Annotated in this window: 49 protein-coding genes, 2 tRNA genes, 1 other RNA gene and 1 pseudogene (2 of these 53 cut by a window edge); 22 read left to right on the top strand and 31 right to left on the bottom strand. The window is 42.3% G+C overall.

The genetic code is table 11. The annotated features are described in order from the left end of the window. The 6 genes from OCV82_RS03585 to OCV82_RS03560 all read left to right on the top strand — a co-directional run. A protein-coding gene (locus OCV82_RS03585) for a complex I subunit 4 family protein (RefSeq protein ID WP_154043160.1) crosses the window boundary here: on the top strand, positions 1–654 show its end. The gene continues 828 nt to the left of window position 1, outside the view; 654 of the gene's 1,482 nt are visible here — the last part of the coding sequence; its start codon lies beyond the left edge, outside the window; it ends in the stop codon at positions 652–654. Positions 655–781: 127 nt separating this feature from the next. Continuing rightward, positions 782–2,281 (top strand): NADH-quinone oxidoreductase subunit N, encoded by a 1,500-nt coding sequence (locus OCV82_RS03580; RefSeq protein WP_262542894.1) that lies wholly within the window; start codon positions 782–784, stop codon positions 2,279–2,281. Positions 2,282–2,363: 82 nt separating this feature from the next. Next, the gene (locus tag OCV82_RS03575; protein WP_154043159.1) at positions 2,364–2,606 is read left to right on the top strand and encodes a hypothetical protein; all 243 of its coding nucleotides are present in this window, start codon (positions 2,364–2,366) and stop codon (positions 2,604–2,606) included. Between the two features lie 298 nt (positions 2,607–2,904). Then, entirely contained in the window at positions 2,905–5,583 is a 2,679-nt protein-coding gene (locus tag OCV82_RS03570) for a TonB-dependent receptor (protein WP_154043158.1), read from the top strand. A 1,215-nt stretch (positions 5,584–6,798) separates the two neighbouring features. Further along, positions 6,799–8,022 carry a hypothetical protein gene (locus OCV82_RS03565; protein WP_262542955.1) on the top strand — a complete coding sequence of 408 codons (1,224 nt, stop codon included), beginning with the start codon at positions 6,799–6,801 and terminating at the stop codon, positions 8,020–8,022. A 177-nt stretch (positions 8,023–8,199) separates the two neighbouring features. Then, positions 8,200–9,171 carry a type I phosphomannose isomerase catalytic subunit gene (locus OCV82_RS03560; protein ID WP_154043156.1) on the top strand — a complete coding sequence of 324 codons (972 nt, stop codon included), beginning with the start codon at positions 8,200–8,202 and terminating at the stop codon, positions 9,169–9,171. 41 nt (positions 9,172–9,212) lie between these two features. On the opposite strand, the gene OCV82_RS03555 is transcribed toward OCV82_RS03560, so the two are convergent. Continuing rightward, a complete protein-coding gene (locus OCV82_RS03555; RefSeq protein WP_154043155.1) occupies positions 9,213–10,346 on the bottom strand; it encodes a lactonase family protein in 1,134 nt (377 codons plus the stop codon). Positions 10,347–10,458: 112 nt separating this feature from the next. Between OCV82_RS03555 and ssrA the strand changes: the two genes are divergently transcribed. Further along, positions 10,459–10,854: a transfer-messenger RNA gene (ssrA, locus tag OCV82_RS03550) on the top strand. A 269-nt stretch (positions 10,855–11,123) separates the two neighbouring features. On the opposite strand, the gene OCV82_RS03545 is transcribed toward ssrA, so the two are convergent. Both OCV82_RS03545 and OCV82_RS03540 read right to left on the bottom strand, forming a co-directional pair. Then, entirely contained in the window at positions 11,124–12,581 is a 1,458-nt protein-coding gene (locus OCV82_RS03545) for an aminoacyl-histidine dipeptidase (protein ID WP_154043154.1), read from the bottom strand. Positions 12,582–12,597: 16 nt separating this feature from the next. Further along, entirely contained in the window at positions 12,598–13,611 is a 1,014-nt protein-coding gene (locus OCV82_RS03540) for a lysylphosphatidylglycerol synthase transmembrane domain-containing protein (RefSeq protein ID WP_154043153.1), read from the bottom strand. A gap of 104 nt (positions 13,612–13,715) precedes the next feature. On the opposite strand from OCV82_RS03540, the gene rsmA reads away from it, so the two are divergent. The 3 genes from rsmA to OCV82_RS03525 all read left to right on the top strand — a co-directional run bounded on the left by rsmA (position 13,716) and on the right by OCV82_RS03525 (position 17,873). Next, positions 13,716–14,528 carry a 16S rRNA (adenine(1518)-N(6)/adenine(1519)-N(6))-dimethyltransferase RsmA gene (gene rsmA, locus OCV82_RS03535; RefSeq protein WP_154043152.1) on the top strand — a complete coding sequence of 271 codons (813 nt, stop codon included), beginning with the start codon at positions 13,716–13,718 and terminating at the stop codon, positions 14,526–14,528. Between the two features lie 37 nt (positions 14,529–14,565). Continuing rightward, complete coding sequence (gene mgtE / locus OCV82_RS03530; RefSeq protein ID WP_154043151.1) at positions 14,566–15,906, top strand: magnesium transporter; 1,341 nt, start codon at positions 14,566–14,568, stop codon at positions 15,904–15,906. 167 nt (positions 15,907–16,073) lie between these two features. Then, complete coding sequence (locus OCV82_RS03525) at positions 16,074–17,873, top strand: DUF349 domain-containing protein (RefSeq protein ID WP_154043150.1); 1,800 nt, start codon at positions 16,074–16,076, stop codon at positions 17,871–17,873. Positions 17,874–17,952: 79 nt separating this feature from the next. On the opposite strand, the gene OCV82_RS03520 is transcribed toward OCV82_RS03525, so the two are convergent. Together OCV82_RS03520 and OCV82_RS03515 are read right to left on the bottom strand one after the other, a co-directional pair. After that, positions 17,953–18,023 (bottom strand) — tRNA-Gln (locus OCV82_RS03520). A 30-nt stretch (positions 18,024–18,053) separates the two neighbouring features. Continuing rightward, a tRNA-Gln gene (locus tag OCV82_RS03515) sits at positions 18,054–18,124 on the bottom strand. Positions 18,125–18,387: 263 nt separating this feature from the next. Here OCV82_RS03515 and rsfS point away from each other — a divergent pair. The 5 genes from rsfS (at position 18,388) to OCV82_RS03490 (ending at position 23,214) form a co-directional block, all read left to right on the top strand. Continuing rightward, positions 18,388–18,747 carry a ribosome silencing factor gene (gene rsfS, locus OCV82_RS03510; protein ID WP_154043149.1) on the top strand — a complete coding sequence of 120 codons (360 nt, stop codon included), beginning with the start codon at positions 18,388–18,390 and terminating at the stop codon, positions 18,745–18,747. A 31-nt stretch (positions 18,748–18,778) separates the two neighbouring features. Then, entirely contained in the window at positions 18,779–20,779 is a 2,001-nt protein-coding gene (gene ftsH / locus OCV82_RS03505; RefSeq protein ID WP_449500943.1) for an ATP-dependent zinc metalloprotease FtsH, read from the top strand. Between the two features lie 61 nt (positions 20,780–20,840). Continuing rightward, complete coding sequence (locus OCV82_RS03500) at positions 20,841–21,680, top strand: phosphatidate cytidylyltransferase (RefSeq protein ID WP_154043147.1); 840 nt, start codon at positions 20,841–20,843, stop codon at positions 21,678–21,680. A gap of 82 nt (positions 21,681–21,762) precedes the next feature. Next, entirely contained in the window at positions 21,763–22,770 is a 1,008-nt protein-coding gene (locus OCV82_RS03495; RefSeq protein WP_154043146.1) for a M20 family metallopeptidase, read from the top strand. A gap of 18 nt (positions 22,771–22,788) precedes the next feature. Continuing rightward, positions 22,789–23,214: a SufE family protein gene (locus tag OCV82_RS03490; protein WP_154043145.1), complete on the top strand. Its 426-nt coding sequence runs from the start codon at positions 22,789–22,791 to the stop codon at positions 23,212–23,214. 82 nt (positions 23,215–23,296) lie between these two features. On the opposite strand, the gene uxaC is transcribed toward OCV82_RS03490, so the two are convergent. The 4 genes from uxaC to OCV82_RS03470 all read right to left on the bottom strand — a co-directional run bounded on the left by uxaC (position 23,297) and on the right by OCV82_RS03470 (position 28,414). After that, complete coding sequence (gene uxaC / locus OCV82_RS03485) at positions 23,297–24,703, bottom strand: glucuronate isomerase (RefSeq protein WP_154043144.1); 1,407 nt, start codon at positions 24,701–24,703, stop codon at positions 23,297–23,299. Positions 24,704–24,715: 12 nt separating this feature from the next. Next, on the bottom strand, positions 24,716–26,191 hold the full coding sequence (locus OCV82_RS03480; RefSeq protein ID WP_239469050.1) for an MFS transporter: 1,476 nt from the start codon (positions 26,189–26,191) through the stop codon (positions 24,716–24,718). 90 nt (positions 26,192–26,281) lie between these two features. Next, positions 26,282–27,466 carry a mannonate dehydratase gene (gene uxuA, locus OCV82_RS03475; protein ID WP_204390480.1) on the bottom strand — a complete coding sequence of 395 codons (1,185 nt, stop codon included), beginning with the start codon at positions 27,464–27,466 and terminating at the stop codon, positions 26,282–26,284. A gap of 132 nt (positions 27,467–27,598) precedes the next feature. After that, positions 27,599–28,414 carry an SDR family oxidoreductase gene (locus tag OCV82_RS03470; protein WP_154043143.1) on the bottom strand — a complete coding sequence of 272 codons (816 nt, stop codon included), beginning with the start codon at positions 28,412–28,414 and terminating at the stop codon, positions 27,599–27,601. 119 nt (positions 28,415–28,533) lie between these two features. Here OCV82_RS03470 and OCV82_RS03465 point away from each other — a divergent pair, with 119 nt between their 5' ends. Further along, entirely contained in the window at positions 28,534–29,403 is an 870-nt protein-coding gene (locus OCV82_RS03465; RefSeq protein WP_154043142.1) for an AraC family transcriptional regulator, read from the top strand. Positions 29,404–29,523: 120 nt separating this feature from the next. Here OCV82_RS03465 and OCV82_RS03460 read toward each other — a convergent pair whose 3' ends face one another. After that, positions 29,524–30,819 (bottom strand): UDP-N-acetylmuramoyl-tripeptide--D-alanyl-D-alanine ligase, encoded by a 1,296-nt coding sequence (locus tag OCV82_RS03460; RefSeq protein WP_154043141.1) that lies wholly within the window; start codon positions 30,817–30,819, stop codon positions 29,524–29,526. Positions 30,820–30,930: 111 nt separating this feature from the next. Between OCV82_RS03460 and folP the strand changes: the two genes are divergently transcribed. Together folP and cdaA are read left to right on the top strand one after the other, a co-directional pair. Next, entirely contained in the window at positions 30,931–31,782 is an 852-nt protein-coding gene (folP, locus tag OCV82_RS03455) for a dihydropteroate synthase (RefSeq protein ID WP_154043140.1), read from the top strand. 15 nt (positions 31,783–31,797) lie between these two features. Beyond that, entirely contained in the window at positions 31,798–32,583 is a 786-nt protein-coding gene (gene cdaA / locus OCV82_RS03450; protein WP_154043139.1) for a diadenylate cyclase CdaA, read from the top strand. Here the strand turns inward: cdaA and OCV82_RS03445 are convergent. From OCV82_RS03445 to OCV82_RS03430, 4 genes are read right to left on the bottom strand one after another with little or no spacing between them, the layout of a single operon-like run. Further along, complete coding sequence (locus tag OCV82_RS03445; RefSeq protein WP_154043138.1) at positions 32,570–33,586, bottom strand: GNAT family N-acetyltransferase; 1,017 nt, start codon at positions 33,584–33,586, stop codon at positions 32,570–32,572. The genes cdaA and OCV82_RS03445 overlap by 14 nt on opposite strands. Continuing rightward, on the bottom strand, positions 33,583–34,473 hold the full coding sequence (locus OCV82_RS03440) for a DUF2156 domain-containing protein (protein ID WP_154043137.1): 891 nt from the start codon (positions 34,471–34,473) through the stop codon (positions 33,583–33,585). Before OCV82_RS03440 ends, OCV82_RS03445 begins: the two co-directional genes overlap by 4 nt. A 10-nt stretch (positions 34,474–34,483) precedes the next feature. Continuing rightward, positions 34,484–35,179 (bottom strand): LrgB family protein, encoded by a 696-nt coding sequence (locus OCV82_RS03435; RefSeq protein WP_154043136.1) that lies wholly within the window; start codon positions 35,177–35,179, stop codon positions 34,484–34,486. Then, positions 35,160–35,510 carry a CidA/LrgA family protein gene (locus OCV82_RS03430; protein ID WP_154043135.1) on the bottom strand — a complete coding sequence of 117 codons (351 nt, stop codon included), beginning with the start codon at positions 35,508–35,510 and terminating at the stop codon, positions 35,160–35,162. The genes OCV82_RS03435 and OCV82_RS03430 overlap by 20 nt, the downstream gene beginning before the upstream one ends. Positions 35,511–35,755: 245 nt before the next feature. Between OCV82_RS03430 and pta the strand changes: the two genes are divergently transcribed. From pta to OCV82_RS03415, 3 genes are all read left to right on the top strand, one after another. Beyond that, entirely contained in the window at positions 35,756–36,769 is a 1,014-nt protein-coding gene (gene pta / locus OCV82_RS03425) for a phosphate acetyltransferase (RefSeq protein ID WP_154043134.1), read from the top strand. A gap of 85 nt (positions 36,770–36,854) precedes the next feature. Continuing rightward, positions 36,855–38,054, top strand: a complete 1,200-nt coding sequence (locus OCV82_RS03420) for an acetate kinase (RefSeq protein ID WP_154043133.1) — start codon at positions 36,855–36,857, stop codon at positions 38,052–38,054. A gap of 161 nt (positions 38,055–38,215) precedes the next feature. After that, a complete protein-coding gene (locus OCV82_RS03415; RefSeq protein WP_154043132.1) occupies positions 38,216–39,256 on the top strand; it encodes a sugar kinase in 1,041 nt (346 codons plus the stop codon). Positions 39,257–39,316: 60 nt separating this feature from the next. On the opposite strand, the gene upp is transcribed toward OCV82_RS03415, so the two are convergent. The 10 genes from upp to OCV82_RS03365 form a co-directional block, all read right to left on the bottom strand. Beyond that, positions 39,317–39,976, bottom strand: a complete 660-nt coding sequence (gene upp, locus OCV82_RS03410) for a uracil phosphoribosyltransferase (protein WP_154043131.1) — start codon at positions 39,974–39,976, stop codon at positions 39,317–39,319. 63 nt (positions 39,977–40,039) lie between these two features. Next, positions 40,040–40,804 (bottom strand): UDP-2,3-diacylglucosamine diphosphatase, encoded by a 765-nt coding sequence (locus tag OCV82_RS03405; RefSeq protein ID WP_154043353.1) that lies wholly within the window; start codon positions 40,802–40,804, stop codon positions 40,040–40,042. 36 nt (positions 40,805–40,840) lie between these two features. Beyond that, on the bottom strand, positions 40,841–41,161 hold the full coding sequence (locus tag OCV82_RS03400) for a metal-sulfur cluster assembly factor (protein ID WP_154043130.1): 321 nt from the start codon (positions 41,159–41,161) through the stop codon (positions 40,841–40,843). A 76-nt stretch (positions 41,162–41,237) separates the two neighbouring features. Continuing rightward, positions 41,238–41,927, bottom strand: coding sequence for a RadC family protein (gene radC, locus OCV82_RS03395; protein ID WP_154043129.1), 690 nt, complete (start codon positions 41,925–41,927; stop codon positions 41,238–41,240). Then, positions 41,924–42,994, bottom strand: a complete 1,071-nt coding sequence (locus OCV82_RS03390) for a glycosyltransferase (protein WP_154043128.1) — start codon at positions 42,992–42,994, stop codon at positions 41,924–41,926. Before OCV82_RS03390 ends, radC begins: the two co-directional genes overlap by 4 nt. Before the next feature lie 176 nt (positions 42,995–43,170). Then, positions 43,171–44,484 (bottom strand): ribosome biogenesis GTPase Der, encoded by a 1,314-nt coding sequence (gene der, locus OCV82_RS03385; protein ID WP_154043127.1) that lies wholly within the window; start codon positions 44,482–44,484, stop codon positions 43,171–43,173. Positions 44,485–44,518: 34 nt separating this feature from the next. Beyond that, positions 44,519–45,400, bottom strand: a complete 882-nt coding sequence (era, locus tag OCV82_RS03380; RefSeq protein WP_154043126.1) for a GTPase Era — start codon at positions 45,398–45,400, stop codon at positions 44,519–44,521. A gap of 84 nt (positions 45,401–45,484) precedes the next feature. Next, positions 45,485–46,486 carry a beta-ketoacyl-ACP synthase III gene (locus OCV82_RS03375; protein WP_154043125.1) on the bottom strand — a complete coding sequence of 334 codons (1,002 nt, stop codon included), beginning with the start codon at positions 46,484–46,486 and terminating at the stop codon, positions 45,485–45,487. 106 nt (positions 46,487–46,592) lie between these two features. Continuing rightward, positions 46,593–46,778, bottom strand: a complete 186-nt coding sequence (gene rpmF / locus OCV82_RS03370; RefSeq protein WP_007559879.1) for a 50S ribosomal protein L32 — start codon at positions 46,776–46,778, stop codon at positions 46,593–46,595. Between the two features lie 16 nt (positions 46,779–46,794). Next, a complete protein-coding gene (locus tag OCV82_RS03365; protein WP_235339009.1) occupies positions 46,795–47,316 on the bottom strand; it encodes a YceD family protein in 522 nt (173 codons plus the stop codon). 279 nt (positions 47,317–47,595) lie between these two features. Here OCV82_RS03365 and OCV82_RS03360 point away from each other — a divergent pair, with 279 nt between their 5' ends. Then, complete coding sequence (locus OCV82_RS03360) at positions 47,596–48,798, top strand: class I SAM-dependent methyltransferase (RefSeq protein ID WP_154043123.1); 1,203 nt, start codon at positions 47,596–47,598, stop codon at positions 48,796–48,798. Positions 48,799–48,934: 136 nt separating this feature from the next. On the opposite strand, the gene OCV82_RS03355 is transcribed toward OCV82_RS03360, so the two are convergent. The 7 genes and pseudogenes from OCV82_RS03355 to OCV82_RS03325 all read right to left on the bottom strand — a co-directional run. Further along, positions 48,935–50,293, bottom strand: coding sequence for a glycoside hydrolase family 43 protein (locus tag OCV82_RS03355; RefSeq protein ID WP_394802642.1), 1,359 nt, complete (start codon positions 50,291–50,293; stop codon positions 48,935–48,937). A 5-nt stretch (positions 50,294–50,298) separates the two neighbouring features. Further along, positions 50,299–51,087 carry an alpha/beta hydrolase gene (locus OCV82_RS03350; RefSeq protein ID WP_235339007.1) on the bottom strand — a complete coding sequence of 263 codons (789 nt, stop codon included), beginning with the start codon at positions 51,085–51,087 and terminating at the stop codon, positions 50,299–50,301. A 97-nt stretch (positions 51,088–51,184) separates the two neighbouring features. After that, positions 51,185–51,754 carry a DUF5110 domain-containing protein gene (locus OCV82_RS15185; protein ID WP_353880940.1) on the bottom strand — a complete coding sequence of 190 codons (570 nt, stop codon included), beginning with the start codon at positions 51,752–51,754 and terminating at the stop codon, positions 51,185–51,187. Between the two features lie 48 nt (positions 51,755–51,802). Beyond that, a pseudogene (locus OCV82_RS03340) lies at positions 51,803–53,572 on the bottom strand (glycoside hydrolase family 31 protein); the annotation flags it as partial. A 203-nt stretch (positions 53,573–53,775) separates the two neighbouring features. After that, the gene (locus tag OCV82_RS03335; protein ID WP_154043120.1) at positions 53,776–54,996 is read right to left on the bottom strand and encodes a glycosyl hydrolase family 8; all 1,221 of its coding nucleotides are present in this window, start codon (positions 54,994–54,996) and stop codon (positions 53,776–53,778) included. Positions 54,997–55,019: 23 nt separating this feature from the next. Further along, positions 55,020–56,396: a glycoside hydrolase family 43 protein gene (locus OCV82_RS03330; RefSeq protein ID WP_154043119.1), complete on the bottom strand. Its 1,377-nt coding sequence runs from the start codon at positions 56,394–56,396 to the stop codon at positions 55,020–55,022. A 5-nt stretch (positions 56,397–56,401) separates the two neighbouring features. Continuing rightward, a protein-coding gene (locus tag OCV82_RS03325; RefSeq protein ID WP_394802644.1) for a glycoside hydrolase family 97 protein crosses the window boundary here: on the bottom strand, positions 56,402–57,671 show its 3' portion. 650 nt of this gene lie beyond the right edge of the window; 1,270 of the gene's 1,920 nt are visible here — the last part of the coding sequence; its start codon lies beyond the right edge, outside the window; the stop codon is at positions 56,402–56,404.

Genomic DNA, 57,671 nt, shown 5'->3' with positions numbered 1-57,671 from the left:
TTCTTCCTCGTCCTGACAACAATCTCTGTAGTATATGGCGCATTCAGCGCAGTGGTACAGACCGACTTGAAATACATCAACGCATACTCTTCAGTGAGTCACTGCGGTCTGGTTCTTTTCGCCCTTCTGATGATGACTAAGGTCAGCGCAACAGGTGCCATCCTGCAGATGCTGAGCCACGGACTTATGACAGCATTGTTCTTCGCCCTGATAGGTATGATTTACGGAAGGACTCACACCCGCGACATCCGACAGCTCAGAGGTCTGATGAAGATTATGCCGTTCCTGGCTGTGGGATACGTCATTGCCGGTCTTGCTAACCTCGGTCTTCCGGGATTGAGCGGTTTCATTGCCGAAATGACTGTTTTTGTAGGTTCGTTCCAAAACCCTGACAACTTCCACCGCGTCTGCACAGTGATTGCCACAATGAGTATCGTGATAACCGCCGTATATATCCTCCGTGTGGTAGGAAAGATTCTTTACGGCACTTGCGAAAATCCCGAGCATCTGAAACTCACCGACGCTACTTGGGACGAAAGATTTACCGTAATCTGTCTTATCGCTGCCGTAGCCGGACTCGGACTTGCGCCGTTCTGGGTGAGCGATGTAATCAGCTACAGCGTAGAACCTATTATTTCGGCAATAGTGAGATAAATAATAATTAATAATGAATAATTAATAATTAAAAATGGGTGGATGCTATCACTTTTAATTATTAACTCTTAATTATTAATTGAGCGACGTTTTTAATTATTAATTTTTAATTCTTAACTAAAAAAACATGTTTCAATTTATACCAATGCAGGCAGAAATCAGTCTCGCGGCCATAATGGTGATAATCCTCCTGGCTGACCTGATTCTGAAAGAACCTCACCACAAGACTTTGCAGACTATGGCATGCACTCTGATGGTGATACAGATTGTCCTGAACATACAACCGGCAGCCGGAGAGTATTTCGGCGGGATGTACCACTGTAAACCGGTAGCATCTGTGGTGAAAACAATACTTACCGCAGGAACACTCCTCGTGTTTATGCAATCCGGCGAATGGATTTCGGCTCCTGACACACGCCATAAGGCAGGAGAGTTTTACGTAATAACCATAAGCACACTCCTGGGAATGTATTTCATGGTGAGCGCAGGCAGTTTCATACTGTTCTACGTAGGCCTTGAACTAGCCAGTATCCCGATGGCGTGTCTCATCGCATTCGACAAGTGGAAGCACCACAGCGCCGAGGCAGGGGCAAAGTTCATACTGAACTCTATGTTCTCATCCGGTCTGATGCTGTACGGCCTTTCTCTGATTTACGGTACATGCGGCACAACCTACTTTGCCGACATGACAGCAAGCATCACAGGCACACCTCTGCAGATACTTGCCATGGTGTTCTTCTTTGCCGGTCTGGGCTTCAAGCTGAGCCTTGTGCCGTTCCATAACTGGACTCCGGACACATACCAGGGCGCGCCTACAGCAGTGGCTGGCTATCTGTCAGTCATCTCGAAAGGTGCCGCAGCATTCACACTGATGAGCATCCTGACAAAAGTGTTCGCTCCTATGTCCGACCGCTGGGAACTGATGCTGAGCATCGTCATCGTACTGACCATCACACTGGCAAATATATTCGCTATACTGCAGGACAACATGAAAAGATTCATGGCATACAGTAGTATATCACAGGCAGGATATATCATGCTTGCAGTAATTGCAGGCAACACTCAGGGTACCGCATCACTGATATACTACGTGACAGTATATATCGTGGCGAACCTTGCAGTATTCGGTGTTATAGGGGCAATAGAAAGACATACCCTGGGCGAAACATATGCCAATGCAGACAAGGCTGAAGGTGAACTTCCGGAAAACGCCCTCTCACGTTCTGATGAGACAGTGAAATCAGAATATGCCGTAAGCCGCAGCGCATATGCCGGACTTTACCGTACCAATCCGCGCCTTACATTCGTTATGACACTCGCCATGTTCTCACTTGCCGGAATTCCTCCGTTCGCGGGATTCTTCAGCAAGTTCTTCGTGTTTGCTTCGGCTTTCAACGCAGGTCACTGGCTGGTAGTGTTCCTGGCACTTGTAAACACCGTAATCTCGCTTTACTACTATCTGCTTGTGGTAAAAGCCATGTATATCACTCCTAACGACAACCCGCTGCCACACTTCCGCAGTCCGTGGCTTACACGTGTCTCACTTGCGGTATGTCTGGCAGGAATAATCCTGCTTGGTATAATAAGCAGTGTATATGGAGGAATAGAGTCGGTAGTTGCTTTTTAGAATTCTATTTCTATTCTGATTAATTTCCATATTACAAGAATTTACATTAACTTTACGCAATGCTAAAATCGAGTAACGGATTATGGGAAATTTTGAAGAAACCAGAAAAGCAAAAGAAGAAGTAAGAAAGAAAAACGATGTCCGAAAGGAAAAGATTGCCGGATATTTCTTCGACTTGTCAAAATTATCTTTTGCCGGTATGGTAATAGGTGGCATAACTCCATTATTTACGAATACAGATAATGAAGTCAATTATTTTACATCACTTATAGGTCTTGCCTCTACTTATATTTTTGCTTTTACTGCAAATAGAATTTTAAAATGATATAGTTATGGATGCATTAGGATTTACTTTTTTAATTACTGCTATCATAGGTGGCGCTTTTTTGGCGTGGACTTATACAAAGAGCGGTAAAAAATGGATTGACAGTCTATAACCGATATCGGTTACATATATTAATAAAGGATATATCTCACAGAAAAAGATATATCCTTTTTTTATTTCTCCCACCATCAGCTGTAACCTATATGTAACCGATACGTAAACGTATTATAAACGGATGGAAACATCCAAGTAACACCACAGCCGTAATTTTGCCCCTGAAAACAAAAGGATAGAAAGAATGAACGACATTAAGAAACTGATGCTTGTATCTCCAATGCTGATGGCGGCGGTAAGCATGCAGGCTATTGACGTAAAAGGGGTGATAATTGACAAGGCTACCGGCGAACCGCTAATAGGCGCAACCGTACAGATAGAGGGAACAACAACCGGAGCCGTTACGGACATCGACGGGAGATTCGAACTTGGTAATGTCAAGGACAGGGACATACTGATAATCCAATACGTAGCCTACCAGTCACAACGTATTACAGTCGATAAGAATCTGAAAGGGGAAATAACAATAGCCATGAGCACTGACAACCAGCAGCTGGACGAGGTGACAGTGGTGGCAAAGAAAAACCTTGAGGGAGAACGCGCACTGATGATGGAGAGACAGAAATCGAGCGTGGCGATAGAGAACCTCGGTGCAAAGGAGATGAGCACAAAAGGTATTTCGAACGTGGCCGAAGGCGTGAAAAAGATATCAGGAATATCAATAGCGTCGGCAGGACAGATAATAGTGCGCGGTCTGGGCGACAGATACAGCACCACCACACTGAACGGACTTCCGATAGCATCGCCTAATCCGGACAACAAGCTTATCCAGCTCGACATATTCCCTACATCCACAGTGAAGAACATCACAGTGAGCAAGGTATATGAGGCAAACACTTTCGCCGACTATTCCGGAGCGCACATCGATATAGGCACGAAAGAACAGACAGGCGAAGATTTCTTCAACATTTCATTCAATACAGGCGGCAAATTCAATACTCTGGGCCAGGATATGTACCGCATGGATCACGAAGGAACTCTCTTCAGAACTCCAAAGCTGAACAGCACATATACAGAAATGGATCTGACAGATTTCGAAAACTATGCCCGCCACAACAAGCTTTTCAACACCACATTCGACGTATCGAAAAGAAAAGCCTTGCCTGAGTTCGGCGGAAACATAGGCTTCGGAAAGAACTTCGACCTGGCAGGAAACAACCTGAGCGTGCTGGCATCCATAGGCGTGAGCAACGGACAGCAGCTGATGAAGGACGCGTACGTACGCACTCTTGAAGCCACAGGAAACACACTGAACAACTTCTCGTACGACAGCTATACCAACGAACTGAAGCTGGCCTCACTTGCCAGCGTAGGCTACTCGTTCAGGAAGCAGGATCTGCTGAGCTATACTTTCTTCTACGCCCGCAACGCCTCGGACACATACATGCGCCGCGAGGGTGTGGACTACGAAGACCACAATCTGATAGGCAGCAACAGCGTGTCGCACATCTACAGCCTGCAGAACCACCAGCTCAGCGGCAAGCACTACATAAAGGACGCATGGAGCATCAACTGGAGCGGCTCGTACAGCAAGACATCGAGCGCCGAACCGGACAGACGCCAGGTGATGTTCGAAGTGCAGGACGACAACTCCCTGGAGCTTTTCAAGCTGAACCGCCAGGAGACGATGAGATACTTCGGATCGCTGGACGAAAACGAATGGGTGGCAAACCTCATGAGCGACTATAAATTCGGCGACAGCAACAAGATACAGGCCGGAGTGACCTACAAGGACAAACAGCGCGACTACAAGGCCACACGCTTCTACTACAACCTGAACAAGCTGAACCCGACAATCACAGACATTTACACCCCGAGCGAATATATCAATCAGGAGAACATCGAGAACGAACTGCTCACCATCAATCTGGTGAACCAGCCGAAAGACCAGTACCGTGCAGGCAACAGCATCATTGCCGGATATATCCTTGCCGACTACTACCCGATAGAGTCCCTCCTGCTGAACCTCGGAGTGAGATACGAATACTCACGCCAGTGGGTTGACTACCACACCGACGGCGGACGCCCCGAGAGAAGCGAGCTGAACACAGGCGACCTCTTCCCGGCAGCCAACTTCCGCTATCAGATGAACAGCGACAACAGCCTGCGCTTCTCATTCTCGCGCACAGTGACCCGCCCGTCGTTCATCGAGATGGCTCCGTTCCTCTATCAGGAATCATACGGCGCGTCGCAGATACGTGGTAACGCCGACCTGCAGAACGGCTACAACTACAACTTCGACCTCCGCTATGAACTCTTCCGCCAGAACGGCGACATGATTTCCGCCACCGCCTACTACAAGCACCTCGAGAGTCCGATAGAACGAATCCAGGAACTCTCAGGAGGAGCCACAGTACAGTCGTTCCGTAATGCCGACAACGGTATGGCAGCCGGAGTGGAAGTGGAATTCCGCAAGGAAATAGTCAAAGACCTGCGCCTGGGAGCAAACGCCTCGTTCATGTACACCAACGTGAAGCTTCCCGAAGGAGGGGTATATACCAACGACCAGCGAGCACTGCAGGGAGCGTCACCTTATCTGGTCAACGCCGACCTGACCTACAGCCCGCGCATAGACGATGACAGGCAGATATCAGCCGCCCTGCTCTACAACCTTCAGGGACCGCGCATCCACACAGTAGGTATCTCAGGACTTGGCGACGTAAAGCAGCAGGCAGTCCACACACTGAACTTTGCCGGAAGCATGAAGCTGAACAGCCGCGTATCGGTAAAACTCCAGGTCAACGACCTCCTCAACCAGCCTGTAATCTTCCGCCAGGAAGTACCGAAGACAGGCGAGACACTTGAAGTGGAAAAGTTCAAGCGCGGAAGCAGCTTCGAGATAGGAGTTTCATACACGCTATAATTAAGAACCGCAAGTCAGCGAAGCTAATTAAATAGAGACTGAAAACATAACAAATAAAACATTTCAAAAAAACTTTTTATGAAAAAGAATTGGAAACTTGCCACTCTCGCACTGGCAACAACAGGACTGCTGTTCACTACAGCATGTACAGAAGACACTATCGGCGACGGCGGTAACGGCAACATCGCCGACAATCTCCTCAACGCCGATATCACAGAAGACGTCACTCTGAAAGCAGGCATAACCTACACTCTCGACGGAGGTATCCACGTAAAGAACGGAGCCACTCTGAAAATCGAGCCGGGAGTAAAGATTGAAGCCATCCACGACAACAAGGTCGATTACATCCTCATAGAACAGGGAGCCAAAATCGACGCCCAGGGTACAGCCACCCAGCCCATCGTCATGACTTCACAGAAGAAGGAAGCCGGAGCATGGGGCGGACTCCACATCTGCGGATACGCGCCTACAAACGTGGGTACAGGCACATCGGAGATAGGTGACGCCACATACGGAGGCGACAAAGCTGACGACAATTCCGGCGTTCTGCGCTACGTCCGTATGGAATACACAGGCTATGCCTTCAGCGAAGACAAGGAATCAAACGGTATCACATTCTACGGCGTCGGTAGCGGAACTACCGTTGACTACGTTCAGGCCTTCATGGGCTCCGACGACGGTTTCGAGTTCTTCGGCGGCTCGGTAAATATCCGCCATGCGGTAGTGACCGACTGTAGCGACGACTCGTTCGACTGGACAGAAGGATGGAACGGAAAAGGCCAGTACCTCGTGGCATACCAGGGAAGCAAGGACGAGATAGGCTACGACTGCGACTGCCTGATGGAATGCGACAACCACAGCACAAACTTCGCGGCCACTCCGGTATCGTTCCCTACACTTGCCAACGTAACCCTTGTGGGCAACGGCGGAACAGCACAGGGTGTACGCCTTCGCGCCGGAACAAAGGTAGGCCTCTATAACACCATCATCACAGGCAAGGGAAAATGCCTCACAGTAGAGACAGAACCTACAGAAAGCGCCCTGAAGAACGGCGAGTCAAAGCTTAACTACGTCACTATAGGTTCAGGTTTCACAAGCAAGGAAAACATCTATACACAGAGCGACTTCCTCGCCGCGGAAAACAACAACGAAGTGAAAGACCTCACACCGATACTCAGATCATTCTACGTCGGTACAGCCGAAGGAGGCCGGAATATGAGCACTGTAGATTCATTCTTCGATGCCGCGGAATATCGCGGAGCCGTTCCTGCCGACAACGACTGGACAGCAGGATGGACACTTTCAAGCGGATCGGAAGCTCAGGAGATAGAAGAGCTGAAAGGCACAGTGACATCCGATGTCACCCTGGCTGCAGGAAAGACATACTATCTGACAGGCGACTACACAGTGAAAAGCCCTGCCACACTCACCATAGAAGAAGGAGTGACAATCATTGCCAAACACGACAACACCGTTGACTACATCCTGGTGGAACAGGGAGCGAAAATCAATGCCGCGGGTACAGCCGAAAACCCTATCGTCATGACATCCGAAAAGAAGGAAGCCGGAGCATGGGGCGGACTCCACATCTGCGGAAAAGCCCCTGTCAACGTACAGGGCGGCAAGGGAACATCCGAAATAGGTGACGCCGCATACGGTGGCGACGACGCGGCCGACAACTCCGGAAAACTGAGCTACATCCGTCTGGAATACACCGGCTATGCGTTCAGCGAAGACAAGGAAGCCAACGGAGTGACATTCTACGGCGTGGGCAGCGGAACCTCAGTAGATCATCTGCAGGCATACCGCGGTTCCGACGACGGTTTCGAATTCTTCGGAGGAACAGTCTGCGTGAAATACATGGTAGCCACAAGCTGCAGCGACGACTCGTTCGACTGGACAGAAGGATGGTGCGGAAAAGGCCAGTTCATGGTGGCATACCAGGAAAACGAAGAGACACTGGGCTATGACTGCGACTGCCTGATGGAATGCGACAGCAACGACAAGGACAACTCGCTCACACCCGTATCACATCCGGTACTGTCGAACCTGACACTTGTGGGCAACGGCAACGACGGCCGCGGAGTACGCCTGCGCGCCGGCACCGAAGTGGAACTCTACAATGCCATAATCACAGGCAAGGAGCAGCCTCTCACCGTGGAAACCGTGAACACGGAAAACGCGCTGAAAAACGGAATATCCCGATTGAACTACGTAGAGATATCAGGCATATTGTCATCAAAACAGAACATCTACACCAACGACCTCTTCCAGGCAGCCGAAGGCAACAGGACAAACGCCACTTTCGCTCTTGAAGACAAATTCATCGGTACAGCAGACGGAGGAAAAGACATGTCGTCCGACTCATTCTTCACCGCAACCGACTACAAAGGAGCCGTCACTGCCGACGACAACTGGACAGCCGGATGGACTCTCTGATCCTCCGGAAACACGGAAATACACATACCCCCACGGGAAAACACACACCGGGACCGCCGCCACACCAAGCGTCGGCCCCGGTTCTTTTATCAGAAAATCCTCCCGACAGCAACCACGGTAAAGAATTTTGACGTATCTTTACGCCCGTAATCATAACCTGTAAAAACCATAAAAATTATGTATCCGTTGAAATTCCGTCCCATCCTGAAAACCACAATCTGGGGTGGCGACAAAATCATTCCGTTCAAACACCTTGACAGCACACAGCAGAACGTAGGCGAAAGCTGGGAAATATCCGACGTCCCCGGCGACGAATCGGTAGTGGCAAACGGAGCCGATGCCGGAAAGAACCTCACACAGATGGTTCAGGAATATAAAGGAGCCCTGGTGGGCGAAGCCAACTACACACGCTTCGGAGGCAAGTTCCCCCTGCTGATAAAATTCATCGATGCCCGTGACGATCTTTCAATCCAGGTTCACCCTGACGACGAACTCGCCATGCGGCGCCACAACTCCATGGGTAAAACCGAAATGTGGTACGTGATAGACAATGCCGGAGGCCGCGCCCACCTGCGCTCGGGCCTGAGCCGCAGCATCACGCCCGAACAGTACGAACAGATGATAGCCGACAACACCATCTGCGACGCCCTGGCAGACTATGCCGTCCGTCCCGGCGACGTATTCTTCCTCCCTGCAGGACGGATACACAGCATCGGAGCCGGATGTTTCATAGCCGAAATACAGCAGACATCGAACATCACATACCGCATCTACGACTTCAACCGCAAGGACAAGAACGGCCGCACACGCGAGCTGCACACCGAACTCTCAAAAGAAGCCATCGACTACAGCGTGCAGCCGGACTACCGCACCGCCTACACCCCGTGCAAGGACCGCCCCGTAGAATTGGTGACGTGCCCATATTTCACTACTTCGGTATATCATCTTTCACAGCCGATGACCATGGATTATTCAGAACTCGATTCATTTGTCATCTATATCTGCATGGAAGGTTCATGTACGATAAAAGACAACGAAGGAAACAGCATCCGCATGCAGGCCGGCGAATCAGTTCTTTTCCCGGCTACAATCAGGAATCTGGAAGTAACACCAGATGGCGAGGTCAAGTTCCTTGAAACCTACGTATAACATATCATAAAATAAAAAACAATCCCCGAAAGGATTGTTTTTTATTTTATCCATCTCACGCAGACCGGAGCCTTGACCGGTATCCTTTTTCCTGTATCCACGGGCATTCCCGTATCCTTATCCACTTCGTATATCTCTATAGCATCCTCGTCGCGACACGCCACAAGGATATATCTCCCGTTCGGAGTTATGGCGAAATTGCGCGGATGCTTCCCCGTAAGGCAATAACCTGTCCGTTCTATCTTTCCCGTTTCTGCAGAAACCCTGAACACAGCCAGCCCGTCCCCCTTCAGACGACAGGAAGCATAAAGAAATCTTCCGTCGGGCGACAAATGAATATCCGCGCTTCCCTCTCCTCCCGCCGTATCGGCCTTTACCGTCTGTATTATCTCCGCCGTACCGCCGTCCTCCGTATCCAGCACCACAACATCACCGCTCAGCTCGGTTATCACGTATGCATACTTCCCGCCGGAATGAAAACACATATGCCTGGGTCCGCTGCCATCCGGCAACACTATATCTTCCTCGCCCGTATATGTAAAATCATCCGCACGAATCACCCTTATCCTGTCCGTACCCAAATCGCATGCCCAGATACGGCTGCTGTCCGGCGAATAATACACCGAATGAACGTGCGGCTTCTCCTGTCTGGAAGGATTGACGCCCCTACCCCGGAAATTCAGGACCTTCCGCCGCGCCACATTCCCTCCGCCATCCGCATCGAACACAGTAAGACTCCCGCCGGAGTAATTCGCGGTGAAGGCTTTGCCTCTACTCCAGTCCGCCATGACGAAACACGGCGACGCTCCCCCCGTCATATCCCTGCCTGCAACCTCAAGCCTCATGCTGTCCGGACTGTATTTCAGAGAATAAAGAAACGAACTGTCACCTCCGCCCTCGGATACGGAGTATATGATATTCCGTGCGGTCAGTTCCGAAAGAAACGAAGGATTGGCTATACCTTTAACTCCCGATTTATAAGAATAACCGGCATCCTTCTGCGAAAAACTGAATACCTTGATGCCTTCCTCATTCTCGGCGGAATAACTGCCGGATATAAATACCAGCGAATCGGAATCCGAAAAACCTGCTGACTTTTCTTTTTTATTTACAGAAGTACATCCCATAAACAATAATGAGAGTGACAATAGAACAATTTGGTTTCTTTTCTTCATAATATTAAACTTTGGATATGATTTGAATGTTCAAAAATATATATTTTATACATAGGAATTGGTACTTAGAGAGTTTTTTATTATTTTTGCAGACAATTTAATACTAACGTCTGGGGTTGTTTGGTTTTGACAGCGAGAGATGTGGTATGTAAGCATGCAGTGCGTCAGTGATTTGCACTATAATCTCAGTTACTGAACAATTATCTGGCAACGAAAATTATGCTCTCGCTGCTTAATCGAAGTATAGTAGATTAGCTTTATTTCTGTCACAGTGACAGAAACGAGACATCGCTCAAAAGCTCTTGTTCCGAAGCGTTTGATATAGCGGTGCAGCAAAATCGGGAATAGCTTGAGTCTAGTCCTGCGGCTCCGGTGAAATTTAAGGACTAAGGTATAAGTGGGTGGCTCTGGTCTTGCTTATGCACGAAAACCGAAGGCAGAGATAAGCATGTAGAAAGCATATGGCTTCCTTGTTTGGACGAGGGTTCGACTCCCTCCAGCTCCACATAAGTAATTATCAAGTAATCACCCTGCATCTACTTTTTTTAAAAGTAAATGTAGGGTAATTTTTTATCATCAAAAATCTCAAGAAAAGGCTTTAAAAAAGCGTGCGCACATTTAAGGCAAAACGTGCGCACGTTTTAGTTAGAATGTGCGCATGCTTCAACTCGAATGTGCGCACGTTTTATTTTACATTTTTTAAGCCATAAAAAATGCCAGCCAATTCATCATTTACTGACAATGAATTGGCTGGCTGTTTTTATTTGAAAACCTTGCTTACTTTACAGGAGTATTTTCCAAAGTAGCAGTAAGGAAATCATAGAATTTCTTTACTGAAGATATGTGGCAACGTTCTTCCGGAGTGTGAGGACACTGCAATGTAGGTCCAAATGAAATCATATCCAAACCTGGCATTACGGCACCAATAATACCACATTCCAGTCCGGCATGTATAACCTTCACTTCAGGCTCTTCTCCAAATTGCGCCTTATATGAAGCCTTCATAGCATGGAGTATAGGCGAATTTACATTAGGTTCCCAACCTGAATAACCTCCTGAACGGACTACATGCATACCAGCCATTGAGAAGCAGCTTTCAATAGCAGTATTACGGTAATCCTTCATTGATTCGCGCGAACTGCGGGTAAGAACTTTTATAGCAGCTTTACCTCCACCAATCTCCACTATAGCAAGATTTGACGAAGTTTCTACTGTATCAGGTATAGTAGGAATAAAGCGTTCCACTCCATTAGGGCAGGCAAATATTGCATCGACCAGATTATCTCTTATCTCGTCAGGAACCATCATCTTAGGCAGTTCCACACGTTCAGCAGTGAAAGTTATGCCATCTTCAATAGTGGCAAACTCATCACGCCATACCTGTTCGCATTCGCCTACAAAAGCCAATACGTCTTCTACCTCTGTTTCAGGAACTGTTATAACCACTTCACATTCGCGAGGAATTGCATTTCGCATGTTTCCGCCTTCCCATGATACGAGACATGCCTCATCGTATGTGATAACCTGATTGAGGAAACGTGCCATGAGTTTATTGGCATTGGCATGTCCCCATCCTATCTGAATACCGGAATGACCTCCGCGTAGGCCTTTCAAAGTGACTTTTAATGCCACATCTTCAGGGTCGGTTTCTTCTTCTTTATATTCCAATGTTGCCGTAAGATCTTCGCCACCTGCACAACCGATATAAAGTTCTCCTTCATCTTCTGAGTCGAGATTGAGCAATATATCTCCTTCTATTGTACCAGGCTTCAGACCGAAGGCTCCATACATACCTGTTTCTTCGTCGGCTGTGATAAGAGCTACCAACGGACCGTGTTTCAACGATTTATCTTCCATTACAGCCATAATAGCTGCAACACCCATGCCATTATCCGAGCCTAATGTAGTACCTTTAGCTTTTACCCATCCGCCATCAATAAAAGTCTGGATTGGATCTTTTTCAAAATCATGAACTGTTTCCTTATTCTTCTGAGGAACCATATCCATGTGTGCCTGAAGAATTACAGTCTTACGGTTCTCCATTCCCGGAGTAGCCGGTTTGCGATAAATGATATTTCCTGCCTCATCCTGGAATGTTTCAACATCAGCCTTCTTTCCAAAATCAAGTAAGAAAGCCTGAATCTTTTCCAGATGTCCTGACGGACGAGGAATTTGTGTAATTGAATGAAAATGTTTCCACACATTCTGTGGAGCTAAAGAAAGAATTTCGCTCATAGAGTTTGTTTTTTGATTATGAGTTTATGGGTTTATTTTGTTTATTCGTAAGCGGCAATGCCACTAATCCATATATACCTAACAAAATTAGTAAAAAAGTTTGAATTCCATGCACTAAAAGTGCAAATATTCCAGCATCATCTTTGCTTACGCCGTACATCATCATCATTGTTATTACTGCAAAGTGCCAAGGTCCTGCCCCGTTGGGAGTAGGAACAACCACGGCTATACTGCCCACAACAAACATTACCAGCCCAGGCATCAGTCCAAGATCAGACGAAAAGTCAAAACTGAAAAATGCCACATAAAACTGAAGGAAATAGCATATCCATATACCTAACGTATATGCTACAAACAAAGCAATGTTATCAACATGACGCAAAGACTGGCAGCCAAGCCATATGTCATTCAAGATTCCTTTTACTTTTGCAAAAACAGAAATTCGCTTGAACAGAAAATACAATAATATCAGAAATGCAAATATACAGGCAAGAGTTATATAAAAATTGGTCGATGTAAAAAGATGAAATATAAACGAGGTGTCAGTACCTGTTTCCTTCATAAACCGGGCAAATATTCCGGACTGCAACAACAGGGTTACAAATGTTATTATCAATACACACAAAGAATCTATAATACGTTCGGTAACCACAGTTCCTAAGGATTTAGAAAACGAAACGCCTTCATATTTCGCCAGAATTCCACATCTGGACACTTCACCTATTCTTGGTATTACAAGGTTTGCCGCATATGAGACAAATATAGCATATACGCTGTTGGCCGGTTTTGGATACTCACCCAACGGAGCCAATGACAGGTTCCATCTCCAGCCACGAAACAAATGCCCAAAAACTCCAAACACAAGCGAGAAGAGCATCCACCAGTAATTAACCTCAGAATTAAGCACGGACCACACCCTCTTAAAATCAAAGCCTTTATATGTCCATACCAGAATAGCTGCTCCAAGAATTACAGGCAAAAAAACTTGCCACAACTTATTTAATAGTTTTTTTGAATCACTTCGTTCCAAAATCTGAAATTATTTAGATATTATTATGTAACTTTGCACAATGCAAATATACACAGCTTAACTGAATAAATATCACATTATCACAAAGAAATATTTGAATACGGATGAAATTAGTCAAACCAAAGAAATTTTTAGGACAGCACTTTCTCAAGGACTTGCAAGTGGCCAAAGACATAGCAGACACAATTGATGCCTATCCGGATATCCCCGTACTAGAAGTCGGACCAGGAATGGGAGTCCTGACACAATATTTGATACCTAAAAACAGACCTTTAAAAGTTGTTGAGCTGGATTTTGAATCAGTAGCTTATCTTAAAGAGAACTTTGGTGAATTGGGTGAGAATATTATAGAAAAGGATTTCCTGAAAATGGATCTCACAAGCCTGTTCGACGGCAAGCCTTTTGTCCTTACAGGCAATTACCCGTATAACATTTCAAGCCAGATATTCTTCAAGATGCTTGACAACAAGGAACTTATCCCATGCTGTACCGGAATGATTCAAAAGGAAGTGGCAGAACGAATTGCCGCCAAGCCGGGCAACAAGACATACGGCATCCTTAGTGTAATGATTCAGGCATGGTATGATGTGGAATATCTATTCACCGTACATGAACACGTTTTCAATCCACCACCAAAAGTCAAGAGCGCAGTAATCAGAATGAAAAGGAATGATACGAAAGATTTGGGGTGCAACGAAAAACTGTTCAAGCAAATTGTAAAGACCACATTCAATCAGAGAAGAAAGACATTACGCAATTCCATTTCGCCGATATTGGCAAAAGATAATCCTTTAAGTGCCGAGCCTATATTCAACAAGAGACCGGAACAGTTGTCTGTCAATGAATTTATCGAACTGACCAATAAGGTGGAAAAGGCTTTGGACAGCAATACAGCATCTGTCAATCTAGAGTTATAAGAGTTTTTATACACGTAACCACTAAAAGCTAACCAGGATGAACAGCGAAGAAATCAAAAAAATAACGGAATTAATAGAGAATAAGGAGCATGACAAAGTAAAGGAGCTTCTTAATGATTTACATCCTGCCGACATAGCAGAACTATGCAATGAACTTAATGCTGAAAATGCAAGGTTTATATACTTGCTGCTAGATAATGAAACAGCCGCGGACGTACTCGTCGAAATGGACGAAGATGCCCGTAAAGAGTTTCTTGACATACTGCCATCGGAAACTATCGCTAAACGTTTTGTTGACTATATGGATTCGGACGATGCCGTTGACATCATCCGAGAGATGGACGAGGACAAACAGGAAGAGGTCCTTTCACATATAGAAGACATTGAACAGGCCGGAGACATCGTTGACCTTCTGAAATACGACGAAGATACCGCCGGAGGTTTGATGGGTACGGAAATGGTTACCGTAAAAGAAAACTGGAGTATGCCCGAATGTCTGAGGGAAATGCGAATTCAGGCTGAGGACATGGACGAAATCTATTATGTATATGTAGTAGATGACGACGAACGTCTGAGAGGTGTATTCCCACTAAAGAAAATGATAACAAGTCCGTCTGTATCAAAAGTCAAACATGTAATGAAAAAAGACCCAGTTTCAGTACATGTGGATACTCCTATAGAAGAAGTGGTACAGATAATTGAGAAATATGACCTTGTGGCAGTACCGGTAGTTGACAGTATCGGACGCCTTGTAGGACGTATCACCGTAGATGATGTGATGGATGAGGTACGTGAACAGGCTGAACGTGATTACCAGTTGGCATCAGGTCTTTCTCAGGATGTAGAATCAGACGACAACGTTTTCAGACAGACCACGGCACGTCTGCCATGGCTTCTTATCGGTATGCTGGGAGGTATCGGCAACTCAATGATATTGGGTAACTTCGACTCTACATTTGCCGCCCATCCTGAAATGGCGCTATACATCCCATTGATAGGTGGAACAGGAGGAAACGTCGGAACACAGTCATCGGCACTTGTTGTACAAGGGTTGGCAAACAGCTCACTGGATTCTGCAAATACCTTCAAACAAGTAGCAAAAGAAGCGGTAGTCGCCCTTATTAATGCCTCAATCATATCATTACTGGTTTATATATATAATTTCATTCGTTTTGGAGCAACAGCCACAGTAAGTTATTCTGTATCAATCAGTTTGTTTGCCGTTGTAATGTTCGCTTCCATTTTCGGCACATTAGTGCCTATGACACTAGAAAAACTAAAGATAGACCCTGCAATCGCAACCGGTCCCTTCATCTCCATCACAAACGACATCATCGGTATGATGCTATATATGGGAATAACAGTGTTGCTGTCATAATTTGCAGAACTTGATTAAACGAAAAAACAAAAAAAATTAAAGATTATAATACATTTTTACCCTATTTGGTAAAATAACCAAGACAATATTATGTTTTTTAAATATTATTTCTTTAATTTGTAATTATAACGTTTTTAAAAGAAACATTCTTAAATATCTATATACGCATGGAAGTTAATGAAACAAACCGCCCACTAACCGAAATTCAGGAAAATGAGACTGAAAATTTGGTTCCTACTGTTGATCAAACAACAGATAACGTTAAGTATGAACCTAAACAGACTAAAGAAGAGGTTATACAACGTTTAAAAGAGATAAACAACAATGCTTGTGAAGCTGAAAAACAGGAAATAGACTTCCTTAAACAGACATTTTACAAACTGCACAAAGCTGAACAGGAAGCTAACCGCAAAACATTTATCGAATCGGGCGGCGATGCAAACTCTTTTGTTCCTACCACAGATCCTCTGGAAGCAGAACTTAAATCCGTATTGGCAGAAATAAAAGAGAAAAGAAATTCCATGATAGCTGCAATAGAAAAAGAAAAAGAGGAAAACCTGCAAAAGAAAATGGAAATTCTGGAAAAGATGAAAAATCTTACAGAACTGTCAGAAGATGCAGGAAAGAACTACAATGAATTCAAAAATCTGCAGCAGGAATGGAATGAAATAAAACTCATTCCGGCAAATAAAATCAACGAAATCTGGAGAACTTACCAATTATATACAGAAAAATTCTACGACATGCTCAAACTGAACAATGAATTCAGAGAGTATGACTTCAAGAAAAATCTGGAACAAAAGACACGCATCTGCGAAGCTGCCGAAAAGCTTGCCGACGAACCTGACGTAATTTCAGCATTCCATCAGTTGCAAAAGCTTCATCAGGAATTCAGGGAAATCGGTCCTGTGGCAAAAGAAATGCGTGAAAGCATCTGGGCAAGATTTAAAGCTGCTTCTACAAACGTAAACAAGAGACACCAGAAACATTTTGAGGATTTAAAAGAGCAGGAGCAAAACAACCTTGACCAGAAAACTGTGATTTGCGAAATAGCAGAAGCCATGGAATATGACAAATTCACAACTTTCACAGACTGGGAAGACAAGACACAGGAAATACTGGCACTGCAGGCCAAGTGGAAAACAATAGGATATGCTCCACAAAAAATGAATCTGAAAATCTTCGAAAGATTCCGTGCCGCATGCGACGAATTTTTCAGACGTAAGGCAGAATTCTTTAAAACAGCCAAAGAAAACATGTCTGTAAACCTGGAAAAGAAAAAAGAGCTATGCGAAAAAGCAGAAGCATTGAAAGACAGTACAGCATGGAAAGAGACTGCCGAGATTTTGACCAAACTGCAAAAAGAATGGAAGACAATAGGTCCTGTACCTAAAAAGTATTCAGATTCTATATGGAAAAGATTTATCGGCGCTTGCGATTATTTCTTCGAACAGAAATCAAAAGCAACTTCATCACAACGTTCAGAAGAGCTGGAAAATCTGAACAAGAAAGAGGAATTGCTTAAAAAGATTGAAGAACTGGAAAAGACCGAGACATACGATGAAACCATAGCAGATAAGATCAAAGCTCTGATTTCCGAATGGAACAGCATAGGTTTCGTACCGTTTAAGGACAAGGACAGATTATACAAAGAGTTCCATAATCTTGTAAACAAGATATTTGACAAGGCAAATCTTTCTGCCACAGAGAAAAAGCTGAACAGCTATAAATCAGGATTAAGCAAAGAGAACAATCTTTACAAGGAAAGAGAAAAACTTGTCAGAATATACGAAAGAATAAAGAACGAAATCAAAACATACGAAAACAATTTAGGTTTCTTAAATTCGTCATCTAAAAAAGGCAATTCATTGGTAAACGACATTGCCAGAAAAATAGAGAAGCTGAAAAACGATTTACTGTTGACTCAGAAAAAGATTGAAGCTATCGACGAAGCTATAAACAAATAAATTATAATAGCGAGCTAAGCTCGCTATTATAATTTATGTACGAAAACAAAAAAGAGCAGTAAAAACTGCTCTTTTTTTGTTGGGTTACTAGGATTCGAACCTAGAAAAACAGGACCAGAATCTGTTGTGTTACCATTACACCATAACCCAATTTCTGATAATTTAAATTGTCTTACAAAGTTGGGCTACTAGGATTCGAACCTAGAAAAACAGGACCAGAATCTGTTGTGTTACCATTACACCATAGCCCAAAATTGTTGTCAGCAAGTCATTTCTTGTTTGACGCTGCAAAGGTACAACTTTTTCATTAGTTTCAAACATTTTTGTCCTTTTTTTTTCAAAAAAATATGAATATGGGCGTTTTTTCGCCTTGTCATGACGGACAAACTCAAAATTCACTCTAAAAAATACAAAATCCAAAAGAAAAATTCATCTATATTTCGTGGAATACAGAAAAGCAAGTATATTTGCCATATATTATGTATATTAACTTAAAAGTTTGTATTTTAGAATAATGAACGAAGAAAAAAAATTACTAGAAAAAATCATAGAAGGTATTCAAGAAAAAAAAGGTAAAAACATCGTAATAGCAGATCTTTCTGACATAGAAGATACTATATGCAATTATTTCGTAATATGTAATGGAAATTCACCAAGTCAAGTACTGGCTATTACAGAATCAATAAAGGATTACGTCAGAAACGAAATAAGCATCAAACCATTTGCAATCGACGGAACTAAAAATGCACAATGGGTAGCAATGGACTACAACGACGTAATAGCACACATATTCTTACCGGAACAAAGAGATTTCTATAATCTGGAACATTTATGGGCTGATGCAAAATTAACCCGCATACCGGATATAGACTAATATCACATAATCAATTCACTAAAAAGGAAACATGAACAATAATTCAAACAAGCAAAAAATAAATATGCCCAGACCAAATTTAAGTTGGTTATATATAATAATAGCTATGACCATAGCTTTCTTATATATCACCAGCGATGAAGGAAGTATGAGTAAGGAAATTACTTATACAGAATTCAAGGAAATGGTCAAGAAGGGATATGCAGACAAGATTATTGCATACGACAATAATTCTGTAGAGATGTACATCAAACCTGAAAATATAGTAGATGTATTCAAAAAAGACGCTCCTAAAGTTGGTAAAAGTCCATCTGTAAAGATACAGGTAGGTTCAATGGAATCATTGGACAAATTCCTCGATGAAGAACAGAAAAACGGGAACTTTACAGGTTCAATAAGATACGAAAAAGAGAATGACTACTTTGGTGTTATCTTTTGGAATCTTTTGCCTATAATTTTCTTTATCGGATTGTGGATATTCATAATGCGTAGAATGGGTGGTGCAGGCAATGCCGGTGGTGCAGGCAATGTATTCAATGTAGGCAAAAGCAAGGCACAACTGTTCGAGAAAGGAGCCAACAGAGTAACATTCAAGGATGTTGCAGGTCAGACAGCTGCAAAACAGGAAGTACAGGAAATTGTAGAATTCCTGAAACAGCCTCAGAAATACACAGAGCTAGGTGGTAAGATTCCAAAGGGAGCACTTCTTGTAGGCCCTCCGGGAACAGGTAAAACACTTTTGGCAAAAGCCGTAGCAGGCGAAGCTGACGTACCATTCTTCTCTATGTCCGGTTCCGATTTCGTGGAAATGTTTGTCGGTGTCGGTGCATCAAGAGTACGTGATTTGTTCCGTCAGGCCAAGGAAAAAGCTCCATGTATAATATTCATTGACGAAATAGACGCCGTAGGTCGTGCCAGAGGAAAAAATCCTAACATGGGAGGTAACGATGAAAGAGAAAATACTCTTAACCAGCTTCTTACCGAAATGGACGGTTTCGGAACAAACAGTGGCGTAATCATTCTTGCCGCAACAAACCGCGCCGATATATTGGACAAGGCTTTGTTGAGAGCCGGACGTTTCGACAGACAGATACATGTTGATTTACCTGACTTGAACGAAAGAAAAGAGGTATTCGGTGTACACATCCGCCCTCTTAAACTTGATGATACTGTAGATATAGATTTGCTGGCAAGACAGACACCGGGATTTAGTGGAGCCGACATTGCCAACGTATGTAATGAAGCCGCACTTATCGCAGCAAGACATAACAAAACTTCGGTAAGTAAAGATGATTTCATGGCTGCAATTGACAGAATAGTCGGAGGATTGGAAAAGAAGACAAAAGTCATGACAGCTGCCGAGAAAAGATCTATAGCCTTGCACGAAGCAGGACACGCCACTATATCATGGTTCCTTGAATATGCCAATCCATTGATTAAAGTAACCATAGTACCGAGAGGAAGAGCTTTAGGTGCAGCATGGTACCTGCCTGAAGAAAGACAGATTACTACAAAGGAACAGATGTTGGACGAGATGTGTGCTACTTTGGGTGGACGCGCAGCTGAAGAATTGTTTATCAAACAAATCTCTACAGGTGCAATGAACGATTTGGAAAGAGTGACCAAACAGGCATATGGCATGATTGCATACGCCGGTATGAGTGACAAGCTTCCAAACCTGTGCTATTACAACAATGATGAATACAGTTTCAATAAGCCATACAGCGAACATACAGCTGAACTCATAGACAGTGAAGTGAAGCAGATGATTGCAGAGCAATATGACCGTGCCAAAAGAATTCTTACGGAGCATAAAGAAGGTCATAACCGTCTAGCCGAATTGCTTATAGAAAAAGAAGTGATTTTTGCTGAAGACGTTGAAGCTATATTCGGCAAACGCCCGTGGGCTTCACGTTCAGAAGAGATAATGGCCGAAAGTGAAAACAATGAAACCAAGAGTATTGAAAGCAAGAATGAAGAGACAAAAGAATTGCCTTCAAGCACTGAAAGTGATACTCAAAACGGTGAATAACTATTTATAAGTATAAATTCAATAGAAAAGTATTTAAGGAAATAATAATATTCCCAAAGCCATGAAAGGTAATTTTATAACAAGAGCATTAACAGGCGCTATCTTTGTAGCCGTATTAGTGGGATGCATATTAGGCGGTCCTATCACTTTTTCTGTGTTATTTGCTTTAATATGTGCTTTTACTGTAAATGAATTTGGGAATATTATAAAGCAGAGCGGATTTGCAGAAATAAACAAACCTATATCCATACTGGCATCTGTTTTTCTATTCTTCGGATTTGCGTACCTTGGCACATCGCCGGGAAGCAATGAAATTCTTATCCCATACATGTTCCTGATTATGTATATATTAATCAGCGAATTGTACTATAAGAAAGAAAATCCGGTGAACAATATGGCATATGCACTGATGTCGCAAATGTATATCGCCCTGCCATTTGCCTTACTGAATGTATTGGCTTTCCAGTCTCAAAACGAAACGGCAAGTTCTGTTTACAATCCTATATTCCCTCTCTCAATATTCATCTTCACATGGGTAAACGATACGGGTGCATATTGCGCAGGAGTACTGTTCGGAAAACACAGGCTTTTCGAACGCATATCGCCTAAGAAATCATGGGAAGGTTCATTCGGAGGATGTGTATTCAGCATTATAGCGGCTATTGTAATTTCCAGATACTTCCCTCTACTCTCGCTATCTCAATGGATCGGACTGGCATTGACAGTTGTAGTATTCGGAACATGGGGTGATCTGGTTGAGTCTCTGATAAAACGCAAAATTGGCATCAAGGATTCCGGGAATATACTCCCCGGACACGGAGGTCTGTTAGACAGATTTGACAGTACACTGATGGCAGTTCCTGCCGCTGTCTTATATCTATATATCATATCCCTTTTATAATATGATACTCATAATCAACAATCATTAATTGACTTCACGGAGTTGATTGATGATTTTTTTATAACATATTAATCTTTTCAATATGAATATACTTGGTAAATTATTATCCGGTTCACTGATATTAATCTATGCCGCTTCCGTAACAGCATGTGGCAGCAGCAAGAAAAGCGACACCTCTGTCAGCAAGGAAGAAACAACCGGCAATGTACAGGCTCCTGTATTTAATGCAGACAGCGCCTACAGCTACGTAAAAGCCCAGGTAGATTTCGGTCCACGTGTTCCCAACACAAAATCACATAAGGAATGCGGAGACTATCTGGCTTCAAAACTTGAAAGTTTCGGAGCAAAGGTATATAACCAGTATGCAGACCTGGTTGCTTATGACGGCACACTGCTCAAGGCACGCAATATCATAGGTGAATATAATCCTGAAGCCAAGAAAAGAGTAATCCTGTTTGCACACTGGGATTGCCGCCCGTATGCCGACTACGATGAAGAGAAATACCATCATACTGCCATAGACGGAGCAAACGACGGTGCCAGCGGTGTAGGTGTTTTGCTTGAAATAGCCAGACAGATTCAAAAGCAGTCTCCCGCAATAGGTATTGACATTGCATTTTTCGATGCCGAAGATTATGGTATTCCGGAGTTCTATCAGGGAAACTATAAGGCAGACACATGGTGTCTGGGCTCGCAATACTGGGGAAGGATTCCTCATGTATCCAACTACAAGGCACGCTACGGAATACTTCTTGACATGGTAGGAGGTAAAAATGCAACTTTCTATTATGAGGGATATTCACAGCGTACAGCCAACAATGTAATGAAGAAAATTTGGAATACGGCACACGAACTTGGCTACGGCAACACATTCATAAAAGAAAAAGGCGGAGAAATAACAGACGACCATATCTATGTGAACCGTTTCAGACAAATCCCGTGTGTAGATATCATTCATTACGATACCAACAGCGATACAGGATTTAACCCTACATGGCATACCATAGATGATACGATGGAGAATATAGACCGTGCCACACTACAAGCTGTAGGACAGACAGTTCTCCAGGTGATTTATAATGAGAAATAACATAAAAGCAAAATAACGATGAAAACAATAAACGAACTTCAGGACGAAGTAATAGAAGAATTCAGCGATTTCGATGATTGGATGGACAAATACCAGCTTTTGATAGATCTTGGGAACGAACAGAAACCGCTTAATCCGGAATACAAGACAGACCAGAACCTTATTGACGGTTGCCAAAGCCGTGTATGGCTTCAGGCTGATATGGAAGACGGAAAGATAATATTCCAGGCAGAAAGTGACGCCCTGATTGTAAAAGGTATCATTGCCCTACTCATAAAAGTAGTGTCAGGACATACTCCTGACGAAATACTTGAATCCGATTTGTACTTCATTGAGAAGATCGGACTGAAAGAACATCTTTCCCCTACACGAAGCAACGGACTTCTTGCAATGGTGAAACAGATGCGTATGTACGCACTGGCTTTCAAGGCCAAGAACGCTTGAGAACAACCACAACACAAAATAACAGCCGCCGCATTATCCGGGATTTCCGGTAATACGGCGGCTGTATTTTTTCAATTATCTCTTAAAGATTAAGATAACTCTTAGCATTACAATAGCAGATATCTTCTATCATACCTTTTATTCTTCCCATTTCCGATTCCGGAAGTATTCCGTTCACCACGTCATTACCAATCATATTACACAAGATTCTGCGGAAATATTCATGACGAGGATATGAAAGAAACGAACGGGAGTCAGTAAGCATACCTATAAAACGGCTCAACAAGCCCTGTTCAGACAAGGCATTCATCTGGCGGAGCATTCCTCCCATCTGGTCGTTGAACCACCAGCCTGAACCGAACTGCATCTTGCCCGGTACACTTCCGTCCTGATAGTTGGCTATCATTGCAGCCACCATATCATTTTCCGACGGATTGATATTATAGAGTATTGTCTTTGCCAGCTTACCTTCTGAGTTCAGACGGTCGAAAATCTTAACCATGGCCTCAGCACATCTGAAATCGCCGATAGTATCAAAGCCTGTATCAGGACCAAGCTTGGCCATCATTCTTGAATTTGTGTTACGCAACGGTCCGTAATGATACTGCTGAGTCCATCCTGCCTCTGCATTCATTTCTGAAAGGATAATCAACAGAGCTGTCTGATATTTTGTTTTTTCGTCCTTAGTCAGTTCATTACCGCCATATACCTTGTCGAATATTGCCGATATTTCAGTCATAGTATAATCAGCTGCAGGTATATCCGCAAGACCGTGGTCGGCAAGCTTACATCCGTGGTCGGCAAAATACTGATGACGCACTTTCAAAGCCTCAACCAAATCATCAAACTTGGAGATTGTCACGCCACTGGCCTGTGAAAGTTTTTCAAGATAAGCCCTGTATTCGGCTGCTGTAGTGACATTCATTGCCTTGTCAGGTCGCCAAGTAGGAAGAACCTTCACCTCGAAACCTGAATCTGCAATAGCCTTATGATACTCCAGCGTATCAATCGGATCGTCAGTTGTACAAACAGACTCTACGTTATATCTCTTCATCAGTCCGCGGGCCGAGTATTCAGGAGTGGCAAGCAGTTCATTACACTTGTCGTATATCCTTTTTGCAGATGCAGGATTCAGGGTTTCACCTATACCGAAAGCAGTCTTCAATTCAAGATGAGTCCAGTGATAAAGCGGATTGCGCAATGTATATGGAACTGTTTCTGCCCATTTCTCAAATTTCTCCCAATCGGAAGTTTCCTTACCTGTGATATACTTTTCATCTACCCCATTGGCACGCATCGCACGCCATTTGTAATGGTCGCCGCCAAGCCATATCTCGGTGATGGAACTGAATTTATAATCATCTGCAATCATCTTCGGATTAAGATGACAGTGATAATCTATGATAGGCATCTTTTCCGCATGTTCATGATACAGCATCTTTGCCACATCACTCTGCAGAAGAAAATCTTCGTTTATAAAATCTTTCATATTAATCAATTATCAAATTTCAATTATCTTATATTTCGGAACAAGAATCTTTATCATTATCCAGCTGAACAGATAAGCTACTGAAGCTATAAGGAACACTATCATATAGCCGGCATGAATACCTTCGAATCCCATGAAAGCCATATTCGTTTCCTTTGAGTAAGTAAACAGGATACCTGAGCCCTGATTGAACAGCAAGCTGCCGATACCACCAGCCATACCACCGATACCTGTAACTGTTGCCACAGCTGATTTAGGGAACATATCGCTCACTACCGTATAAGTATTGGCACTCCAGCTCTGATGTGCTGCACCTATTATACCGATTATGATGATAGGGAACCAGCAGGATATATTTCCGAGCGGCTGTGCAAAAAGTCCGAGCAATGGAAACAAAGAGAAGATAAGCATAGCACGCATACGTCCTGCGAACGGATTCATACCAAGGCGTGTGATAAACACGGTAGGCAGATAACCGCCAATGATGGAAAGCATTGATATCAGATAAAGAGTAAAGATAAGCAGCATACCCATAGTAGAGTCTGAACTGTATCCGTAAACGTCTTTCACATAAGCAGGTGCCCAGAAAAGGAAGAACCACCACACACCGTCAGGAAGACAACGTCCGAATATAACAGCCCAAGTCTGACGGAAAGTGAAACATTTCCACAAGCTGATACCCTTCTCCTTTTTCTCTTCTGTTGCAGGTTTTGCAGTCTCAGAAGCTTCTGTCAGACGATCCTGCTCAATATATTCCAGCTCAGCCTTGTTTACCTTCTTCTGCTTTGACGGAGTTTCATACATTCTCACCCAAAATCCCATCCAGAAGAAACCTAAAGCACCGATTATAAGGAATGACATTTCCCAACCCATATAACGTGCTATGACAGGAATGGTGAAAGGTGCGAGCAAGGCACCAAGCTGTGCTCCGGCATTGAACACACTGGTTGCGAAAGCACGGTCTTTCTTAGGGAAATATTCGGCAGTCACCTTTATGGCGCAAGGGAAGTTACCAGACTCTCCTACTGCCAGTATGGAACGCGCAGCAAGGAAAAGCCATATACTTACGGTCGATACACTCCATATCACTGTACCTGCAGTTTCGGCAGCCTCGATAGCCTCACGCGCACCTTCGAAAGTGAAAGCCCATGTTCCTGTAGATATTCCGGCAGTAACTATTCCGCAGAAAGTGTGAAGACAGGCACCTACAGACCATATACCTATAGCCCACAAATAACCTTTCTTTGTTCCAATCTTATCTACAAATTTTCCTACGAAAAGCATACTGATAGAATACAGTATAGAGAAGAAACCGGCAATAGTTCCGTAATTCGCATCAGTCCAGTTAAATTCTGGAGCAATAAAGTCCTTCCATGTAAGAGAAAGAACCTGTCGGTCCATATAGTTTATCGTTGTGGCGATAAACAGCATAAGGCATATCGTCCAGCGATAATTTGTCATTTTCATCCTATTATCTTGTGAATTCATGGTATTATTCAATTAAGAATTAAAAATTAAGAATTAATAATGGGTGGATACGGCATTATTAATTCTTAATTTTTAATTATTCATTATCTTTTATACTATTCCGTTTTTCAGTTCATCATCCACCACAGCCATCATACCTTCCACCTGTCCCAGGGCAAGCATACGTCCGTGGAATGAATATCCTGCGTTGTAACCCTTGTCTTCGTCGCCAAGCATCATACGTCCGTGGTCAACACGCATCGGCAATCCCGGGTTTTCCTTTTCGAATATTCTGATAAGGTCAATCAGATGTCCGCGGCCTGACAGATGAGTACTTTCGATAAAGTTACCACCAGGCATAGCCGCTGTACTGCGCAAATGTACGAAGTGTGTACGTTTAGCAAACTTCTTTGCAAGTTCGCGTGTATCGTTATGCTCGCCTGCACTCAAAGAACCGGCACAGAAAGTCAGTCCGTTGTGAGGATTGTCAACAGCATTGAGGAACCATGCTATATCCTCTTCGTTAGTAACGATACGAGGCAATCCGAGAATCTGGAAAGGAGGATCGTCCGGATGAACACACATGTTGACACCGTATTCCTCGCACACTGGCATTATAGCAGCAAGGAAGTAACGCATGTTTTCACGCAATGCATCTCTGTCTATACCTTTATATAAAGAAAGCAGACGCTTGAATATAGCTACAGGGTTCTTGTCGCCTTCGCGGATATTTCCGTTTACGAATCCCTGAGTCTTAACGATGATAGCGTCGATAAGCTCATCTTTTTCTGCTTCTGTGATAACCTTGTCAAGTTCTTCCACCTTGCGGAGTTCTTCTTCAGAATAGTCTTTCTCCGCTCCTTCGCGCTGAAGAATCTTTACGTCGAAATATGCGAAACGTACCCTGTCGTAATACAATGAGCTTGTACCGTCCGCCCAAGGATGCTGCAAGTCTGTTCTCACCCAGTCGATTACCGGCATGAAATTATAGCATACTGTCTTTACACCGCATTTACCTAGATTGGCAAGGCTGACTTTATAGTTTTCAATCAGCTGGTCGCGTTCAGGACCTGCATATTTGATAGCTTCACATACAGGAAGACTTTCCACTACCGACCATCTCAATCCGTATGACTCGATATAAGATTTCAAGTCGTTGATAGCCTCAACTGTCCAAATCTCGCCGTTTGGAACATCATGCAAAGCTGTTACTATTCCTTCCACTCCTATCTGACGCAGCATGGAAAGAGTAATCTTATCCTTCTTTCCAAACCATCTCCAAGTTTTCTCCATCATAATGTTTTCTTTTTTTTAGTTACAAGTTGACAAGTTAACGAGTTGACAAGGTTCTTAGTCCGGATAAAGCCAAAGGTCGGCGAAGCCAGAACCTTGTTAACTTGTAACTGAAGCCTTGTCAACCAAATATAATTACACTCCACTGAATGCACTGAAACCACCGTCAATAGCCAATGTAGCACCAGTGATAAAGCTAGCTGCATCGCTGCAAAGGAACTGAACGGCACCATTCAATTCTGAAATATCTCCAAATCTTCTCATAGGAGTCTTGGCAATAACCTTCTTGCTGCGTTCTGTCAGTGAGCCGTCAGGATTAATCAGGATAGCACGGTTCTGGTTGCCGATAAAGAATCCAGGAGCAATAGCGTTTACGCGGATCTTTTCGCTGAACTTGATAGCCATTTCCTGAGCCATCCAGCGAGTAAAGTTTTCAACAGCGCTCTTAGCCATAGAATATCCAGGCACACGTGTGATTGACTCATAAGCAGCCATAGAAGAAACATTCACGATAACACCGCTCTGCTGTTTTGCCATAATCTCACCGAAAACAAGGCATGGATAAACAGTACCGTTAAGGTTCAGATCGACCACTTTGTTAAGGTCTTCCACCTTCATGTCGAATATATTCTGGTCAACAGTCAGCGTACCACCAGGAATGTTACCACCGGCAGCATTGATAAGGAAGTCCACACGACCCCATTTTGAAAGTACAGTATCTTTTACAGAACGAAGGCTCTCGATGTCAAGCACATTACATACAGTACCTGCTACATCCTGGCTCACAGCTTTCAGACGTTCCAATGCCGCATCTACCCTATCCTGATGAGCACCAATGATTATGACTTTAGCTCCGGCCTTCAGAAGACCTTCAGCTATATTACTACCCAAAACGCCGGAACCGCCTGTCACAACAGCTACCTTACCGGCAATATCAAACATGTTGTTCATATATATAAGTTTTAAATTGTTCTTAGATGCAAAAATACTACAGAAAGAAATAAGTATATATACCTATTTTTGCAAGATATTTACTTATATTTGCATTAAGTACAATTCGACATGAAGCCATGAAAAGAATAGTAAACGAACAACTGCACATATCCGATTCAAACCCAATCAAAGCAAGGGCATACGACTACAAGTCATTCACATACCCATGGCATTTCCATGGCGAATATGAAATACTTTATGTAGAAAAAGGTTACGGACAATGCATTATCGGCGATAGCATAATAGACTATTCTGACGAGACTCTGTTGCTGTTCGGTTCGGCACTTCCACACTGCATGCAGAATCCTCCGGAATATGGACAGGATGACAGTCTAAGAGTAAACGGTACGATTATACAGTTCGAAAAGGACTTCATGCAATATTCCTTCACGCATTACGTGCAATTCATAAACATCAACACACTTCTGAACGAATCGAACAGAGGAGTCAAGATTTCAGTAAAGAACAAACCGGAGATAACCTCATTATTGAAACAGATACCAGAATCGGAGGGAATGGAACAACTCATTCTTTTCCTTCGCCTTCTGCAATCGCTGTCCATGATAAAGAAAAGGGAATTTGCGGCATCTCCAAACTATAACCCGGTACCTGCCGAGTTCAAGAACAAGAAAATTGAAAAGGTTGTGGCCTACATTAACAAGAAATACACCGACAATATCACACTCGACGAGATAGCGTCATATACGGCGATGAATCCGTCGGCTTTCTGCAGATATTTCAAAGACCACACCGGAAAGACACTGAAACAATACATCACCGACATGCGGATAGGTTATGCCTGCAAACTGTTGGCCGACGACCGTCTGAACATATCGGAAATAAGCATGGAATGCGGATTCGAATCGGCTGTACATTTCAACCGGTGTTTCAAAGGAGTAACGGGAGTTACTCCAACTGAGTACAGAAAGAAAATTCTGGAATTATAATATACCCTATCAGGAAGTCAAAACATTATTATCTCCACACGGGCGTGTGGAGAACTCGACACGAGCGTGTGGAGAACTCGACACGGGCGTGTGGAGTTTATGATATAAAGAATTAAAAAATCATTTCATAAGTTTTTCGGCCAAAGCAGCCAGCTTCATGCTGTTAGAGCCTTTAATCAGTATCATATAACCTTTAGGCATGGCGGAAGAAAGCACCTGATACACATCATCGGCATTACTGTAGTGCTCAAAAGCATTTGCAGTTTTTCCGAATTCCGGACCAACGAGTATCACCCTGTCGAAACAGTAACGGGAAAGCATGTCAACCACCTTTTGGTGTTCCTCAAGACTTGCTTCGCCAAGCTCTTTCATATCGCCGAGAATCACCATCTTATGTCCGGCATCAATCATACGGAAATTATCCAATGCGGCTGCCATGGATGTAGGATTTGCATTGTAGGCATCTATCACATAACTGTTTCCTCCTGCCTCTACCAGCTGCGAACGGTTGTTGCGCGGCTCGTATGATGAAAGTGCATGACAGATGGCATCGTCGGCAACTCCGAAATATCGTCCTATAGCGACTGCCGCCAGAGCATTGTCAACATTATACGAACCTATCAGATGAGTCTGCACTTCGTGGACCTTATCTTCCGACTTCCAGCTGAAAGACAGGAACGGAGAACATGACAGAACTTTCCCCGACACATAAAGCCCTTCTTCGGCACCGTAACGGATACATTCCAGTCCGCCTGCTATGGAGTTAAGATAAGGATTTTCGTTCTGTATGAAGATTTTTCCGCCATTGTCGCGGAGATAGTCGTACAACTCGCCTTTAGTACGGATTACTCCATCGAATGAACCGAATCCTTCAAGATGTGCCTTGCCTACATTGGTTATTATACCATAGTCCGGACATGCTATGTTTACCAGAGTCTTTATCTCGCCAGGATGGTTCGCTCCCATCTCCACTACTGCCATTTCGTGCTCGGGAGTAAGTTTAAGCAGTGTCAATGGTACTCCGATGTGATTGTTCAGATTACCCTGGGTGTAAAGTACATTGTATTTCTCTTTCAGAACGGCGGCTATCAGCTCCTTGGTCGTGGTCTTGCCGTTGGTACCCGTGATACCTATCATCCTTGTGCCCAACGCGCGGCGATGCCATGCCGCCAAATCCTGCAATGCCTTGAGACAATCGTCAACCAGAAGAATACGTCCTTCGGCATCATTGGCGTATTCAGCCTCATCAACCACGGCATAGCGGCAACCGCCAGCTATGGCTTGCGAAGCGAAAGTATTTCCGTTGAAACTGGCTCCTTTCAGTGCTATGAACATAGATCCTTCGGGGCAATCGCGAGTGTCGGTAGTGACCTTTCCGCACTCAAGAAAATATTTATACAATTGTGAAGTTTCCATTTTAAATTACAATTTGATACGTGACGCAAAGATAAACGAAAAATCAATGGCAAATCAATAAAAAATAAATTATTGTATGTACATTTGCACCATCATTACGCAAGCATCGAAATGGAAAACAGAATAGCAAAATACATCAATGTGAACGGCAGTCTGATGGATCTGGAACATCCCAGAGTTATGGGAATACTGAACGTTACCCCTGACTCTTTTTATGCCGGAAGCAGAAAGCAATCGGAAGAAGACATCTTGCAGAGAGCTAGACAGATAATTGACGAAGGTGGAGAGATTATAGACATCGGCGCATATTCGTCAAGGCCTGACGCACAGAATATATCAACGGAAGAAGAGGCAGCAAGACTGAAAAAGGCTCTCACTTTATTAAATAAGGAGATGCCGGAAGCTGTGATTTCCGTAGATACATTTCGCGCGGATATAGCAAAGATGTGTGTGGAGGAACATGGAGTAGCAATCATCAATGATATATCAGCAGGAAACATGGACGACAGGATGATGCCTATTGTGGCAAAACTGGGAGTGCCGTACGTAATGATGCACATGAAAGGAACACCACAGAACATGCAGAAAAATCCTGAATACGACAATGTGGTGAAAGAGGTGATGTATTATTTCTCCGAAAAGGTACAGAAAATGCGCGACCTTGGCGCAAAGGATATCATCATCGATCCGGGATTCGGTTTCGGAAAGACTGTGGAACACAACTATATCCTTATGGACAAGCTGGAAGAGTTCCAGATATTCGATCTTCCTATACTTGTGGGAATATCAAGAAAATCAATGATATACAGACTTCTGGGCAATACTCCTGAAGACGCGCTGAACGGAACAACCGTACTAAATACCATTTCGCTGATGAAAGGCGCGAACATACTGAGGGTGCACGACGTGAAGGAAGCCTGCGAGGCGGTGAAGATATATTGTAAGTTAATTATTAATTCTTAATTATTAATTATCAAAATGCCATTCGATTTAAGCATAATAAGCCTGAAAGACATACTGGACATACTGCTGGTAGCCTTTATACTGTATAAGACATACAAGGTTATGAAATCGTCGGGTACGATAAACATTTTTATCGGAATACTGGTGTTCATCATAATCTGGATTATAGTATCGCAGGTATTGCAGATGCGACTGCTGGGTTCTATATTCGATAAGCTGGTAAGCGTGGGAGTGATAGCACTGATTGTGCTTTTTCAGGACGAGATAAGGCAATTCCTTCTTACTCTAGGTTCAAGATACCGCTCGAACAGTCTGTTCAGGTTTCTGAAAGGAAAGAAATACAACGACAGCGACAAGAACGACATTATGCCTATCGTCATGGCATGCCTGAGCATGGGCAAGGGAAAAGTGGGAGCCCTAATAGTGCTGGAGAAAGATGTTCCGCTGGACAACATAGTGATGACGGGCGATGTGATAGACGCCAATATCAACCAGCGTCTGATAGAAAACATTTTCTTCAAGAACAGTCCGCTGCACGACGGGGCAATGATAATAAGCGGCAAGAGGATTAAGGCCGCCGGATGTATCCTGCCTGTATCGCACAACCTTAACATACCCAAGGAGCTGGGATTGCGTCACCGTGCGGCTCTGGGAGTATCGCAGGAGACAGACGCGCTTGCCATAATCGTATCGGAAGAGACAGGAGGAATATCAATAGCCTACAAGGGTGAGTTCTACCTCAAACTTAACGCCGAGGAACTGGAAAGAATGCTGACTAACGAATACATCAATCAAGCATAAGGCTTATATGGGCTTCCATATCCCGGAACAGCCAGGAAGGCATGTTGTTGATATGCAGCCTGAAACGTTCCGTATCACAAGAGATATCGTTTCCGCTTATTTTACGGCATACACCGCCGTCGGATATAAGATATAAACCGTTGTTTTCGGGAATGACGCTGTCACCGTAAATCTCGACATACCTGCCTGCCATCCTGCCGGACATAAGTCCAAGCATTCCGTAAGCGTTTATCACACGCACCATGCCGCAAGGTGACGGTTTTACTATCTTCAAACCGGGATAATGGCGGGATATAAAACCTAGCATGGCCGTTTCCGACTGATTATCTACAGACAGAAGTTCCTTTATGACTATACGGTCTTCGTCTGCTATCAGTAGCACTACAGAACGGATATTACCGTTTTTATCATTGGCATACCATACCTTGCCTCCGGAAAGAGCCAGATCGGCAAGGACTATATTCATATCCTGAAAAGGATGAAGTATGCTTGCATGATATGTTGATAACTGTCGGTTTATAAAGTCGCATACTTCAGAACATTCGTTTTTCAACAGGTCTAACTCATTAAATATCAGTTCTGTTTTAAAGTTATCAACAGTTTTGCACATACCTGTTAATAACTTTTCATCCTGTTGAAAACATATTTCGTAACCGGACTTGGAATAATAGCTCACCAAGCCTTCATTGGCAGGTATAAGGACAGAAAGGTACTTGCCGTCTGCATACATTTTCCTGTGCGCCTCATCAAGAAGACGCGACATCAGACCTCTGGAACGGAAATCGGGATGAGTACATGCTCCGGATATATATGCCACCGGTATCACGGCACCGTTAAACCGCATGGGATACGGTATCCGCTGGAGTGCGGACACTACCCTACCGTTTTCCGTAATGGCACTGTTTATTTCGTCTGTATATCTTGAAGAGAAATACAGTGCGACGAAATCGTCCGAATCGTCCGGGAAGCAAAGTTTCCACAGAGACTTTACCTGCTCTTTCATTTCAGTTCCAGTTTATATTTCTCAAGAAGCAAATGCGGCTGATAAGAGAGTTTTGCCTTGCGCAATCCCTCCAGACCGAGATCTTCTTCCCTGTTTATATATATGTATTGTTCGGGAATAATCTTTGCGAACTCATGATTTATCATGGCGTATGCGCCTTCGTAGTCGGTGTCGGCTTTTTCCACACATGTATCGAAAGTCTCATTATTGACAGGGGCTCCATAGGTAAAGGCCACAATCTTGCCCTCAACCGTCAGCACTCCGCCCATGATATCAAGTTCTTCAAAACTGCGTAATGCGGCGTTCATGGATTTTCGCTCGTTCTGCAGGGCTTCATCCTCACTGCAGTTGTTGGCACGACACCATAACGACTCAAGCTTTATACATTCCGGTATCAGCTCGCGGGTTAGAGGCTTGAACTCATATCCTGGATAATTGTTGCGGAACTTGTTTATATGGTTGCGCTTGGGTTGGAACTTCTTGCCTGACAGCGTAGATAAATCGGAACGCAGATACAGGTAATCGGAATAGTCACGGTCTGAAGTAAACACAAACTTGCCCGGGAAAAGACTTTCCAGCTCTTCGCAATTTTCCTTGCAGACACCATACATCACAAAAGGAATACCTTTCATCCGGGCATCCGACATAAGTTCTTCCATAACCGGTTTTATGTCGCCCTCACCTACAGGCAACATATAAGAGAGTTCCCCGTCAACATAAAATCTGAACAACAGGAAACCACCGTACTCGGCAATCTCGGTAAGATAAAGGAAACGCCAACTGTAGAGATTGGCAAATGTCAAATCGCAGTTACGACGCTTACTACGGAGAGTATATTTCTGTACTGTCTGTTTATCTTCTATATCAAGACGTCTGAATGAAAGCATAACATGTATATTAATAAAGACCTATCAAATGTAATATATAAGGTGAGAGCAATGCTGTAAGAATTCCGTTGAGAGTAAGTCCGAGGCTGGCATATGCTCCATACTTACCGCTTACCTCCATTGCGCGTGATGTTCCTACGGCGTGAGTAGCTGTTCCCATAGAAAGTCCCTGGGCTATAGGGCTGTGCACATGTCCCACCTGAAGCACCTTAAAGCCGAAAATGGCTCCGAACAGTCCGACTACTATCACTACAGCAGCTGTCAACGAAGGTATTCCACCTACAGCCGACGAAACTTCCATCGCTATAGGGGTTGTCACTGACTTAGGCGCAAGCGACATTATGACTTCGGGAGTGGCACCAAGCAACTTTGCTACAACTGTGACCGAAATCAGTCCTACTACACAGCCTGCCAACTGTGACAATATGATAGGGAGCAGCTGCTTCTTTATCATACGCAACTGCAGATAAAGAGGAACTCCCAATGCAACTACAGCCGGACGCAACCAGAACTCTACCAGAGAGCCGGCATCCTGATATTTTTCATACGAAACACCGCTTACATTGAGAAAGCAAATCAGCATTGCCACTGCCAAAAGGATAGGATTAAGCAACACCCATCCTGTCTTCTTCTGCAACAGTTTGGAAACGAAAAAGAAACCGAAAGTTATAGCCAGAAGAAAAAACTTATTTTCTAAAAAATCCATATTTGCGAACTATTTGATGAACCCAACCTGTTACTACCAACACTAAAACCGTACTTACCAATGTGGCTATCACTATAGGCCAGAACTGTGCCTGAATGATATCGAAATACAACATCAGGGCCACGCCTGAAGGCACAAAGAAAAAGCCGAGGTTTGCCACAAGAAAATCGGACAAGCCTTGAACCCATTCAAGCTTTACCCATCCTAATGACAAAAACAACGTGAGAAGCAACATGCCTATAATACTGGAAGGCAATTTTACACCGGTCAGGTAAACTACCAGTTCACCTAGAGCCATACATCCGAAAAGGATTGAACATTGACGAATCATACCTTAATTATACTATTGAAAACTGATGCAAATTTATGCAATAGCACAGAAAACATGCACTCGCATCTTCAAAAAAGCCTTTTATGTCCTTAAACATACATAAAATGACCTCTTTTGAGAAAAAAAGTTTGTATTTTGCAAACTAGATATTACAAAAATACGTATTTTTGCAGTGTGAAATAAAAAGACCGTTAACGCAAACGGCGATAAAGAGAATTACATTATATATTAAAATATAAATCAACATGGATTTAATTAGTCAAATCGTTGAACGCGCTAAAGCTAACAAACAGCGCATTGTTCTTCCTGAAGGAACTGAAGAACGTACTTTGAAAGCTGCCAATCAGATATTGACAGACGGTGTTGCTGACCTTATTCTTCTTGGTAACCCTGAAGAAATCATGAAATTGGCTCAGGAATGGGGCTTGGGAAACATCAATAAAGCTACTATCATCGACCCTGAGAACCACGAAAAGAAAGAAGCTTATGCCGAACTGCTTTTCGAACTCCGCAAGAAAAAAGGTATGACAATGGAACAGGCTCAGGAACTTGTAAAGAACCCTCTTTACCTGGGATGCCTTATTATCAAAGCCGGTGATGCTGACGGCCAGTTGGCTGGTGCACGCAATACTACAGGCGATGTTCTTCGTCCTGCACTTCAGATTATCAAAACTGCTCCGGGCATTACTTGTGTATCAGGAGCCATGTTGATGTTGACTCATGCACCTGAATGTGGTGACAACGGTGTATTGGTAATGGGTGACGTTGCCGTTACTCCTGTACCTGACGCTAATCAGTTGGCACAGATTGCAATATGTACAGCACAGACTGCACAGGCTGTAGCAGGTATCGACCCACGTGTTGCAATGTTAAGCTTCTCTACTAAGGGTTCTGCTAAACACGAAGTTGTTGACAAAGTAACTGAAGCTCTCAAGATAGCTAAGGAAATGGCTCCTGAACTGAAGATCGACGGTGAACTTCAGGCAGATGCCGCTTTGGTTCCACGTATCGGCGCAAGCAAGGCTCCGGGTTCAGAAATTGCAGGTAAAGCAAACGTACTTGTAGTTCCTTGCCTTGAAGTAGGTAACATCTCTTACAAGCTTGTTGAACGTCTTGGTCACGCTACAGCTGTAGGTCCTATCCTTCAGGGTATAGCACGTCCTGTAAACGACTTGTCACGCGGATGCAGCATCGACGACGTTTACAAGATGATTGCAATCACAGCCAACCAGGCTATTGCTGCAAAAGCACAGAATTAATAACAAACTTATCAAACATTATCTACAAGCACAAAGGTCTGTGCGCTGACCTTTGTGCTTTAATTACTTTTTTACTTATAGTATTATGAAAATATTAGTACTCAACTGCGGTAGCTCTTCAATCAAGTATAAACTGTTTGAAATGACTACAAAAGAAATCCTTGCACAAGGAGGTATTGAAAAAATAGGTCTTCCAGGTTCATTCCTTAAACTTACTCTTCCTAGCGGAGAAAAGAAAATCATCGAAAAGGATGTTCCTGAACACACTACTGGAGTTCAGTTTATATTTGATACATTGACAAATGCAGAATACGGTGCTGTAAAAAACCTTCACGAAATCAACGCTGTAGGCCACCGCGTACTGCACGGAGGAACAAAATTCAGCGGTTCTGTGCTTATTAACGATGCTGTAATAGCAGCTGTAGAAGAATGCTGCGACCTCGGTCCGTTGCATAACCCTGCAAACCTGAAAGGTATCTACGCTGTACAGCAGCTTCTTCCTGAAGTTCCACAGGTAGCTGTATTCGATACTGCATTCCACCAGACTATGCCTGACTACGCTTATCTGTATCCGATACCTTACAAATATTTCGAAAAATATGGTATCCGCCGCTACGGTTTCCACGGAACATCACACCGTTATGTATCAAAACGTGTATGCGAATTCCTCGGTATTCCTCAGGAAGGCAGCCGCATTATCACTTGCCACATCGGTAACGGTGGTTCTATCGCTGCTGTAAAAGACGGTAAATGTATCGACACAACAATGGGTCTTACTCCACTTGAAGGACTTATGATGGGTACACGTTGCGGTGACATCGACGGAGGCGCAATCCTTTATATGATGAAGAAAGAAGGTATGACTCCTGACGAAATGTCAAACCTGCTGAACAAGAAGAGCGGTGTTCTTGGCGTATTCGAAAAGTCAAGCGATATGCGTGAACTGGAAGACGCTGTAGCAAGAGGCGAAGAACGCGCTATCCTTACAGAAAACATGTACTTCTACCGCATTACAAAATATATCGGTGCATACGCAGCAGCAATGGGTGGTGTTGACGTAATCCTGTTCACAGGCGGTGTAGGCGAAAACCAGGCTACAGCACGTGCCGGTGTCTGCAAGACATTAGGATTTATGGGTGTTGAACTTGATCCTGAAAAGAACAAGGTACGCGGACAGGAAGCTATCATCTCTACAGAAAATTCCAAAGTGAAAGTAGTAGTAATACCTACAGACGAAGAATTGATGATTGCTACTGACACAATGAACATCCTAAATAATAAATAATAAGATATAGGAATATCCTAAAAGAGTTAAAAAAGAGGATACCTCATGGAAGGAATTCATTATCTTTGCCTCGGAAATGAGACAAGACGGATTCCGACAAGAGGTATCCTTTTTATTTTTTTTGTTGCCTGATTTCCACCTAAATCGAAAAACATCACATTATGAGCAAAAAAATTGTAACATTCGGAGAAATAATGCTCCGTCTCACTACACCGGACAATCTACGCATCCAACAGAGCCGTGACTTTCTGGTCAATTATGGAGGTAGTGAAGCCAATGTAGCTATATCAATTGCCAATTTCGGAGGAGAGGTAGAATACATAACACGTCTTCCGGACAATGCCTTGGGCGAAACATGTATAGCAGAGTTGCGTTCACACAATATCGGTACAAAACATATCCTGTTCGGAGGACACCGCCTTGGTACTTACTACATGGAAAAGGCAGCAGCCATGCGTAACTCGAAAGTTATTTACGACAGGGAGAACTCGGCATTTTCAGAGCTTAAACCGGGAATGATAAACTGGCGTGAAGTGTTCGAAGGAGCATCAATATTCCACTGGTCGGGTATAGACGCCGCACTTACTCCGGGACTTGCCGAAGTATGCAAGGAAGCGATAGGAGTGGCAAAGGAAATGGGACTGATCATTTCATACGACATCAACTATAGAAAAAATCTCTGGAACTACGGAAAAAGCGCACAGGAGGTTCTTCAACCTCTCATGAAAGACAGTGACATAATGTTCGGAAGCGAAGGAGAATATGCACTGGTTACAGGAATTCCTGCTCCCGGCTTCAAGGCAACCAGAAGCGGTGAAAAATACAATACGGAAGCGTATGAGAAATTCTGCAAGGAAATAAGCCGCCAGATTCCAAACTGCAAGTATATCTATATAGCTCTTCGCAATGTAATGAGTTCGGAACATCACACTTTTGCAGGTGTTCTTTATGCGAATGGAGAAATGAAATACAGCAGGGTGTTCGACATTGACAACGTGATAGACTGTGTAGGTGTAGGAGATGCATTCTGTGGCGCAATGCTATACGCACAGAGCGCTTTCGAAGACAATCAGAAGAGAGTTGACTTCTCTACAGCTGCTTCTGTATTGAAAAATACGATAGCCGGCGACTACAATATGGTGAAGGTGGCAGAAGTGGAAAGCCTCATCGCACGTCATGAAAGTGGTGAAGTGGCGCGCTAAAATAACAATCCCTATAAAAATAAAGAGGCTGTTTCCAGCCTCTTTATTTTTATAGGAGTTTTAAATTTTCTCACCATAAGCAAGGTCTCCGGCATCACCTAATCCGGGAACTATATACGAATGTTCATCAATGGCAGGATCTATTACGCCACACCACAACGAGACATCCTTTCCTTCGAAAAACTTCCTGATACGTTCCACTCCGGGACGGCTTGCTATTATACATGCAATGACAAGCTTCGCAGGAATACCTTTTGTGGTAAAGGCTCTCCATGCCAGTTCAAGGCTTTCGCCTGTAGCAAGCATAGGATCTACCAATATGACTGTCTTATTTGTCAAATCAGGTGTTGCGATATATTCTATCCTCACGTCAAGATCTCTATGATCCTTATCCTTATAATACCTGTAAGCCGAAACAAACGCATTTCCAGCCTTATCGAATATATTCAGGAAACCGGCATGCAAAGGAAGACCGGCTCTGAAAACTGTTGCTATCACTACATTGTCATCCGGCGTGCTGGCTTCGGCAATACCTAACGGAGTCTGGATTTTTTTCGTTGAATAATCAAGTGTTTTACTGATTTCGTAAGCCATCAACTCTCCTATCCGTTCAATATTCCTACGAAAACGCATTCTGTCATTCTGTACATTGACATCTCTTATCTCTGCGACGAACTGATTTAGTATAGAATTGGTTTCTGCAAGGTTTATAACTTTCATAAAAATAAGATTATATTATTATTGATATAACATTCTTATGTCTGAATTGTTCACAGACAGCCGTTAAAGTTGGGTTTCTCCTTCAATATACTGCTCCAGGAACATATTTTCTCCGTCAAAAACGGCATAAGAGAATTCCGTAATCCAATCACCAAGTATCATCATCCTTGATGTCCTTGAGAGCATCATATCGAACAATATATGTCTGTGACCGTAAATAAAGAAATTGATATCAGGATGAGTCTTGAGATACTTTTTTGTGAACAGAACCAACGGCTCCTTGTCTTCACCCATATATTCAGGCTCTTTTCCATCCTTGCGCTTCATGCGGCTATGCTTTGCCCATTCCAGACCAAAATCGACACTCCATCGCGGATGAAGCATTGAGAACAGCCGCTGCAATGTCTTGCTGTGGAACATCATGCGAAGGAATTTAAATTTCCTGTCATCATCGCCAAGCCCGTCGCCATGAGCCATGAAAAACTCCTTTCCATAAATCTCGCATGTCAACGGAGCACGATGTATAATCATTCCACATTCCTTTTCAAGATAGTCTCCACACCATATATCATGGTTGCCGATGAAAAAATGTACTTCCACTCCCCTGTCTGTAAGTTCAGAGACTTTTCCCAAGAAACGTGTATATCCTTTCGGCACTACTGTTTTGAATTCGTACCAGAAATCAAACATATCGCCCAACATATACACAGCGGCAGCCTTATCCTTGATACTGTCAAGAAAATTGACAAGCCTCCTTTCCTGAGTACGGGCGTGAGGTATAGCCCGCGAGCCCAGATGGGCGTCGGAAATGAAATATATATTTTTCATCTCATCCATAGTTATACCCTTTTATAGTTTATATAATTACATGAAGCCCAATTCCAATTTGGCTTCTTCAGTCATCATGTCCTTGTCCCATTCAGGCTCGAACACCAGATTTACCTGGGCTGATGTCACTCCGTCAACCGACTCTATCTTCTGCCTTACGTCCTCCATTATGAAATCAGCGGCAGGACAGTTTGGTGCGGTAAGAGTCATATCAATGGTCAGCTCGCCGTTTTCCTGAAGGTCTATCTTGTATATAAGCCCCAAATCGTAAACATTTACCGGGATTTCAGGGTCATATACAGTTTTCAACATATCAATTATCCTCTCTTCTATTTTGAGTTTTTCTTCGCTATTCATATATTTAAATCAAATAATATTTACAGTGCAAATATACGCAAAGAGATGCGCAGAAACAAATAAATCTTTATTTCCATCATAATCTGCCTTCATCCGCATAGCTGTAGTAGGCTCCGTCGGTCACTATCACATGATCGAGCATACGGATGTTCATCACCTTGGATGCCTGAAACAATGCCTGTGTAAGCCTGTCGTCATCCGTACTAGGACGGACATTACCCGACGGATGATTGTGGGTGAGTATCATGGAAGTGGCGCGTTTCAGAAGTGCCTCACGCAAAATCACACGCACATCGACCTGTGTCGAGGCCAAACCTCCTTGACTTATACGGGTGATATCTATCACTTTAGATGCCTGGTTAAGGAACATCACCCAACATTCCTCTATCGGCAAGTCGCACATTATAGGATGGAAATAGGAGTATATATCTTCCGACGAGCGTATAGGTTTTCTTTCTTCCTGCTTCTCGTCCTTACGCCGCTTGCCAAGCTCGGATGCGGCAAGGATTGTTATGGCTTTAGCAGGCCCTATCCCTTTGAATTTACACAAATCCGATACAGAACATTTGCCCAGTGCGCTAAGACTATTATTATATTTGTCCAGGACCTTTCGCATGAGCTCCACTGCCGATTCGTCTGTATTGCCGGAACCTATGAGAATGGCAAGCAACTCGGCATTCGAGAGTGAAGAAGCACCATGCATCATCATTTTTTCGCGCGGACGGTCTTCTTCTGCCCATTGGTTTATAGATAGTCTGTCTGTCATTTATAGAAAGTCTTTTCGAATGCAGAGAACGAATCCTTTCCTTTCACACAGCGTTTCCACCATGCAATCAGAAATCCGCTTCCATATCCGGTTAGTTGGATAAACGATGAAAGTATGGAAATTGTACCGATTTTCAAACTTCTGTTCTGCACAGACGAATCGATAAATATAAGTAACGAAAAAAGCAATAACGGCGACACTCCGGCCACTACAAGCCATTTACCCCATGAATGCAATAAATCATGACTGCCGGGATCGGGAGTATAGGATGCCAACGACAACAAATAAATACCTCCCAATATTACAAGAACCAGAAAAACGACCCCTACTGTAAAGACTGCAGGCAACATGTGCACCAGCTTTAGTGATTCCGGGTATTTCTTATAAAGGTTTATACGGGCTATTCCGGAATTGTGAACCTGCTTGAAGAATTTCTTCATATCCGTTCTGCGCTTGTGCCAAACCCATGCTTCGGGGAACAGGCGACAGGTATATCCTCCCTTGAAAATACGTATGCTGAAATCTATATCTTCACCAAAACGCATGTCGGAAAATCCTCCCAAAGCCTTATAGACGTCGGCACGGATTCCCATATTGAAGCTACGGGGATAAAACTTGTCCATCTTCTTTTTTCCGCCGCGAATTCCACCGGTAGTGAAGAATGATGTCATTGAATAGTTTATCGCCTTCTGGGTATCTGTAAACGATTCGTGCGCACGGTCAGGACCTCCAAAAGCGTCGGCGGGCTCGTTTCTCAGCTCTTCTTCCACCGCTTTAAAATAATCAGGAGGAAGGATACAGTCAGAATCAAGGATTATAAGATACTCGCCGTGACTTCTTTCCGCGCCGTAGTTTCTGGACTTTCCGGGACCGGAATTTGGCTTCAGGTAATATCTGATATCCATAGATGCGGCATATTTGTCAACCACATCCTTACAAGGGACAGCAGATCCGTCTTCCACTATAATTACTTCAAAGTCGGTATAAGTCTGCTGCATAAGACTCTGAAGCAGTTCATCCACCTCGTCTGGACGATTATATACCGGTACTATAACTGAATATCGCATAATCTAAAAAATGAGTTATTTGCAAACTTACGTAAAAGTTTCGCAAAAATCAATTAGTCATTTCATTTTTATAACAACTGGACATCATGTTATAGGCATAAATTCACAAAAAGCCCGGGTATAAGAATAAATCTTCAAATACCCGGGCAATTGTGATTATTGTCAAAATACTAAAATTACTTCTGTCTGATAAAAATGTTTATCGGCGTTCCGCATAAGTTCCAACGCTCCCTCATCTTGTTCTCAAGGAAACGCTTGTATGGCTCCTTGACATACTGAGGCAGATTTGCAAAAAACACAAACGACGGAACCTGAGTGTTAGGCAACTGAGTGATATATTTTATCTTTATATACTTGCCTTTGTTTGATGGTGGCGGATAGGCCTCTATCAGCGGCAAGAGTTCCTCGTTGAGTCGTGCTGTTGGTATTCTTGTAGTTCTTGACATATAGACTTCCTTGGCAGCCTCCAACACTTTCAGAATACGCTGTTTTGTCAATGCCGAAGCAAATATTATAGGGAAATCAGTGAAAGGAGCAAATCTGTTACGGATTGCATCCTCATAGTTTTTCATAACCTTTACGGTCTTTTCCTCTACAAGGTCCCATTTATTGACAACCACAACAAGTCCTTTCTGGTTTCGCTGTATCAGGCTGAATATATTCAGATCCTGACCTTCAATTCCTCTTGTTGCGTCAAGCATAAGGATACACACATCCGAACTTTCGATAGAACGTATAGAACGTACTACAGAATAATATTCAAGATCTTCACTGATCTTATTTTTCTTTCTTATACCTGCTGTGTCAACAAGATAAAAATCGAAACCGAACTTGTCATATCTTGTGTATATCGAGTCGCGTGTAGTACCTGCTATTTCGGTCACAATATTTCTATCCTCTCCGATAAAAGCGTTTACTATTGAAGACTTTCCGGCATTCGGTCTGCCCACAATGGCAAATCTTGGAATGTCCTCATCATAAGTCTCGTCCGCTTCCTTCTTGAATTTCGATACGATAAGGTCGAGCAAATCCCCCGTTCCGCTTCCACTGATTGCAGAAATACAGTAAGGATCACCCAATCCTAATGAATAGAATTCAGCTGCATTATATTGCAAGTCGTTATTGTCAGTTTTGTTGGCAACGACAATTATCGGTTTCTTAGAGCGTCGCAGAATATCGGATACCTCCATATCCAAATCCGTAACACCATTCATTATATCAACCACAAACAAAATCACATCCGCCTCATCCACAGCCAGAAGAACCTGCTTGCGAATTTCTTCCTCAAAAATATCATCCGAGTTTACAACCCATCCACCGGTATCTACAATAGAAAATTCCTTTCCCAACCATTCAGATTTACCATACTGACGGTCACGAGTAGTTCCGGCCTGTTCATTCACAATTGCCTGACGAGTCTTTGTCAGACGATTAAATAACGTTGACTTTCCTACATTTGGACGTCCAACAATAGCTACTAAATTACCCATACTTATAATTATTTACGGCTATCTCAGCCGGTGATTAATCTAATTGATAACCAAAATTCTTCAATTCCCTGTCGGAACTTCTCCAGTCCTTATCTACCTTTACGAAAGTTTCAAGATAGATTGATTTTCTGAAGAACTGCTCCAAAGCCTTTCTGGCTTCCGAAGCCACTTTCTTGAGAGCCCTTCCCTGACGACCGATAATAATACCTTTCTGAGACTCTCGTTCAACGTATATCACAGCGTTGATATGTATGCTCTTGGCATCCTCCTTGAAGGTTTCCACCACCACCTCTACAGAATACGGGATTTCCTTGTCATAATACAAAAGGATTTTCTCTCTTATTATCTCCGTAACGAAGAAACGTGCCGGCTTGTCGGTCAGCTGATCCTTGCCGAAATAAGGAGGAGAATCCGGAAGAAGATCCTTAATTCGTTTCATCACTACATCGACATTAAACTTTGCCATGGCTGAAATAGGGATTATTTCGGCATTTGGCAACATCTCATGCCATTCCTCGACAAGTTTGACCAGAATATCTTGGTTTATGAGGTCTATCTTGTTTATAAGCAACAAAACCGGAACATTCATGTTTCGCACCTTCTCCATAAATTCAGTGTTCTTGTCCGGTTTTTCCACTGTATCTGTAACATATAGCAAAACATCGGCATCAACCAGTGCCGACTGCGAGAAGTTAAGCATTGATTCCTGAAGCTTGTAGTTAGGTTTCAATACCCCAGGAGTATCCGAAAATACAATCTGCATATCATCAGTATTAAGTATTCCCATAATACGATGACGAGTGGTCTGTGCCTTGAATGTTGCGATGGATATTCTTTCGCCCACCAGCAAATTCATCAATGTAGATTTTCCTACATTCGGGTTTCCTACAATGTTTACAAATCCGGCTTTATGCATAAAAAATTACCTCATGAATACAAAAAAACGCATCTGACAGGGATGCGTCTTTTTGTATATTTGTTAATGAATATATTTCAAATATTACTTGTTTCCGTCATAACCCCACTTAACATAAGCAGCACCCCAAGTAAATCCGGCACCAAATGCAGTGAAGATCAGGTTATCGCCTTTCTTGAGTTTCTTTTCATAATCCCATAAGCACAAAGGCAATGTTCCGGCACTTGTATTACCGAAATGCTGAATGTTCAGCATCACTTTCTCGATAGGTACACTTAGTCTTGAAGCAACAGCGTCAATGATTCTGAGATTAGCCTGATGAGGAACAATCCAGTCGATATTATCCTTGTTCAAGCCATTACGCATTGCAATCTGTTCTGTAACGTCAGACATATTTGATACTGCATATTTGAATACAGTTCTACCTTCCTGATACAAATAATGCATCTTGTTGTCTATTGTAAAATAAGAAGGAGGACATACAGAACCACCGGCCTTCATGTGAAGGAATGGAAGTCCCTTACCGTCTGTACGTAATATAGAATCCATAATACCATAATCCTCAGTTGTAGCTTCAACCATGCAAGCTGCAGCTCCGTCACCGAAAATAGGACATGTGGCACGGTCGGAATAATTAACCATAGATGACATCTTGTCTGCACCTACAATAATTATCTTTTTATGTCTTCCCGACTGTATCATACTTGCAGCTGTTTCCATAGCATAAAGGAAACCGCTACATGCTGCCTGCAAATCGAATGCGTATGCATTTTTAAGTCCCAGCTTATCGCACAATATAGATGCTGTAGAAGGGAAATGATAGTCAGGAGTAGTTGTTGCAACTATAACACAATCTATAGAGTCAGGGTCCGAATTTGTTTTCTGCATAAGCTGTTTTGCAGCTTTACGCGCCATATATGATGTACCCAAACCTTCTTCGTTAAGAATACGTCTTTCCTTAACGCCAATACGAGTCATGATCCACTCGTCATTAGTGTCAACCATTCTTGACAGTTCTTCGTTTGTAAGTACATAGTCAGGTACATACCCGCCAACACCTGTTATTACCGCATTTATTTTTTCCATTATTTCAAATTTTAGTTTGAATCCTAAAAATAAAGCCGAAGAGCCGAAGCCCTCCGGCTTTATTTCCTCAAGAACATAAACTGTTCATGACAAAGCTCCGTATTAATTATAGAGCAGCTTCTTTTTCAATCGCTAATTTACCTCTGTAATAACCACAAGCTCCACAAACTGTGTGATACACATGCCATTCACCGCAGTTTGGGCAAATAGCTAAAGTAGGAGCAACTGCTTTATCATGAGTTCTTCTCTTAGCAGTTCTCGTTTTTGATTGTCTTCTTTTAGGATGTGCCATTTTACTAAAACTTTATTTAATTATTATTTAATATTTTCTTTAATGCGTTCCAACGAGGATCTATTTCATCAGCGCCGCCTGCCTCATCATCTTCTGCTTCTTCAGCATTTGCCTCATTGTCACCTTCATATCTCATGAAGTCATTCAACTTCTCTTGCATCTGCTCGTTGCACTCACCTTCTTCGTGCACTATTCTATATGGAAGACTAAGATATGCAAATTCGTATATATACCAGGCTACGTTTATTTTTCCTTCAGCTTCAGGTACTACAACAATTTCCTCGTCATCAGAGAACTCCTCTCCGAATTTTACGTTCAGTACATTGTCTGTATCAACATCCACCTCAACCTCATCGAGACATCTGTCGCATATACCTACAACAAATCCCTGAATATGAAAGTTCAATTTAAATGCCCCTATTCCTTTCTTCACTGTCACAGAGACTTCCAAATCACCCTTTTCTATTCCTGTAGCCTCAATCAATTTAAAAAATTCATCACCAACCCTATAGTTATAAACGGCTGATGTTTCTCGCAATTTTTTTAAATCTATATCATATAATTCTATTCTTTCCAAGTCTCAACACCATATAAATCGGGCGACAAAGTTACAAATAATAATTCATTATTTCTAATTTTTCCACTTATTATTTTGTCAAAAAAAACAATTTTGACAAAATCAAATACTCTTCATTACAAAGGAACGCTATTCTTTAAATTATACATAAGGGAAAAGAATCTATTAGTCAATGCCAGAGATTTATTATTAAAACAATTATTCTATCTTTGTGCCGTCTCCACCAAAAAGCGGATATTTATGAACAGATTATCACAAGAAACCATAGATTTCATACTGAGCCATCGCAACGATGATGTCCGACAGCTCGCGCTGAAAATAAACAAAAAACAGGACATCGATTCAGAAGAAGCCATCGTACAAATAGCCGGATGGCAAATAGCCAAAAAGAAGATTCCATCATGGGCCGCAAATGATGAAATAATCTACCCGAAGCATCTCTCAATGGAACAATGTTCTTCGGAAGTCACAGCCCGATATAAATCCACATTATTAAAAGGAGACACAATGGTCGATCTGACTGCCGGCCTTGGAGTTGACTGTTATTTCATTTCAAGAAATTTCAACAAGGCTCATTACGTTGAAAGGATGGACTATCTCTGCAATATCGCCAAGCATAATTTCAAGACACTCGGAGCCGACAATATTGAAATCCATAATGACAATTGCATAGAATACCTGAAAGACATGCGACCGGTGGACTGCATTTTCCTTGATCCTGCCAGAAGAAACGAACACGGAGGAAAGACTGTGGCAATAACAGATTGTGAACCAGATATCACCAAGATAGAAAATACGCTGGTTGAAAAAGGAAAGACTGTTATGGTAAAGCTATCTCCTATGCTTGACATACATTCTGCACTATCCGAACTAAAATTTACAGACAGCCTACATATTATATCTGTGAACAACGAGTGCAAGGAACTTGTAATTATCCTCAAAAAGGAATCACTACATGAAAACAATTCACACGATGAAACGATGATAAATTGCGAACAGATTACCAGCAACGCGACATCCCAACATTTCAGCTTCACATTCGAGGAAGAAAAGAACGCCAAAACCATATTTGCGGAAAAACCGGGTAAATATCTGTACGAACCGGGAGCTGCCATACTAAAGGCCGGACCATTCAAACTTTTATCATCAAGATACGGAGTGGGAAAGCTGCATATCAACAGCCACCTTTATACGTCAGACGAAATGATAGACTTTCCGGGAAGAAGATTCGAAGTAATAGAGACATCTTCTTTCAGCAAAAAAGACCTGAAGACATTTCTAAAGGATATTGCAAATGCAAACATAACGATAAGGAATTTCCCTTCGACTGTAGATGATCTCAGGAAGAAGCTAAAAATTAAAGAAGGAGGACAAATATACATCTTCGCCACGACACTGAACAACGGAGAAAAAGTACTGATAAAATGCAAAAGCATCAGGTAATTTTTTATGCTGATACGTTTAAAAAAAATGGACTGTCGTTTTAAGTAAAACGTGCGCACATTTAAGTTCAAACGTGCGCACGTTTTATTTTGAATGTTTGAGTGGTTGGAAAACAAGCATTATTGTCATCATCAAACTAACGTTCAAATCGCCAGAAATCCAGCATAAATAGGTTTTTCTGCTGTTTCTTACAACCACGGAAAACCAAGTATAAATCGTGTATTCCGGCCTCTGCCTCTACATTGGTTTTGAAAGTCTTGAATTCAGTTTTAGAATTGATAATATCTACATGCCCTATACATTTACCATCCGGAGCATCAAGCCTTATCTCAATACTACCACCATAAAGATGACATGACGCTGAAACTAAAAAAGAAGATGCGCCGTTGCCAAAATCAACACCACGAAGCATAAGATATTCACCATCATCAATATCCGTAACCAACTGATTCCAATGATCGGCAGCCTGTTTATTTTTCGGAACAGTTTTCAACCCATATCCCCAAGCCATCGTTTCAGCTTCCACCATACGATAAGGATCAAACGGTTCTATCTGATTTAGATTACAATCATGAAAATATGGAAGTTCATGAATTGTTCCATCAGAATTGTATGTCATTTCGGCAAGTGATACAGAACGGCGTTCTGCATGACGGCTGGTCTGAAGACGGAATATATCATAGTTCTGACCAAAACAATATGACCGTCCTTTATAATCAATTATTCCAGGGTGATTACCTCTTGTACGTACTGTATGATCCATTATGTGTCCCTTATATTCCCACGGTCCGGTAGGACTGTCACTCATGGCATATCCTATACCTTCCGGACAACATGTAGAAGCGAAAGCCAGATAATAGTGTCCGTTACGCTTATAGAACCAAGGTCCTTCCTGATAATCTTCTATATGTGGCATCTTAACGATATTTCCCGAATATGAAATCATATCCTCATTCAGTTTTACCATATAGATATTTGGATTTCCCCAATACATATACGCCTGACCATCATCATCAACAAGGACAGTTGGGTCTATATCATCCCAATGTTCTTTCTGCCAAATCAAAGGCTTGCCTATAGGATCTTTGAAAGGGCCATATGGCGAATCTGCCACCAGCACACCTATACCGTGACCATGAATAGGACAATACATATACCACTTACCGTTTCTGCCAACAACACATGCAGCCCATGCGCCATTATCACCTTTATACCACTCAAAGTTTTTAAGTGAGGCAACAGCCCCTCTGTCCTGCCAGTTCACCATATCTGTAGACGTGTAAAGCAGCCAATCCTTCATTTTGAATCCTTCTGCATCATCCTCATCGTGCGAAGTATACAGAAAGACAGTATCATTATACAACATTGGAGCCGGATCTGCAGTATACTTTGTCTGTATTATCGGCATATTAAGTTTCACATCATCGGCAGTCTGAGCAGCCAATCCGGAAAATGCCATAAGGGATAAAGCCGGAATAATAGTTTTTGTCTTCATATTAATTATTTTTTATGGTTAATACTTCTAAATACATCAGACATATGTTTTAAAGCCCTAACAAGAGATGGTCGCCAGTAGTTCCAGTCATGCCCACCTCCATATATTCTCAATTGATAATTCACTTTTTTATCGCGAAATGCCTGTACCAATGCAATGTTGGCCTCATAAGTAAAATCCTTATCTCCACAATCAATAAACCAATCCACACCTTTCCATGCATCAACTCTTCCATCTGAAATTTCATTTACTGTTCGTATTGGATTATGGTCTTCAACCAACTGCTGTCTCCACTCCGCTGAAGGATCATCTTTAAGGAATTCCAAATATTGACGACGCAGATATCCGCTCATAGAGTACACAGACGAAAATTTATCAGGATGAGAGAGACCGTACACTATTGATGCTCCTCCCCCCATTGAATAACCGGCTATGAACCGGCTATCTTTACGTCCATCAACATTATAGTTCCTTTCAATATAGGGTATAAATTCAAGAAAAAAGAAATCTTCATATTTCCAGTGAGGAGCATTAAACCAAATCATATTGTTCTTATTTCCTTCCGGACATACAATTATCATTTCCTCCATCTCTCCACAATTTATCAGACTATCTGCCACTACACGAAGATTACCATATGTCTCCCAATCCGTACACGAACAATTGCCTCCATGAAGCAAATAACACACGGGATATTTTTTATTCTTTTCTTTACCATAAGATTCCGGCAAATAGATGGAATATTCACGCGACGAGATTCCTTCAAGAAGTTTACATGGCATACTTGTATTCACAATTTTTCCATTAGAAAAAACTTCCCCCGCCAACACGACAGAAAAGAGAAAGAATAATATTTTTTTATATCCAAGTATTGATTTCATTCTTTATACATTAAAACTTTACAACTGTTTTATATCCATCATATAATATTTCGCGTTCAGATATTCCATTTTTAGATATAAGGATCACTTTTATATTTCTCCCCTCTCTTCTATTACCAAACTTTCCACTTTTATCAAAAATGGTAAATACCCTTTTCTTGTTGTTCCACTCCATCTTTATCTCACTAAATAGTCCAGACTCATAATCATAGTTATTACCATTATCTTCATAAAGACAAAATTCACCATCAGCGTCATTGAAAATACGTATTTCAAAATCTGCCCCTGACAATGATGAAGTGGTAGTAAGTTCAGTCGATAAAGGAATAATGCTACCTGCACGCACAAAAGCTGGAATATTCTCTATTGAAACCCCCGTTTCATACCACCCATTATTGCTAGCATAACTATTATCACGAAAATCATACCATCCACCTTCTGTTTCAGGCAAATATACACACATTTGATTTATTTCAGGTTCTAAAACAGGAGTAACCAATAATGAACGACCGAACATATACTGATATTTCAATGACAGTGCAGTAGTATCCGTTGCAAAATCCATCACCAAAGGACGCATGATGGTTCCACCACGGAATGTTACATCCGCAGCACAAGAATAAATATAAGGGAGCAATGAATAACGTAACGAAAGAGCATTACGGGATATTCGCATAACATCTTCGCCATAATTCCAGAACTCAGTATTGCTCATATAGCCATGCACACGCATTAACGGCAGATAGACTGAAGTCTGCAACCATCTCAAGAATCTTTCATGATAGTTTTTATCTGTATATTGATTAGAAGGACGGAAAAAGCCTCCTGCATCATATGTCCACCAAGGCAATCCGCACACTGATATACCTAACCCGGCCACAATCTGACGTCTAAGGGTTTCCCAATCATTACCGACATCACCCGACCATGTGGCTACCCCATAACGTTGTATACCGGGGAAAGCACTTCTTGTAAAAAGCATCGCACGTTTATTATCAATATCACGACGGAATCCTTCATAGACAGCCTTATTAACAATCAGCGGATAAGCATTTCTAAACATCTCTCCCGGATATTTTCCATTACAAACCTTGCGGTCCAAAAGGTCATCATTCTCCGGTTCAGTAGCATCCAGCCACAAAGCATCTATATTGTATCTGCCAACAAGACTGTCGCGCATATTGGCCCAATAATAATCAGCTGCATTCTGATTGAAAAAGTCTACCCATTGGGTACCGTTTATATAATAACCTTTTTGCGAGAAATCCTAACCTAGACATGAAGAGGGATCTATCTTTGACCATATTGACAGCATAAATTTCATATCCATTTTATGCAGGCTGTCGGTCATCTCTGCCGGAGAAGGATAAAACTCTTCATCGAAACGCATTGCATTCCATCCGTATTTACCCCAATACTGCCAATCCTGGACTATCATGTCAACAGGTAAAGATTCTTTTCTAAAACGGTTTGCTACATCCAGCAGTTCTGATTGTGAATGAAAACGCTCGCGGCAATGTATATATCCCAATGCCCACAAAGGCATCATTGGTATGCCACCAGTTAACTCACGATAAGACGATATAACTTCATCAGGCTTTCCTGCAAAAAAGGTATAATCAATACCATTTGATACAGGCGAACTAAACACTGTCGTATCATCTACTTTTCTATAATATACTTTAGGAGAATCTTCTTTAGTCAGTTCTGAAACAAGTTTATGACGTCCTTCAGACAGTTTCACTATCACAGATGTTGTTGGAGGAAGCCACAAATTATTCATATCAATCACAGTACTGTCATCTATAACAAGATTATGTCTGCGAGCCATCCTGCTGCCTACGTCAAGCATCAATGAATAGCGTCCGGATTCTTTAATGTCCAATTCTGCCGTAAAGATGTTACTATGACGGACCTCTGTCACACCACCTGTTGTAGAAGTAACATTTACAGTAGTTGCATGTCCTTCTCCTGCTTTAGGTTTCATATCTACATAATCATCACACGGATTGAAGTCTGTCAGCCCATAGTTATTCCACAACAATCCATAACCTTTATTCGACATAATAAAAGGGATTGATATCTGTGTATTAACATGTGTAAGCCTTCTTGTAAGTCCGCGCACATCAAGATTATTGTCCTGGAACTGCCCCAGTCCGTAAAGATGTTCGTCTTCGGGAGAATGAAAGCCTTGCATAGAAATATAAGTTCTGCCATTCTGAATTTGTGAAGGAGAAATATTATGTTCTTTTTCTTTCAGCAACAATCTACCATCAGGTGATAAGAAGGTTATTGTATTTTCAGAAACCTCTATTACCAATTTCTTCAATATTATTATGTCTTTACCATTTCTTTTTACCGATTTAAAACGTACAGACTTACCTTCAACATATACCATTTCAGGAAGTTCATAAACTTCACCCACTTTTTTTACTATTCTAACAGCATTATCGGCCAAAGGCATGACTATTATACTGTCATGTCCTCTCCAAAAGCACAATTCATTATTGTCACTTACGGTTGCATTAATATTACCACATACAAAAGTTGATAATAATATAAAATATAAAAAACACACGTTTCTCATAAGAAAAGACAAAATCAATATATTCTAAAGTTACCAGAAACATGAAGCATAGATAACATATATACCATACCTGAATAATATCTATATTTACCTATTGGGAACTCCTGTTTCCATAAATCAGAGACATATTTTTTAGCTAAGGCCTTATTTTTCAAAGCAAAAGCGCCAACAGCATTAGCACCTGCCATACCAGACGAATATTCTCCGGTTGGATTATTTCCGTTCAAATCAAACTGTCCATGCTTAAAATCATCCGATTCAAAAAAACTCAACAAACGTTCCATCATATCAGATTGGTTGGTCTTATCCTTTCCAAACATATAGTAATCCATCCCCACATTCATTGCACAACGTATTGCATCATACTGATAACGTCTTGCATCATAGTCTTCTTTCCAATCGGGTTGATGCGGAGCACCATCAAAGCATGAGTAATCAGGGAAAAGACCAGTTATAGGATGTGAAGCTTTGACTAATAATTTTCGTGCTGCATCAGGAGTCTTTGCCCAAAAATCTTTATTTGAATTACTCCATAAAGCCCATAATTCAAAAAAAGCAGGCAAGTTATATGAAGGATCAGTAAAGTTCCACATTTCTCCTTTAGGAACAAAAGTTATTAAAAAAGAATCCGTATTAAACATATTACGTATTTCTCCTTTATCTCCTTTTGACATAATATCATAAAGAATCTGCTGTCCCTCCTTTTCATAATTTATCTCTCCATTATTTCCCCACCTATGTGAAGCAAAAAACAAAGATGTAATAAAATATACTTCTCCATCAGTAGCGCAACTAGGTTCCACTCCTATTTTGCTGCCATCAGTATTACATTGCCATGCAAAATAGCCTTGCCATTTACCAGATTTATAATGCATATTCTTTTTAACCCATCTCCAAATACGGTCAAATTCTGTACGTCTATCCATCTGCACACTTATCATCATACCATAAGACATTCCCTCAGTACGTACATCATTATTTCCTGTATCCAATATATATGCTGTTGTATCAGAATCTTCAAAATAAACTTTGGTTGTAGGATTAACAAAAAAATGATTCCATATATCACTTATTTTCTTGTTAGTTTCTCTATCTGATATACCTAAATATTCTTTAAACAGATTTTTATATACTTTTGTATAGAATGAACCTTCTTCTATTGTTGTAGCTTTACATTCCACATACCACAATATACCAGCTACAAAAAACAAAACACTATATAATATATTTTTCATAATTAATTAATATAAAAAGCTCATCATTTAGAGAACTCCCACCAATCAAGATTAAATAATTTACAACCTTTGCGGCCACGGAATACAAAATATACATCATGCACTCCGGTAACAGCAGTTTTAACTTCACTATTAAATGTTTTCCATTCTTCCCATCCACCTGTTGTAGGAATGTTGACTTCTGCAATCTTATTTCCTGCAATACTGTCTGTGCGTACTTCAATTGTACCTCCACGCAAAGCACTGGCAGCAGTTATGCGGAAAGATTTTGGTCCTTTTTTACCAAAGTCCACTTCTCTTACCTTTATATAATCACCATTATGAATTTCAGAAATATAAACTCCAGTCTTTGCATTTGGTTCGGACTTGACTCCTTCTGAAAAAGCAATTGTTTCGGCTTCAACTCTTCTGTAAGGATTAAATGTAGAAACAGGTTTTACTCCTTCTTTGGTAGCATTTATTATAGGGAAAGTGCCATCCGGATTATATTTGAATTCCTCAATAGCCACTGAACGTCCGAATCCACCTCCACCTGGCAATTTGCCGGTGTGATAGAAGAAGTACGAATTGCCCTTATAATCGGCTACACCACAATGATTAGTAAAGGATCCTGTGTCCTGAAGCGGCATAATCTCACCCATATATTTCCACGGTCCTTCAGGACTGTCACCCATAGAATATGCTATATGCTCAGGCACTCCACCCGCAGCATAGAGCAGATAGTATTTACCATTCCGCTTGTAGAACCAAGGTCCTTCTGTATATGTATCTTTATATTTCTGTCCCTTTATTCTCTTTTCAGGATTTGGTGCACCAAAACTTTCAACTGTCTGTTCCAGTTTTTTTACTTCCCCCTTAATCGATACCATATCCTCATTAAGTTCTGCAAAATAAATATTCGGATTTCCCCAATACAAATATGCTCTACCATCATCATCAATAAACACAGACGGGTCTATAAAATCCCAATTACCATCATACAGCGGCTTTCCTATAGCATCACGGAAAGGTCCTGTAGGACTATCTCCCACAGCCACTCCTATTGCCATAGCATTACTTAGTTTTGAGTGCAGACACACATACCAGTAGAACTTTCCGTTACGTTCTATACATTGTGCTGCCCAGGCTCTGTCATCAGCCCAACTGAATGATTCTATAGCTAGCGGAGAGCCATGATCTGTCCAGTTCACCATATCTGTAGTGGAATAAACCCTCCATTCCTGCATCCAGAAAAAATCTGCTTTATCTTCATCATGTCCTGTATACAGATATAAAGTATCATTATGCACAAGTGGTGCCGGATCGGTTGTAAACCATGTTTGTACTACAGGATTTTGTGCTGCAGCACCAGATACCAATGTTAGTGCAGCCAAAGCAAATATATTTTTCATGTCTTTCATAATCATCATTTTTTAGTTATTACCAATCCTCCATTCTTTGGAATGGAAATCTTAAGTTCTTGTTTTTTATTTATTTTTATCTCCGAAGCTTTACCATTAAGTTTAGCATCATCAGAGTATAATGTTACTGTTTCGCCGGCATTGAAGAAAGAAGAAAGGTCCAGATTCAATTTTAAAGTCTCGTCCTGTGCATTTACTCCTGAAACAATCCATTTGTCACCATGCTTGCGTGCCATTATTATATATTTACCGGGATATCCATCTATGAACTTGACATCATCCCAAGTTGTAGGAACCTTCTTCATGAAGTCCACAGCCCATACCGGTGCATCTGTCAGATTATTCGGTGCCATTGCAAAATGCTGTACAGGACTCTGAAAAAGAACTGCAGTAGCCAGTGCAAAAACATCAGAAGTAACCCTGCGGCTGCCTCTAGGTTCGTTGGCTGCATTATAAAATTTGTTTAACGTACTGCCACCGAAGTCCATGCTACCTATAGTGTTGCGCACAAACGGATGAATACATGCATTGAATGCATCTGCATCGCAGCTTCCCTGTGAGAAATTCATATTCTCACTGGCAAGAACAGCCTCACTGGCTGCATAGTTCGGATACATTCTCTCCCATCCTCTTGGAATCGTACAACCATGAAAGATAACCAGTAATCCATAATCATTAGCATCAGCAAGTATATCTTCATATAGTTTCATTGCCATTTGTTTGTCACTTCCAACGAAATCCACCTTAATACCCTTTATGCCAACCTTCTGCATCCACTGCATTTCTTTTCTGCGTTTAATGGTATTATCCATTTTTCCACGAGGTCCCTGGGGTGCATCATTCCAATAACCATTTGAGTTATACCAAAGATAGAGACCTACATTCTTTGATTTCGCATAACGTGCCAGTTCTTCCACCTTGTCATACCCCACCTGTGTATCCCATAATGCATCAACTAGTACTGTACGGTATCCCATGTCGGCACAAAAATCAATATATCGTTTCTGGTCATTGTAAGTCATACTGCCATCACCGGCAATAATCCAACTCCATGTACCGCAACCATACTCTGCAGTATAGTCCTTTGAAGCTTCATACAAAGGCTCTACAACGTCAAAAGGTACAGTAGTTTCAACTATTGGTGCCAAAGTACGTCCTACAGTAATAGTTCTCCAAGGTGTCTTTCCAGGAAGAGCCATTCCCGGTACTGAAGTTCCGTTGCCATTGAATTCTCCCGGATTAGGAAATCCTATTTTATACGTATTACCGTTACCT

The sequence above is a fragment of the Bacteroides cellulolyticus genome, assembly GCF_025567135.1.
GTDB lineage: Bacteria > Bacteroidota > Bacteroidia > Bacteroidales > Bacteroidaceae > Phocaeicola > Phocaeicola cellulolyticus.
The sequence above is the reverse complement of the archived record's forward strand: the minus strand, read 5'-3'. Positions and strand labels throughout refer to the sequence as shown.

Coding starts and splice junctions, on each gene's coding strand:
- OCV82_RS03580 (WP_262542894.1), top strand. CDS start 782: ATGTTTCAATTTATACCAATGCAGGCAGAAATCAGTCTCGCGGCCATA.
- OCV82_RS03575 (WP_154043159.1), top strand. CDS start 2,364: ATGGGAAATTTTGAAGAAACCAGAAAAGCAAAAGAAGAAGTAAGAAAG.
- OCV82_RS03570 (WP_154043158.1), top strand. CDS start 2,905: ATGAACGACATTAAGAAACTGATGCTTGTATCTCCAATGCTGATGGCG.
- OCV82_RS03565 (WP_262542955.1), top strand. CDS start 6,799: ATGAGCACTGTAGATTCATTCTTCGATGCCGCGGAATATCGCGGAGCC.
- OCV82_RS03560 (WP_154043156.1), top strand. CDS start 8,200: ATGTATCCGTTGAAATTCCGTCCCATCCTGAAAACCACAATCTGGGGT.
- OCV82_RS03555 (WP_154043155.1), bottom strand. CDS start 10,346: ATGAAGAAAAGAAACCAAATTGTTCTATTGTCACTCTCATTATTGTTT.
- OCV82_RS03545 (WP_154043154.1), bottom strand. CDS start 12,581: ATGAGCGAAATTCTTTCTTTAGCTCCACAGAATGTGTGGAAACATTTT.
- rsmA (WP_154043152.1), top strand. CDS start 13,716: ATGAAATTAGTCAAACCAAAGAAATTTTTAGGACAGCACTTTCTCAAG.
- mgtE (WP_154043151.1), top strand. CDS start 14,566: ATGAACAGCGAAGAAATCAAAAAAATAACGGAATTAATAGAGAATAAG.
- OCV82_RS03525 (WP_154043150.1), top strand. CDS start 16,074: ATGGAAGTTAATGAAACAAACCGCCCACTAACCGAAATTCAGGAAAAT.
- rsfS (WP_154043149.1), top strand. CDS start 18,388: ATGAACGAAGAAAAAAAATTACTAGAAAAAATCATAGAAGGTATTCAA.
- ftsH (WP_449500943.1), top strand. CDS start 18,779: ATGAACAATAATTCAAACAAGCAAAAAATAAATATGCCCAGACCAAAT.
- OCV82_RS03500 (WP_154043147.1), top strand. CDS start 20,841: ATGAAAGGTAATTTTATAACAAGAGCATTAACAGGCGCTATCTTTGTA.
- OCV82_RS03495 (WP_154043146.1), top strand. CDS start 21,763: ATGAATATACTTGGTAAATTATTATCCGGTTCACTGATATTAATCTAT.
- OCV82_RS03490 (WP_154043145.1), top strand. CDS start 22,789: ATGAAAACAATAAACGAACTTCAGGACGAAGTAATAGAAGAATTCAGC.
- uxaC (WP_154043144.1), bottom strand. CDS start 24,703: ATGAAAGATTTTATAAACGAAGATTTTCTTCTGCAGAGTGATGTGGCA.
- OCV82_RS03480 (WP_239469050.1), bottom strand. CDS start 26,191: ATGAATTCACAAGATAATAGGATGAAAATGACAAATTATCGCTGGACG.
- uxuA (WP_204390480.1), bottom strand. CDS start 27,466: ATGATGGAGAAAACTTGGAGATGGTTTGGAAAGAAGGATAAGATTACT.
- OCV82_RS03470 (WP_154043143.1), bottom strand. CDS start 28,414: ATGAACAACATGTTTGATATTGCCGGTAAGGTAGCTGTTGTGACAGGC.
- OCV82_RS03465 (WP_154043142.1), top strand. CDS start 28,534: ATGAAAAGAATAGTAAACGAACAACTGCACATATCCGATTCAAACCCA.
- OCV82_RS03460 (WP_154043141.1), bottom strand. CDS start 30,819: ATGGAAACTTCACAATTGTATAAATATTTTCTTGAGTGCGGAAAGGTC.
- folP (WP_154043140.1), top strand. CDS start 30,931: ATGGAAAACAGAATAGCAAAATACATCAATGTGAACGGCAGTCTGATG.
- cdaA (WP_154043139.1), top strand. CDS start 31,798: ATGCCATTCGATTTAAGCATAATAAGCCTGAAAGACATACTGGACATA.
- OCV82_RS03445 (WP_154043138.1), bottom strand. CDS start 33,586: ATGAAAGAGCAGGTAAAGTCTCTGTGGAAACTTTGCTTCCCGGACGAT.
- OCV82_RS03440 (WP_154043137.1), bottom strand. CDS start 34,473: ATGCTTTCATTCAGACGTCTTGATATAGAAGATAAACAGACAGTACAG.
- OCV82_RS03435 (WP_154043136.1), bottom strand. CDS start 35,179: ATGGATTTTTTAGAAAATAAGTTTTTTCTTCTGGCTATAACTTTCGGT.
- OCV82_RS03430 (WP_154043135.1), bottom strand. CDS start 35,510: ATGATTCGTCAATGTTCAATCCTTTTCGGATGTATGGCTCTAGGTGAA.
- pta (WP_154043134.1), top strand. CDS start 35,756: ATGGATTTAATTAGTCAAATCGTTGAACGCGCTAAAGCTAACAAACAG.
- OCV82_RS03420 (WP_154043133.1), top strand. CDS start 36,855: ATGAAAATATTAGTACTCAACTGCGGTAGCTCTTCAATCAAGTATAAA.
- OCV82_RS03415 (WP_154043132.1), top strand. CDS start 38,216: ATGAGCAAAAAAATTGTAACATTCGGAGAAATAATGCTCCGTCTCACT.
- upp (WP_154043131.1), bottom strand. CDS start 39,976: ATGAAAGTTATAAACCTTGCAGAAACCAATTCTATACTAAATCAGTTC.
- OCV82_RS03405 (WP_154043353.1), bottom strand. CDS start 40,804: ATGAAAAATATATATTTCATTTCCGACGCCCATCTGGGCTCGCGGGCT.
- OCV82_RS03400 (WP_154043130.1), bottom strand. CDS start 41,161: ATGAATAGCGAAGAAAAACTCAAAATAGAAGAGAGGATAATTGATATG.
- radC (WP_154043129.1), bottom strand. CDS start 41,927: ATGACAGACAGACTATCTATAAACCAATGGGCAGAAGAAGACCGTCCG.
- OCV82_RS03390 (WP_154043128.1), bottom strand. CDS start 42,994: ATGCGATATTCAGTTATAGTACCGGTATATAATCGTCCAGACGAGGTG.
- der (WP_154043127.1), bottom strand. CDS start 44,484: ATGGGTAATTTAGTAGCTATTGTTGGACGTCCAAATGTAGGAAAGTCA.
- era (WP_154043126.1), bottom strand. CDS start 45,400: ATGCATAAAGCCGGATTTGTAAACATTGTAGGAAACCCGAATGTAGGA.
- OCV82_RS03375 (WP_154043125.1), bottom strand. CDS start 46,486: ATGGAAAAAATAAATGCGGTAATAACAGGTGTTGGCGGGTATGTACCT.
- rpmF (WP_007559879.1), bottom strand. CDS start 46,778: ATGGCACATCCTAAAAGAAGACAATCAAAAACGAGAACTGCTAAGAGA.
- OCV82_RS03360 (WP_154043123.1), top strand. CDS start 47,596: ATGAACAGATTATCACAAGAAACCATAGATTTCATACTGAGCCATCGC.
- OCV82_RS03355 (WP_394802642.1), bottom strand. CDS start 50,293: ATGAAGACAAAAACTATTATTCCGGCTTTATCCCTTATGGCATTTTCC.
- OCV82_RS15185 (WP_353880940.1), bottom strand. CDS start 51,754: ATGCGTCCTTTGGTGATGGATTTTGCAACGGATACTACTGCACTGTCA.
- OCV82_RS03335 (WP_154043120.1), bottom strand. CDS start 54,996: ATGAAAAATATATTATATAGTGTTTTGTTTTTTGTAGCTGGTATATTG.
- OCV82_RS03330 (WP_154043119.1), bottom strand. CDS start 56,396: ATGAAAGACATGAAAAATATATTTGCTTTGGCTGCACTAACATTGGTA.